This is a genomic window from Faecalibacterium prausnitzii (genome assembly GCF_003287405.1).
In the GTDB taxonomy this organism is placed as follows: domain Bacteria; phylum Bacillota; class Clostridia; order Oscillospirales; family Ruminococcaceae; genus Faecalibacterium; species Faecalibacterium intestinale.
The window spans coordinates 1-57,008 of sequence record NZ_PRLD01000003.1 but is presented as its reverse complement, the minus strand read 5'-3'; the positions used below and the strand labels follow the sequence as shown (position 1 = coordinate 57,008).

The 57,008-nt window shown below is 58.3% G+C and carries 51 protein-coding genes, 2 pseudogenes and 1 other annotated feature (1 of these 54 running past the window's edge); of the genes and pseudogenes, 18 read left to right on the top strand and 35 right to left on the bottom strand.

Annotated features, from left to right (window positions below; genetic code table 11):
* Together C4N24_RS03940 and C4N24_RS03935 are read left to right on the top strand one after the other, a co-directional pair.
* A protein-coding gene (locus tag C4N24_RS03940; RefSeq protein WP_112090403.1) for an insulinase family protein crosses the window boundary here: on the top strand, positions 1–2,152 show its 3' portion. 602 nt of this gene lie to the left of the window's left edge; 2,152 of the gene's 2,754 nt are visible here — the last part of the coding sequence; its start codon lies beyond the left edge, outside the window; it ends in the stop codon at positions 2,150–2,152.
* 300 nt (positions 2,153–2,452) lie between these two features.
* Entirely contained in the window at positions 2,453–3,823 is a 1,371-nt protein-coding gene (locus C4N24_RS03935) for an NCS2 family permease (protein WP_112090402.1), read from the top strand.
* A gap of 141 nt (positions 3,824–3,964) precedes the next feature.
* On the opposite strand, the gene C4N24_RS03930 is transcribed toward C4N24_RS03935, so the two are convergent.
* The 7 genes from C4N24_RS03930 to C4N24_RS15310 all read right to left on the bottom strand — a co-directional run bounded on the left by C4N24_RS03930 (position 3,965) and on the right by C4N24_RS15310 (position 10,360).
* Positions 3,965–4,171: a hypothetical protein gene (locus C4N24_RS03930; RefSeq protein ID WP_242983177.1), complete on the bottom strand. Its 207-nt coding sequence runs from the start codon at positions 4,169–4,171 to the stop codon at positions 3,965–3,967.
* A gap of 58 nt (positions 4,172–4,229) precedes the next feature.
* A complete protein-coding gene (gltS, locus tag C4N24_RS03925; RefSeq protein ID WP_112090401.1) occupies positions 4,230–5,414 on the bottom strand; it encodes a sodium/glutamate symporter in 1,185 nt (394 codons plus the stop codon).
* A gap of 34 nt (positions 5,415–5,448) precedes the next feature.
* The gene (locus tag C4N24_RS03920) at positions 5,449–6,426 is read right to left on the bottom strand and encodes a TAXI family TRAP transporter solute-binding subunit (RefSeq protein ID WP_112090400.1); all 978 of its coding nucleotides are present in this window, start codon (positions 6,424–6,426) and stop codon (positions 5,449–5,451) included.
* Between the two features lie 201 nt (positions 6,427–6,627).
* Positions 6,628–7,884, bottom strand: a complete 1,257-nt coding sequence (locus C4N24_RS03915; RefSeq protein ID WP_112090399.1) for an MFS transporter — start codon at positions 7,882–7,884, stop codon at positions 6,628–6,630.
* A 42-nt stretch (positions 7,885–7,926) separates the two neighbouring features.
* Entirely contained in the window at positions 7,927–8,724 is a 798-nt protein-coding gene (locus C4N24_RS03910; protein WP_112090398.1) for a zinc dependent phospholipase C family protein, read from the bottom strand.
* A 458-nt stretch (positions 8,725–9,182) separates the two neighbouring features.
* The gene (locus C4N24_RS03905; RefSeq protein WP_112090397.1) at positions 9,183–10,217 is read right to left on the bottom strand and encodes an NAD(P)H-dependent glycerol-3-phosphate dehydrogenase; all 1,035 of its coding nucleotides are present in this window, start codon (positions 10,215–10,217) and stop codon (positions 9,183–9,185) included.
* Complete coding sequence (locus C4N24_RS15310; protein WP_181573046.1) at positions 10,214–10,360, bottom strand: hypothetical protein; 147 nt, start codon at positions 10,358–10,360, stop codon at positions 10,214–10,216. Before C4N24_RS15310 ends, C4N24_RS03905 begins: the two co-directional genes overlap by 4 nt.
* Before the next feature lie 222 nt (positions 10,361–10,582).
* Between C4N24_RS15310 and C4N24_RS03900 the strand changes: the two genes are divergently transcribed.
* The 5 genes from C4N24_RS03900 (at position 10,583) to C4N24_RS03880 (ending at position 14,653) form a co-directional block, all read left to right on the top strand.
* Positions 10,583–11,266, top strand: a complete 684-nt coding sequence (locus C4N24_RS03900; RefSeq protein ID WP_112090396.1) for an amino acid ABC transporter permease — start codon at positions 10,583–10,585, stop codon at positions 11,264–11,266.
* A gap of 18 nt (positions 11,267–11,284) precedes the next feature.
* Entirely contained in the window at positions 11,285–12,085 is an 801-nt protein-coding gene (locus tag C4N24_RS03895; RefSeq protein WP_112090395.1) for an amino acid ABC transporter ATP-binding protein, read from the top strand.
* Between the two features lie 48 nt (positions 12,086–12,133).
* Positions 12,134–12,961 carry a transporter substrate-binding domain-containing protein gene (locus C4N24_RS03890; RefSeq protein WP_112090394.1) on the top strand — a complete coding sequence of 276 codons (828 nt, stop codon included), beginning with the start codon at positions 12,134–12,136 and terminating at the stop codon, positions 12,959–12,961.
* Positions 12,962–13,225: 264 nt separating this feature from the next.
* Entirely contained in the window at positions 13,226–13,543 is a 318-nt protein-coding gene (locus C4N24_RS03885; RefSeq protein WP_112090393.1) for a PadR family transcriptional regulator, read from the top strand.
* Positions 13,544–13,546: 3 nt separating this feature from the next.
* On the top strand, positions 13,547–14,653 hold the full coding sequence (locus C4N24_RS03880) for an HAAS signaling domain-containing protein (RefSeq protein ID WP_112090392.1): 1,107 nt from the start codon (positions 13,547–13,549) through the stop codon (positions 14,651–14,653).
* A gap of 61 nt (positions 14,654–14,714) precedes the next feature.
* On the opposite strand, the gene uvrC is transcribed toward C4N24_RS03880, so the two are convergent.
* The 8 genes from uvrC to C4N24_RS03840 form a co-directional block, all read right to left on the bottom strand.
* Entirely contained in the window at positions 14,715–16,568 is a 1,854-nt protein-coding gene (gene uvrC / locus C4N24_RS03875; protein ID WP_112090391.1) for an excinuclease ABC subunit UvrC, read from the bottom strand.
* Positions 16,569–16,694: 126 nt separating this feature from the next.
* A complete protein-coding gene (locus tag C4N24_RS03870) occupies positions 16,695–16,958 on the bottom strand; it encodes an HPr family phosphocarrier protein (RefSeq protein WP_005920365.1) in 264 nt (87 codons plus the stop codon).
* A gap of 282 nt (positions 16,959–17,240) precedes the next feature.
* Positions 17,241–18,488: a tRNA (guanosine(37)-N1)-methyltransferase TrmD gene (gene trmD / locus C4N24_RS03865; protein WP_112090390.1), complete on the bottom strand. Its 1,248-nt coding sequence runs from the start codon at positions 18,486–18,488 to the stop codon at positions 17,241–17,243.
* Positions 18,489–18,491: 3 nt separating this feature from the next.
* The gene (rimM, locus tag C4N24_RS03860; protein WP_005920369.1) at positions 18,492–19,028 is read right to left on the bottom strand and encodes a ribosome maturation factor RimM; all 537 of its coding nucleotides are present in this window, start codon (positions 19,026–19,028) and stop codon (positions 18,492–18,494) included.
* 200 nt (positions 19,029–19,228) lie between these two features.
* A complete protein-coding gene (locus C4N24_RS03855; protein WP_005920371.1) occupies positions 19,229–19,462 on the bottom strand; it encodes a KH domain-containing protein in 234 nt (77 codons plus the stop codon).
* Positions 19,463–19,479: 17 nt separating this feature from the next.
* The gene (gene rpsP / locus C4N24_RS03850) at positions 19,480–19,722 is read right to left on the bottom strand and encodes a 30S ribosomal protein S16 (protein ID WP_022257433.1); all 243 of its coding nucleotides are present in this window, start codon (positions 19,720–19,722) and stop codon (positions 19,480–19,482) included.
* A 69-nt stretch (positions 19,723–19,791) separates the two neighbouring features.
* Complete coding sequence (gene ffh / locus C4N24_RS03845) at positions 19,792–21,147, bottom strand: signal recognition particle protein (RefSeq protein ID WP_005920375.1); 1,356 nt, start codon at positions 21,145–21,147, stop codon at positions 19,792–19,794.
* A gap of 26 nt (positions 21,148–21,173) precedes the next feature.
* Complete coding sequence (locus C4N24_RS03840; protein WP_015536880.1) at positions 21,174–21,557, bottom strand: sigma factor-like helix-turn-helix DNA-binding protein; 384 nt, start codon at positions 21,555–21,557, stop codon at positions 21,174–21,176.
* Between the two features lie 226 nt (positions 21,558–21,783).
* On the opposite strand from C4N24_RS03840, the gene C4N24_RS03835 reads away from it, so the two are divergent.
* Both C4N24_RS03835 and C4N24_RS03830 read left to right on the top strand, forming a co-directional pair.
* Positions 21,784–22,695, top strand: coding sequence for a pyridoxal-phosphate dependent enzyme (locus C4N24_RS03835; protein ID WP_112090389.1), 912 nt, complete (start codon positions 21,784–21,786; stop codon positions 22,693–22,695).
* A gap of 38 nt (positions 22,696–22,733) precedes the next feature.
* A complete protein-coding gene (locus C4N24_RS03830; protein WP_112090388.1) occupies positions 22,734–24,062 on the top strand; it encodes an MATE family efflux transporter in 1,329 nt (442 codons plus the stop codon).
* A gap of 130 nt (positions 24,063–24,192) precedes the next feature.
* Here the strand turns inward: C4N24_RS03830 and C4N24_RS03825 are convergent, their stop codons facing one another.
* Positions 24,193–25,419, bottom strand: coding sequence for an FtsW/RodA/SpoVE family cell cycle protein (locus C4N24_RS03825; RefSeq protein ID WP_347475210.1), 1,227 nt, complete (start codon positions 25,417–25,419; stop codon positions 24,193–24,195).
* A 237-nt stretch (positions 25,420–25,656) separates the two neighbouring features.
* On the opposite strand from C4N24_RS03825, the gene C4N24_RS03820 reads away from it, so the two are divergent.
* The 5 genes from C4N24_RS03820 to upp all read left to right on the top strand — a co-directional run bounded on the left by C4N24_RS03820 (position 25,657) and on the right by upp (position 29,305).
* On the top strand, positions 25,657–26,868 hold the full coding sequence (locus C4N24_RS03820) for a hypothetical protein (protein WP_112090386.1): 1,212 nt from the start codon (positions 25,657–25,659) through the stop codon (positions 26,866–26,868).
* A gap of 85 nt (positions 26,869–26,953) precedes the next feature.
* Complete coding sequence (gene tsaE / locus C4N24_RS03815; protein ID WP_112090385.1) at positions 26,954–27,379, top strand: tRNA (adenosine(37)-N6)-threonylcarbamoyltransferase complex ATPase subunit type 1 TsaE; 426 nt, start codon at positions 26,954–26,956, stop codon at positions 27,377–27,379.
* On the top strand, positions 27,376–28,086 hold the full coding sequence (tsaB, locus tag C4N24_RS03810) for a tRNA (adenosine(37)-N6)-threonylcarbamoyltransferase complex dimerization subunit type 1 TsaB (protein ID WP_112090384.1): 711 nt from the start codon (positions 27,376–27,378) through the stop codon (positions 28,084–28,086). The genes tsaE and tsaB overlap by 4 nt, the downstream gene beginning before the upstream one ends.
* A 41-nt stretch (positions 28,087–28,127) precedes the next feature.
* Positions 28,128–28,574: a ribose 5-phosphate isomerase B gene (gene rpiB / locus C4N24_RS03805; RefSeq protein ID WP_112090383.1), complete on the top strand. Its 447-nt coding sequence runs from the start codon at positions 28,128–28,130 to the stop codon at positions 28,572–28,574.
* 104 nt (positions 28,575–28,678) lie between these two features.
* On the top strand, positions 28,679–29,305 hold the full coding sequence (gene upp / locus C4N24_RS03800; RefSeq protein WP_005920380.1) for a uracil phosphoribosyltransferase: 627 nt from the start codon (positions 28,679–28,681) through the stop codon (positions 29,303–29,305).
* A gap of 141 nt (positions 29,306–29,446) precedes the next feature.
* Here upp and ilvD read toward each other — a convergent pair whose 3' ends face one another.
* The 4 genes from ilvD to ilvB form a co-directional block, all read right to left on the bottom strand.
* Positions 29,447–31,105: a dihydroxy-acid dehydratase gene (ilvD, locus tag C4N24_RS03795; RefSeq protein WP_112090382.1), complete on the bottom strand. Its 1,659-nt coding sequence runs from the start codon at positions 31,103–31,105 to the stop codon at positions 29,447–29,449.
* Positions 31,106–31,270: 165 nt separating this feature from the next.
* Positions 31,271–32,290, bottom strand: a complete 1,020-nt coding sequence (gene ilvC, locus C4N24_RS03790; protein ID WP_055186968.1) for a ketol-acid reductoisomerase — start codon at positions 32,288–32,290, stop codon at positions 31,271–31,273.
* A gap of 99 nt (positions 32,291–32,389) precedes the next feature.
* Positions 32,390–32,953 (bottom strand): acetolactate synthase small subunit, encoded by a 564-nt coding sequence (gene ilvN / locus C4N24_RS03785; RefSeq protein WP_005920730.1) that lies wholly within the window; start codon positions 32,951–32,953, stop codon positions 32,390–32,392.
* A gap of 15 nt (positions 32,954–32,968) precedes the next feature.
* A complete protein-coding gene (gene ilvB / locus C4N24_RS03780; protein ID WP_044959584.1) occupies positions 32,969–34,633 on the bottom strand; it encodes a biosynthetic-type acetolactate synthase large subunit in 1,665 nt (554 codons plus the stop codon).
* Between the two features lie 87 nt (positions 34,634–34,720).
* Positions 34,721–34,978 (bottom strand) — a binding site (T-box leader).
* Between the two features lie 181 nt (positions 34,979–35,159).
* Here ilvB and C4N24_RS03775 point away from each other — a divergent pair.
* Positions 35,160–36,377: an ATP-binding protein gene (locus C4N24_RS03775; RefSeq protein ID WP_112090381.1), complete on the top strand. Its 1,218-nt coding sequence runs from the start codon at positions 35,160–35,162 to the stop codon at positions 36,375–36,377.
* A gap of 91 nt (positions 36,378–36,468) precedes the next feature.
* Here the strand turns inward: C4N24_RS03775 and C4N24_RS03770 are convergent, their stop codons facing one another.
* Entirely contained in the window at positions 36,469–36,843 is a 375-nt protein-coding gene (locus C4N24_RS03770) for a RidA family protein (protein ID WP_055186970.1), read from the bottom strand.
* A 316-nt stretch (positions 36,844–37,159) separates the two neighbouring features.
* Positions 37,160–38,365 carry a threonine ammonia-lyase gene (gene ilvA, locus C4N24_RS03765; RefSeq protein WP_112090380.1) on the bottom strand — a complete coding sequence of 402 codons (1,206 nt, stop codon included), beginning with the start codon at positions 38,363–38,365 and terminating at the stop codon, positions 37,160–37,162.
* Between the two features lie 415 nt (positions 38,366–38,780).
* Here ilvA and C4N24_RS03760 point away from each other — a divergent pair, with 415 nt between their 5' ends.
* Both C4N24_RS03760 and C4N24_RS03755 read left to right on the top strand, forming a co-directional pair.
* Positions 38,781–39,485 (top strand): LytR/AlgR family response regulator transcription factor, encoded by a 705-nt coding sequence (locus C4N24_RS03760; RefSeq protein ID WP_112090379.1) that lies wholly within the window; start codon positions 38,781–38,783, stop codon positions 39,483–39,485.
* Positions 39,485–40,786, top strand: coding sequence for an ATP-binding protein (locus tag C4N24_RS03755; protein ID WP_112090378.1), 1,302 nt, complete (start codon positions 39,485–39,487; stop codon positions 40,784–40,786). The genes C4N24_RS03760 and C4N24_RS03755 overlap by 1 nt, the downstream gene beginning before the upstream one ends.
* A gap of 44 nt (positions 40,787–40,830) precedes the next feature.
* On the opposite strand, the gene C4N24_RS03750 is transcribed toward C4N24_RS03755, so the two are convergent.
* The 4 genes from C4N24_RS03750 to C4N24_RS03730 all read right to left on the bottom strand — a co-directional run bounded on the left by C4N24_RS03750 (position 40,831) and on the right by C4N24_RS03730 (position 46,661).
* Positions 40,831–41,712 carry a radical SAM protein gene (locus C4N24_RS03750; RefSeq protein WP_112090377.1) on the bottom strand — a complete coding sequence of 294 codons (882 nt, stop codon included), beginning with the start codon at positions 41,710–41,712 and terminating at the stop codon, positions 40,831–40,833.
* 119 nt (positions 41,713–41,831) lie between these two features.
* Positions 41,832–43,829, bottom strand: a complete 1,998-nt coding sequence (locus C4N24_RS03745) for an FAD-dependent oxidoreductase (protein WP_112090376.1) — start codon at positions 43,827–43,829, stop codon at positions 41,832–41,834.
* 377 nt (positions 43,830–44,206) lie between these two features.
* Complete coding sequence (locus C4N24_RS03735; protein WP_112090375.1) at positions 44,207–44,389, bottom strand: hypothetical protein; 183 nt, start codon at positions 44,387–44,389, stop codon at positions 44,207–44,209.
* Positions 44,390–44,414: 25 nt separating this feature from the next.
* Positions 44,415–46,661, bottom strand: a complete 2,247-nt coding sequence (locus tag C4N24_RS03730; protein WP_112090374.1) for an alpha-galactosidase — start codon at positions 46,659–46,661, stop codon at positions 44,415–44,417.
* Between the two features lie 375 nt (positions 46,662–47,036).
* Here C4N24_RS03730 and C4N24_RS15590 point away from each other — a divergent pair, with 375 nt between their 5' ends.
* Positions 47,037–47,351 (top strand): helix-turn-helix transcriptional regulator, encoded by a 315-nt coding sequence (locus tag C4N24_RS15590; protein WP_347475208.1) that lies wholly within the window; start codon positions 47,037–47,039, stop codon positions 47,349–47,351.
* A 357-nt stretch (positions 47,352–47,708) separates the two neighbouring features.
* Here the strand turns inward: C4N24_RS15590 and C4N24_RS15300 are convergent.
* The 9 genes and pseudogenes from C4N24_RS15300 to C4N24_RS03675 all read right to left on the bottom strand — a co-directional run.
* Positions 47,709–49,355, bottom strand: a pseudogene (locus C4N24_RS15300) (recombinase family protein).
* Positions 49,356–49,484: 129 nt separating this feature from the next.
* Positions 49,485–51,212: an ABC transporter ATP-binding protein gene (locus C4N24_RS03710; RefSeq protein WP_112090372.1), complete on the bottom strand. Its 1,728-nt coding sequence runs from the start codon at positions 51,210–51,212 to the stop codon at positions 49,485–49,487.
* Positions 51,213–51,215: 3 nt separating this feature from the next.
* On the bottom strand, positions 51,216–52,985 hold the full coding sequence (locus tag C4N24_RS03705) for an ABC transporter ATP-binding protein (protein ID WP_181573045.1): 1,770 nt from the start codon (positions 52,983–52,985) through the stop codon (positions 51,216–51,218).
* A gap of 68 nt (positions 52,986–53,053) precedes the next feature.
* Complete coding sequence (locus C4N24_RS03700) at positions 53,054–53,809, bottom strand: hypothetical protein (protein WP_005935769.1); 756 nt, start codon at positions 53,807–53,809, stop codon at positions 53,054–53,056.
* A 73-nt stretch (positions 53,810–53,882) separates the two neighbouring features.
* Positions 53,883–54,860: a helix-turn-helix transcriptional regulator gene (locus tag C4N24_RS03695; protein ID WP_005935772.1), complete on the bottom strand. Its 978-nt coding sequence runs from the start codon at positions 54,858–54,860 to the stop codon at positions 53,883–53,885.
* A 135-nt stretch (positions 54,861–54,995) separates the two neighbouring features.
* Positions 54,996–55,214, bottom strand: a pseudogene (locus tag C4N24_RS03690) (zinc transporter); the annotation flags it as partial.
* A gap of 99 nt (positions 55,215–55,313) precedes the next feature.
* Positions 55,314–55,793: a hypothetical protein gene (locus C4N24_RS03685; RefSeq protein WP_005935777.1), complete on the bottom strand. Its 480-nt coding sequence runs from the start codon at positions 55,791–55,793 to the stop codon at positions 55,314–55,316.
* Between the two features lie 147 nt (positions 55,794–55,940).
* Positions 55,941–56,543 carry an L-2-amino-thiazoline-4-carboxylic acid hydrolase gene (locus C4N24_RS03680; protein WP_112090370.1) on the bottom strand — a complete coding sequence of 201 codons (603 nt, stop codon included), beginning with the start codon at positions 56,541–56,543 and terminating at the stop codon, positions 55,941–55,943.
* A 6-nt stretch (positions 56,544–56,549) separates the two neighbouring features.
* A partial coding sequence (locus C4N24_RS03675) for an L-2-amino-thiazoline-4-carboxylic acid hydrolase (RefSeq protein ID WP_112090369.1) occupies positions 56,550–57,008 on the bottom strand: 459 nt, incomplete at its 5' end.

Sequence of the window (57,008 nt, the reverse complement as noted above, 5' to 3'; positions counted from 1 at the left end):
ATACCAGCGGGTGTACCGCCGCCATTACAGCGCCGACAACTGCTGCATCACCCTGTACGGCAAGATGGATATGGCCGACAAGCTGGCGCGGCTGGATCAGGACTACCTGTCCAAGATGCCCAAGGCCGCTGCCCGTCCCCGCCTGACCATGCAGGACGAGCAGCCCGGCGCGTTCGTGGAGCTGCCCTACTACACCGACCAGCCCAAGCCGGACGAGGTGCAGTGCGCACTGGCATGGTACACCGGTGCCTTTGCCGACCGGGAGCGGCAGCTGGGCGTGGAGATCCTGCTGGGTGCGCTGCTAAGCACCAACAGCTCTCCCCTCAAGGCCGCGCTGCTGGCCGAGCAGCTGGGCGCAGATATCGACATCGGCTTTGACGACAGTACCCTGCAGCCCACCTTGGAGCTGCTGCTGCGCGGTGCTACGGTGGATTCTGCCCGCAAATTTGCCCCCGCTGTGCGCAAGACCGTGGACGAGCTGCTAAAGACCGGCATTCCTCACGACCTGCTGCTGGCGGCTTTGAACGAGGCCGAATTTGCCTCGCTGGAGCGCCCGGGCAGCCTGCCGGACGGTGTGCTGGACGCCATCAACGCCGCCACCGGCTGGCTGCATACCGGCGATGCCGCCCTGCTGCTGCACACCGACAAACTTTTCGCCGCCCTGCGCAGCAAGCTGGAGGAGGGCTGGTTCGACACCCTGCTGCGGGAGCTGTTTGCCCCCGCCCCGGTGCAGGTGCTGCAGATCCCCACCGCACCCAAGACCGAGGAAACCGCCGCCCCGGCGCGCACCGATGGCAAGCTGGTGCTGGAGCACCCCCTCACCGCCGCTGACCTTGGCGCGGGCGATACCGCCCCGCAGGGCTGCGCCGAGCAGCTGGCCGGTGCCACCCTGCTGCGTCACCCCTCTGCCGGCAGCTTGTACCTGAATTTCTACTATGATCTGGGCAGCATCACCCCGGAGGAGCTGCAATACCTGAACCTGCTCACCGATGTGCTGGACGAGCTGGACACCCCTACCCATACCGCCCAGCAGCTGAACACCCTGCGCAGCACATGGCTGGGCGACAGCCGCGCCCAGCTGGATCTCTGGACCGGGCGGCAGGAGAGCAGTCCCTGCCATGCGAAGCTTTCCCTCTGCCTGAGCCTGCTGGAGCGCAGCCTGGAAAAGGCGGTGGAGATCGGCGGCGAGTGGCTGTACGACACCGTCCTTACCGGCGCTGCTGCCGAAGCCGCCTATGCCCGGGTGGTCAGTCAGCTGAAGCTGCGCATGGAGCAGCTGTTTATCCAGCAGGGCAACGAGTTCGCTTCCACCCGTGCCCGCGCCCATTATTATGTAGAGGGCGCTGCGGACGAAGCCTGCACCGGCGTGAGCTATTATCACTTCCTGTGCGGTCTGCTGGAAAAGGCCGACTGGGCGGCGCTGGGCGCAAAGCTGGATGCTGTGCGCAGCCGGGTGCTGCAAAACGCTGCCCTGACCGTCAGCCTGCACGGCACCGAGGACGCACTGGAAAAGCTGCGCACCCTGCTGCCGGAAAGCCGCTTTGCCGCTGCCCGGCGCACCCCGGCGCAGCCCTACACCCAGCCCCTGACGCCCCCGGTGAACGAAGCCTTTATCATTGACGGCGGCGTGAACTACGATGTGCTGGCTTGGCCCATGCCCCGGGACAGCCGCCGCCGGGTGCTGGCACGGGTGATGAGCTACGAGTACCTGTGGCACACCATCCGGGAGGTGGGCGGTGCCTACGGCACCGGAATGCTCTGTGCAGACGGCATCGAGTTTTTGTACACCTACCGGGACCCCCACCTGCGGGAAAGCTACGATACCTTTGCCGCCGCCCCTGCCGCCCTTGCCGCCCGGGACTACACCGCCCGGGATCTGGACGAGTTCATCGTAGGCACCGCCGCCAAGCTGGACACGCCCCGCAAGGCGCGTGCCGCTGCGCGGGAACTGGATCACCGGTACTTCTGCGGCATCACGGACGAGATGCGCGCCGCCGACCGCAAGGCGCTGTGCAGCGTGGACGTCGCCCTGCTCAAAGCGCAGGCCGCTACCCTGTCTGACGTACTTTCCGGCGGCGTGCGGGTCGCCTTTGGCAGCAAGGACGCCGTGGAAACGGCGAAGGATCTGTTCGACCGGGTAGAGACGCTGTAAGCGCCGGTTATTTGTAAAAATATTTTATTTGTAGTTCCGAAACACCCTGCGGATGTTTCGGAACTACTTTTTTTCCACACACATTTTTTCTGCGCAAAGCGCCCGCATTCCGTCCAAACTACCAAAAAAAGCCAGATTTTTTGTCAGATAAGTCATACTTATTTAAGAAAATTTGAACAAATTGCGAAATTTGTGTGTTTCTGATGTGGACAAAAACGTTTTCAGCTGATAGAATGGAAACTGTTCTTTCTCCGCCGTCCGCAACCGGCGGAGTGTTTTATTGGAAGCAGGAGGTTTCTCATGTTAGAAAAGTTCTTTCACCTGAAAGAAAACCACACCGATGTAAAGACCGAGATCATGGCTGGTATCACCACCTTCATGACCATGGCTTACATCCTTGCCGTCAACCCCAACATCCTGTCCGCAGCGGGCATGGATTCCAAGGCTGTGCTGATCGCCACCGCGCTGGCATCCTTCATTGCCACCGCACTGATGGCTGTGCTGGCCAACTACCCCTTTGCACTGGCTCCCGGCATGGGCCTGAACGCCTACTTTGCCTACACGGTCGTGCTGACCATGGGCTACAGCTGGCAGCTGGCTCTGATGGCCGTCTTTGTTGAGGGCGTCATCTTCATCGCACTGTCCCTGACCAATGTACGCGAGGGTATCTTCAACGCCATTCCCATGACCCTGAAGAGCGCCGTCAGCGTGGGTATCGGCCTGTTCGTGGCCTTTGTCGGCCTGCAGAACGCCAAGCTGATCGTCAACAGCGATTCTACGCTGGTCACCTACCAGCACTTCAAGGGCGCAACCTTCCACAGCGTGGGCGTGGGCGCTATTCTGGCGCTGCTGGGCGTGGTCATCACCGCCATCCTGCTGGTCAAAAAGGTCAAGGGCGGCATTCTGTACGGTATCCTGATCACCTGGCTGCTGGGCATCGTGTGTGAGCTGACCGGCATCTACGTCCCCGATGTGGAAGCCGGTATGTACTCCGTCATCCCCACCGCCTTTGTCAGCTTCGACTTTTCCGCACTGGGCGAGACCTTTGGTCAGGTGTTCAAGACCGACTTCTCCGGTGTCGGCCTGCTGAACTTCTTCGCAGTCATGTTCTCCTTCCTGTTCGTGGATCTGTTCGACACGCTGGGTACCCTGATCGGCGTGGCCTCCAAGGCTGATATGCTGGACGAGGACGGCCGTCTGCCCAACATCAAGGGCGCACTGATGGCAGACTCCATCGGCACCTGCGTGGGCGCTGTGCTGGGTACTTCCACCACCACCACCTTCGTGGAAAGCGCCTCCGGCGTTACCGAGGGCGGCCGCACCGGTCTGACCGCTATGACCACCGGCGTGCTGTTCCTGCTGGCTACCATCTTCAGCCCGCTGTTCCTCACCATCCCCAGCTTTGCTACCGCTCCGGCTCTGATCATCGTGGGCTTCTACATGATGGGCTCTGCCGTCAAGATCGACTTCAACGATCCCAGCGAGGGCATCCCCGCCTTCCTGACCATTCTGGCAATGCCCACTGCTTACAGCATCTCCGAGGGTATCGCCATCGGCATCATCTCCTGGACCATCATCAACGTGGTCACCGGCAAGGCAAAGGAGAAGAAGATCAGCCCGCTGATGTATGTGCTCACCGTGCTGTTCATCCTCAAGTATGTGTTCCTCTAATTCTTTGAGCATCTAAAAAGCCAAGCACCCCCTGCGGTCTGCCCGTACAGACTGCAGGGGGTGTTTTTGTTGGGGAGGAGAAAGCGCAAAAAAGCACAACAGCCTGACCCGCAGGCCCGGCTGTTGTGCGCTCTTGTATCCTTATTTTTTCCGCGGATGAATATGGATCTCCGGGATGGCTACATTGTCGTAATGGATGGGACAGTCTGCCTCCGGGGTGCTGTCCGCCGCTTCGTGCCGCACCTTGCCGGTATGCACCTCCGGCACCGCCACCGTTTCTTCCTGTCCGTTCTTTCTGCTCCGGCTCTTCTGCCGGAACCAGTTTTTCAGCCGCTGATGGATGGCCATAGCCTTTTCTCCTTTCCGGCACGGAGGATTTTCTCCCTCCGTGCGCACACCGGACGTCTCAGATAAAGTTGATAAATACCGTAATGACCAGACTGTTCAGGAAGTCCGCAAACAGGCTGCCCACCAGCGGGATCAGCAGATATGCCTTGACGGAAGGTGCATACCTGTCGCACACAGCCTGCATATTGGCCATGGCATTGGGAGTAGCACCCATGCCGAAGCCGCACAGACCCGAAACGATGACCGCCGCATCGTAGTCCCTTCCCATCACGTTGTACGCCACCACAATGACATACACGATCATGAACAGCGTCTGCCCTGCCAGCAGGATGACCAGCGGCAGCGCCAGCTCTGCCAGCTGCCAGATCTTCAGGGTGATCATTGCCATGCCTAAGAACAGCGACAGGCAGATACCGCCGATATCGTTGATCTCGCCCATATATACGGTGTAGCCGCCGCCGTACTCGCCCACGTTGCGGATGATGGCCGCCGCGATCATAGCACCGATATAGATGGGGAAGGTCATCCCGGTCAGGGACAGCAGCTTGGAAAGCACTGTGCCGATGCCCATGGCAAGGATCAGCTGAAAGCTGGCCGCAGGGTACATACTGTGCCGCTCGTGCTTGATCTCCTCCTCCACCAGCAGGCTGTCATCCTCTGTCACCGCAGTGTCCAGCAGATGGTGCCGCTCAATAAGCATTTTGCCGATAGGACCGCCCATCATGCTGCCCGCGATCAGTCCATAGGTGGCGGCGGCGGTGCACAGGGTGGTTGCGCCCCGGATGCCAAAATCCTCCAGCACCGGGCCGAAGGCACCCGCCGTGCCGTGGCCGCCCACCATGGGAATGGAGCCGGTGCACAGCCCCACCAGCGGGTCCACCTGCAGCAGGCTTGCCAGCCCCACTGCAATAAAGTTCTGGCTGACGATCAGCACAATGACCACGCCCAGAAATACGATCATCGCCCTGCCGCCGCTTTTCAGCACCTTCAGGTTTGCCTGAAAGCCTACTGAGGTGAAGAACATCACCATGCAGACCTCCTTGAGGATGTCGTCAAAGGCGAACTCTGCCACGCCGGTAACGTAGCACACACAGGTAAAAATGGCGAACAGCACGCCGCCGATGACCGGAGCCGGGATGCAGAATTTTTCCAGCACCCGCACCCGCTCCCGCAAAAATTTGCCCAGCAGCAGCACCAGCACCGAAAGTGCCAGTGTCTGATACATATCCAGTTCTATCTTCATATCGTCTTTCTTTCCCTCTGTTTCCCGGCAGCATTCAGGATGCCACCGTGATGTCTGCCGTCTTATAGTAGGCGGCAGCTCCCTTGTGGAACGGGATGCCCACGCCCTCGGTCGCTTCGGCTTCGGTATCCAGCCGGATACCCAGCTGCGTGCTCAGGTTTTCGCGCCCGTCGAACAACAGCATTGTCAGCTGCTCCACCTGCTTTTCCGGCAGCGCCGCGCTGGCCAGCAGCACCGCTTTTACGCCTACCGTCTGCACTTCCTCTTCCTGTCCGGGGTAAGTGCCCGCCGGAATGGTGCACACGCTGTAGCTGCTGCAGCTGTCCTGCAGACGCTTTGCAGCCGCACCGTCCACATACAGCAGCCGGATGCCGCAGTCCTCCGCCAGCGCGGTCACCACCGCACTGGGCGCACCGGCCGTGATGAACATGGCATCGATCCTGCCAGCTTTCAGCTGCGCAGCGGCATCCTCGTAATTCAGGTTGATGGTCTCTACCAGTTTTTCGTTCAGACCGTAGGCAGACAGGATCTGCCATGCGTTCTGCTCTGAACCGGACTCCTCTGCACCGATACTCACCGTTTTACCCTGCAATTCTTCTACGGACTGGATATCAGAATCCGCCCGCACGATCACCTGACAGGCCTCGGTATACAGTGCAGCGACCGCGCAGAATTTGTTTTCCATCTCTTCATCCTGAAAAATGCCGCTCTGCTCGTAGGCATCCTGCACAAGGTCTGCCTGTGCCACCGCCAACTGCAGGTAATCCCCCATCAGCAGACGCAGGTTTGCCGCAGACCCGGCGGTATTCTTCAGTTCCACAGCGCCATTCCCGCTGTCATTTTCCAGCGCCGCAAAGCCCTCGCCAAAGGCGTGGTATACGCCGCCCTCTCCGGCTACGCCCATGCGCATCCGCCGGGCAGTGTCGGCAGACGTGCAGCCCGCCAGCAGCAGCGCCGCCAGCATAATTCCCACCAGCAGCACCGCAATTCCTTTGTGTTTCAATGTTTGCACCCCGCATTCTCTCTGCCGCCGCAGTGCAGCAGATGATTTTTCTTCAATTATAAGCAAGTCAAAGGTGAAAATCAATCACCTGTTTTTATTTTTTCCGAAAAAGCTTCTGTTTTGTGCCGCCTGCAGCAAAAAAGGACCGCTGCACCAGATGCCGTGCAGCAGTCCTTTGTACCGTTATAAAGAGCGTTTCACCGCGAAGGCTCAGACCCGCTTCGTCTCTTCCGTCCGGGTAGAAATACCGAACAGCACAAAGCCGATGACGAACAGGATGGCAATGGAGCCAACGCCCACGTTGGCGCTGCCGGTCAGCTGGCTGCCCACGCTGACGATCATGGTGCCAAGGAAGGAAGCGCCCTTGCCGCAGATATCGAACAGGCCAAAGTATTCGCCGGATTTTTCCTGCGGGATGATCTTGGCAAAGTGGCTGCGGCTCAGCGCCTGCACACCGCCCTGGAACATCCCCACCACAACAGCCAGCACCCAGAACTGCCACTGGCTCTTCAGGAAGAAGGCAAAGACGGCAATGCCGGTATAGGCCGCAATGCACACCGGGATCAGGATCTTGGATTCATATTTCTGGCTCAGGCGGCCGAAGATCAGCGCCGAGGGGAAAGCCACGATCTGGGTGACCAGCAGCGCCAGCAGCAGGCCGGTGGTGTCCAGACCCAATGCCGTGCCGTAGGCGGTGGCCATGTCAATGATGGTATACACACCGTCGATATAGCAGAAGAAAGCCAGCAGGAACCAGAACACCTGCTTGTCCTGCGGCAGGTGCTTCAAAGTCTGCCCAATGCGCACAAAGCTCTGGCGGATGGCGTGCTGCTCCACCTCCACATAGTTGATCTGGCGGTACTTTTTCAGCAGCGGCAGGGTGACCACCAGCCACCATACGGCGGTAATGACCAGCGCGATGGACAAAGCAGTCATCTGGCTGAGCCCCACTGCACTGCTGCCCAGCACCAGCGCCAGACAGACCACAAAGGGCACGCAGCTGCCGATATAGCCCCACGCGTACCCGCGGGAGGACACCATGTCCATCCGCTCCGGGGTGGTCACATCGCCCAGCATGGAGTCGTAGAACACCAGACTGCCGGAGTAGCCGATCTTGGCAATGATAAAAATGACCAGAAAGGCCAGCCATGTGCCCGCCAGACCCATGGCGCAGCAGCCGATGACGCCCACAAAAAGGCAGAGCATGAAGATGGGCTTTTTAAAGCCCTTGGTGTCGGCCAGCGTGCCCAGAATGGGGCCCAGAATGGCGGTGACCACCGTGACGATGGAGCTTGCATAGCCCCAGTAGGCCAGATAGTCCACCTTGCTCACCCCACCGGCCTCGGCCAGTGCATTGAAGAAGATGGGCACCAGCGTGGCGATCATCAGCACAAAGGCCGAGTTGCCCACGTCGTATAAGATCCATGCCCGCTCCAGCGGTGTCACCTTGAATTTTTCAGTTTTCATCGTGTTTTCCCTTTTCCCCTTGCACCGCCGGGCGGCGCGTTTTTAAAATTCCCCAAAGGTGTGGTCGTAGGCGGCATCCAGCGGCTCGTCCGTATCCAGCTTTGCCACATACTCTAAAATCAGCCGCTCTGCCAGCGGCAGCGCCTTGGCGTACAGCGCGTCCAGCTTGCGGTTGCTCTCGGTGCACTGCGGGTTCGGCTGCGGGTTTGCCACAAGGCCGTGCATCCCATCATACTTGCCCAGCATCTTCATGCCGGTCAGCACCACCCAGCGCTTGACCGGGTTCGAAGCCTGCAGCACCTTATGCACCGTGATCATCCCCTTCATGGCTTCCAGCGCGGTCTGCTCCGAGATATCCCTGTAGAACGGCGCAATGACCCGGGCGTTTTCCGCGCTGGGGTGGATATGGCTGGCGGTAAAGAAGGTCAGCGGGTCATAGCCGTCCCGGCGCAGCAGCATATTGTCGAACTCCGTCTCGATCTCGCAGTGGGTCACACCGCTCTCCCGGGTGAACTGCTCCACAAAGGGGTGGCAGGTGCTGTCCAGCGCAAAATGGCACACAAAGCCCAGCGCGTAGGCCAGCGCAGCCTCGCGGTCGGCTTCCTCGTGCACCACCCGCCGTGCACGGTCAAAGAACGTTCTGCCCGGCTCGTCGTGCATGGCATTGCCCAGCGCGGCGACCGGGGTGGACTTTTCCGCATGGTAATAGAACAGCAGGTCTGGCCCATGCAGACCGATATCGTACAGCTCCCGGTGCGCTTCCAGCTTTTCCCGCAGCGGCGCGGGCAGATGGTCCAGCACATTTGCGCCAAAGCGGCGGTGTGCGTAGGTAGAGGGCATCTCTCATTCCTCCTTCTTGCAGTGCCAGCGCCCGCCGCCCTGTTCCGGCTGCACTGACCAATAATCCTATCGTTTTCAGTATAGCAGAAAGTTTGCCGACCTTCTACCCTTTTGTGTCTGTTTTCTGTAAAAAGTTTTAATAATTTTGCTGCACAGTGGCAACCATCCCATCCATCTGTAAAAAGGCAAAATCATGCAAAACAAAAAAGCATCCGCAACATTCGCTTCTGAATTTTCAGAAAATCAGCGAACTTTTTTGCAGATGCTTTTGTTTTCAGATGGCTCGCCCTCTCAGTCAATGCCTATCGGCCTTGACAGCTCTCCCAAAGGGAGAGCCCTTGGCAAAAAGATAAACTTCGCGTGGACTGCCAAAGGCTCCCACTTTGGGGGAGCTGGCATCGCGCAGCGATGACTGAGAGGGCGAGGACGCTGACCTTGTGCAACAAAACCCTTCAGGCTCACACGCTCTCATAGCCCTGCGGCATCTCGCTCTTGCGGTCGCGGGACATCAGGTTGCGCAGCGCGTCGCTGGCGCTCATGCCCTCCTTGACGATGGCGTTCACCGTCTGGGCGATGGGCATTTCCACATGGTACTTCTCCGCCAGTTCCATGGCGGCGGGCAGGGCGTTGATGCCCTCCACCACCATGCCTACCTCCTTCACGGCCTGCTCCGGGCTTTCGCCCTTGCCGATCAGGATACCGGCGCGGTTGTTGCGGCTGTGCATACTGGTGGCGGTAACGATCAGGTCGCCGATACCGGCCAGACCCGCAAAGGTCTGGACATTGCAGCCCATCGCCACGCCCAGCCGGGCGATCTCGGCAATGCCGCGGGTGATCAGGGCGGCGCGGGCGTTATCGCCGTAGCCAAGGCCGGTGGAGATGCCAACGCCCAGCGCGATAACGTTCTTCATGGCACCGCTCAGCTCCACGCCCTTGATATCAGAGTTGGTGTACACGCGCATACAGGTGTTGCTGAACACCTCCTGCACCACCTCGGCAGCTTCCAGATCCGGGCTGGCGGAAACGATGGTGGTGGGCAGATCCAGCGCCACCTCCTCGGCGTGGGTGGGGCCGCTGAGCGCCACCAGACGCACCGCACGGGGGCCGTTCTCGTGGCTCAGCTCGTCGGCAAGGATCTCGGTCATGGTATATAAGGTATCAGGCTCAATGCCCTTTGCCACGTCCACAATGATCTGGCCGGAGCGGATATAAGGCCGCGCCTTGGCTGCCGTGGAGCGCACAAACACCGACGGCACTGCAAACAGCAGCACGTCCTTGCCGGTGCACACTTCCTCTATGCTTTTGGTAAAACGCAGTTCCTGCGGGATGACCATCCCCGGCAGATTGGGGTGCACCCGGGTGGCGGAAAGGTTGTCCACCTCGGCCTCAATGGCCGACCACACCTGCACATCGTTGCCGCTGACGGTCAGCATCCGTGCCAGAGCCATGCCCCAGGTGCCTGCACCCAGAACACCAATACTAAACTTTTTCACGTTCGTATCCTCCGTGTCTGCACCGGGCCAAGGGCAAGCCCCCTGCCGGTGGATTTGCGCCGCGCCGGGCCGTTGCCCCGCAGCTGCGCACTGTTATGTTCATTGTACACGAAAGCACCCACAGCGTCAAGCATCTGCCGCATTGCACAAATATTTAACAAGTTTATGCAATTTTTCGGTCACATCACGCGTTTTGTGCAAACCGTTTGCGTTGCGGGGCATTTCATGCTATTATAGTATTCTGGTAGGTTTTGTAGGGATTGGTGATTCAGTCTCTTGACTTTGACCCTACTTTAAGGTATATACTGCCTTAGTCGGCAAAAGCTTTGCCGGCTTGTGCATTTTTTAGTTTTGAGGAAAAACCGATGTTTGAAGCACTTTTATCCAACCGCACGGTCGGCGTGCTGGTGGAGGCGCTGCCCCGCATCCTGACGGCAGGCCTGACCATGACCATTCCGCTGACCCTTCTCTCCTTCTTTTTTGCCATGATCATCGCAGTGGCGGTGGCGCTGGTGCAGTACGCCAATGTGCCGGTGCTGCGGCAGATCGCCCGGTTCTACATCTGGGTCATCCGGGGCACCCCGCTGCTGGTGCAGCTGTTCATCATCTTTTACGGTCTGCCCAGCGTGGGCATCATGCTGGACGCCTTTCCGGCGGCGGTCATCGCCTTTGCCTTCAACGAGGGTGCTTACTGCGCCGAGACCATGCGCGGCGCGCTGGAAAGCGTGCCGCAGGGGCAGCTGGAAGCCGGTTACTGCGTGGGCATGAGCTGGTGGCAGATCATGCGCCGCATCGTGCTGCCACAGGCGCTGCGCACCGCCGTGCCTGCGCTGTCCAACTCCCTTATCGGCATGATCAAGGACACCTCGCTGGCGTCCAATATCACGGTGGCAGAGCTGTTCATGGCGGGGCAGCGGGTAGCCGCCCGCACCTACATCTTTTTGCCCATCTACTGCGAGGTGGCTGTGGTGTATCTGCTGTTCTGTACCGTCATCACCAAGCTGCAGGCGCTGCTGGAACGTCAGCTCAACGCCCGCGGCTTCCAGTAAAAGGGAGGGTGAGCACTTATGGCTATGCTTGAGATCCGCAATGTGCAAAAGACCTTCCGCACCTACGCAAAGCCCGGCTTTTTCCACCGCCCCGGTGCACGGAAGGTCGCCAGCGAGCTGCCCGTGCTGCGCGGGGTAGACCTGACCGTGGAAAAAGGCGATGTGGTGGCCATTCTGGGGCCGTCCGGCTCCGGCAAGACCACCCTGCTGCGCTGTTTGAACTTTCTGGAAACTGCCGATGCCGGGCAGCTGGTATTTGACGGCGAAAGCTTCGACCTTGCCCATGCCAGCCGCGCCGACATTGCCCGGCTGCGCAAAAAGACCGCCTTTGTGTTCCAGAACTACAACCTGTTCCGCAACAAGACCGCCCTGCAAAACGTGACCGAGGGGCTCATTGTGGCGCGGAAGCTGCCCAAGGAGCAGGCGGATGAAATCGGCATGAAGATGCTTGCCAAGGTAGGCCTTGCAGACCGTGCCGACTACTACCCCCGCCAGCTTTCCGGCGGGCAGCAGCAGCGGGTGGCGATTGCCCGTGCCCTTGCCGCCGACCCGGAAATTATTTACTTTGACGAGCCCACCAGCGCCCTTGACCCGGAGCTGACCGGCGAGGTGCTCAGCGTGATGCGGCAGCTGGCCGAAGAGGGCATGACCATGCTGGTGGTCACTCACGAGATGGGCTTTGCCCGCAACGTTTCCTCCAAGACCGTGTTTATGGAAAACGGTGTGGTGGTGGAGCAGGCACCCTCTCAGCAGTTCTTTGCATCCCCCAAGGAGGAGCGCACCCGGGCTTTCCTGCGCAGGATCGCCCATACGGAATAAAACCACTTCTCTTTTTGCATTTTTTACGACAGAAAGGAATTTTTACTTATGAAACGCAGAACCTTTATCTCTCTGATGGGCGTTATGGCCGCAGCCGGGGTGCTGGGCCTGACCGGCTGCTCCTCCAAGGACACCGCCGCCAGCACTGCCAGTTCCGCAACGCTGAATAAGCTGGACAGCATCCAGAAGAGCGGCAAGCTGGTGGTAGCGCTGGAGGGCGCATGGCAGCCGTGGAGCTACCACGATTCCTCCGACACGCTGGTGGGCTATGACGTGGAGGTATCCCGCGCCATTGCCGAAAAGCTGGGCGTAGAGCCGGAGTATGTGGAGAGCGACTGGGACAGCCTGTTTGCTGGTCTGGACGCCGGCCGCTACGACATGGTGTGCAACGGCGTGGAGGTAACCGAGGAGCGTGCTAAGACCTACGCTTTCACCACCCCCTACGGCTACATCCACACTGCGCTGGCTGTACGCAAGGACAATACCGACATTACCAGCTTTGAGGACCTGAAGGGCAAGACCACCGCCAACAGTCTGGCTTCCACTTACATGGAGCTGGCTGAAAGCTACGGTGCTACCGTGCAGGGTATCGACACGCTGGAAGAGACCATCCAGCTGCTGACTGCAGGCCGCATTGACGCCACCCTGAACGCGGACGTTTCCTTCTACGATTACCTGAATGTCCACCCGGACGCAGACTTCAAGCTGGTGGCACAGACCGCCGAGGCCTCTCATGTGGCCATCCCGGTGCTCAAGAGCGAGGACACCGCCTATCTGGACGCACTGAATACTGCTATTGAGGAACTGCGCGCCGACGGCACCTTAAAGACCCTGAGCGAAAAGTACTTCGGACAGGACATCTCTTCTGAAAACTGAGAAACTCGACCCTCTCAGTCTGCTCACTTCGTTCGCATCCAGCTCCCCCGAAAGGGGGAGCTTTTTTGTTAGGAACGAACTCCCTCTGGCGAAACCGGAAACTTTGCGCTTGCACCAGAAACTGTACCGCCATGCCAAAGGCGCCCCCTTGGGGGAGCTGACGCCGCAGGCGGCTGAAGGGGTAAATTCACTATTGACTTCTGTAATATTATATGATATATAATATTACGGAAACACACCATATCGAAAGGAGGCTGTTCCCACATGAGTTTTCCCATCAGTGCCGCGCTGCTGGATGCCATTGTGCTGTCCGTGGTGGCGCAGGAGCCGGAAGGTACCTACGGCTACAAGATCACCCAACAGGTCACCCACACGCTGGAACTAAGCGAATCCACCCTGTACCCGGTGCTGCGCCGGTTGCAGAAAGATCAGCTGCTCGCGGTCTACGATGCGCCCTTCAATGGCCGCAACCGCCGCTATTATCAGATCACCTCCGCTGGGCGGGCGCAGCTTGCCGCCTACGCGCAGGAGTGGAGCCGCTACCGTTCTTCCATTGACACATTTTTCAGAGAGGTGGAATGATCTATGACCCGTACTGCATTTCTTGCTGCGCTGGAGCAGCTTCTGGCTCCCTTGCCGGAGTCCGAGCGCAAGGACGCTTTGAGTTATTACGAAGATTATCTGGACGCCGCCGGGCCGGAAAACGAAGCCCGCGCCATTGCGGAGCTGGGCAGCCCCGAGGAGGTCGCCCGTAAGATTCTGGACGAACAGACCCCGGCAGGCAGCTCTGCCGCCCCGGCATCCCCTGCCCGCAAGCCGCATTCCCGCTGGCGTATGGTGCTGGGCGGCGGACTGGCGGTGCTGGTGCTGGTTTGCTTTTTCTTCCAGCACTCCAAAGCTACCCCGGTGCAGCCGGTGGAGCCCGTTTCTTCTTCCTCAGAAATTCCTGCTTCCTCTGCGGAAGTGCCTGCCGAAAGTTCCTCTACGCAGCCCGCCGTTCCCGTTTCCACTCCAGACGGCTTGACTTTCTCCCTCTCTGCTGAGATGGTCAGCGATAAACTATCGCTGACGTTGGATTATGGTACTGTTCTCTTTGTTGTTGACCCAAACGCTTCCGATATCACGCTACAGTTTGATGGCTTTAGGACCCGGTACCTCACCCATTCCAGCGAAAAAGCTGGGACCACAGAGTTTTCCTACCATATTCCCAAATACAACGCTCTCCCTGATTCCGACAGCGCTTTGCTCACCATTACCGTTCCGGAAAATATCCTGCATGAGGTGGACATTGATCTTGCTATGGGGGACGTTGACCTTGGCACCCTCTCTCTGGATGAACTGGATCTGGAACTTGCCATGGGGAGCGTCTCTGCCGACAGCCTAACTGTGAAGGATGCAGATTTTGATCTTGCCATGGGCGGCTGTCACATTGACCATCTGTCCGCACCGGAATTCGATGCCGAACTTGCCATGGGGGACTGCACCATCGGTATGTTGTCCGGTGCTCAGGATGTCAACATCTCGGTCACCCTTGGCAAGGCCGCCTTGACCCTGGAGGGCAGTGCCTCGGACTATACCCTCGTCACCAATGGGCTTATGGGCTCTTCCATCCAAGATGGCAAGGCCAATCCCTCTCGTAAAATCTCCCTCAGTACCACCACCGGCGATTTCTCCATCTCCTATGCCAATTGACCCCTGAACCCAGAACGCCCCCGGCATCCGAACGAAACGAAAACGGATGCCGGGGGTGTTTTTATGCTTCCCTGTGAAAATACTCGTAGATGGTCTGCGCCAGCTGCCTGCCCACACCGGGGGTGTTTTCCAGCTGGTCGGGGGTGGCTTCCTTCACCGCGCCCACGCTCTTGAACTGCGCCAGCAGGGCTTTGGCTGTTTTGGGGCCTACGCCCGGTACTTCGGTCAGGGTGGAGGAGTAGCTTTTCTGCTTCATCTGCTGCTTGCGGTAAGCGTTGGCAAAGCGGTGGGTTTCGTCCTGAATGGCGGTGATGAAGGTAAAGGTGCCGCGGTTCATGTTGATGGCAATTTCCCGCCCGTCGCTGTCCACGATGGCGCGGGTGCGGTGGTGGTCATCCTTTACCATGCCGTACAGCGGCACATCTGCCAGTGCCGTACCGGCAAGTGCTTCCTTTGCGGCGCTCACCTGTCCCCTGCCGCCATCCATCAGCAAAAGATCCGGCTTCTGCCCGAACCAGTTGCCGCTTAGCTGGCCGTTTTCGGCCTGTGCAGCGTATTTTTCGTACTCTGCCGCCCGGCGGGAAACAGTCTCTGCCAGCGAAGCGTAGTCGTCCGTGCCCGCCACGGTTTTCATTTTGAACTTGCGGTAGCCCGCCTTGAAGGGCTTGCCGTCCTTGAAGGTGACCATGCCGCAGACGCTGCTGCCATCACCCCAGTTGGAGATATCGTAGCTTTCAATAGCGCGGGGCGGCTTTGAAAGCCCCAGCACCTGCGCCAGCTCGTCCAGCAGCTTTTCCTCCCGGGCGTAGCGGCCACTCTCCCGCGCCAGACGCTCCACCGCGTTGGTGTGCGCCATCTCTACCAGATGCGCTTTATCGCCCCGCTGGGGCACATACAGCTGTACCTCGCTGCCCCGCTTCTGGTTCAGCGCCTGCTGCAAGGCGTCCATGTCCGGCGGCAGCGCGTCCACCGCGATGATTTTCGGAATTTGTTCATCGTCCAGATAGTACCGGGGCAGAAATTCCTCCCGCACCGCATCGATATCCGAGGTATCGTGGAACAAAAACTCCCGCTTGTCGGTCAGCCGTCCCTCCCGGAAGCGCAGCACCGCCGCGCACACACTGTCCGGCGTACCCGCCAGCGCCACCACGTCCATCTCCACGTCCGGGTCTACCACCACCTTCTGCCCTGCCGTCAGCTTGGTGATGGCATTGATCTGATCCCGCAGAAGGGCAGCGGTCTCAAATTCCAGCCGGTCGGAGGCTTCCTGCATCCGCTCGTTGAGGGTTTTCAGGATATCCTTTTTGCCGTAGCGGATGAGGTGCACCGCGTTTTTGACCGCCTGATTGTAGGTCTCGCAGCTGATTTTTCCGCTGCACACTGCCATGCACTTGCCGATATGGGCGTTCAGGCAGGGGCGGCCTTTGCCGATCTCCTGCGGGAAGCGCTTGGAGCAGCGCGGCAGCAGAAAGGCATCCATGGCCGTTTCCGCCATCTGCCGCGCCGCAAAGCTGGAGGTGTAGGGGCCGATATACTCTGCCCCGTCCTCCTCCTTTTGCAGGGTGAAGGAAAGGCGCGGCCAGTCCTCCCGGGTGACGCGGATATAGCTGTAACCCTTGTCATCCTTGAGCAGGATGTTGTACTTGGGGGTGTGCGCCTTGATCTGGCTGGCTTCCAGTACCAGCGCCTCGAACTCGCTCTGACAGACGATAACGTCAAAGGCGTAGGCATGGGCGATCATCTGGCTGACCTTGTTATCGTGTGGCACGCCCTCGCGGAAATACTGGCTCACCCGGATGCGCAGGCGCTTGGCCTTGCCGATATAAATGATGGTGTCGCTTTTGTCCCGGATGATATACACCCCGGGCAGCAGCGGCAGCATACAGGCTTTTTGATAGAGCTCGGCCTTAGTCATGCAGCACCTTCCTCCGTATTTGCGGGATGAGGCTTCCCGCAATGGAAAGCCCTTTGTTCCCGGTAAAAAGCGTACCAAAAAAGCGGCAGGGAGCCCCCGCCGCTTTCTGTTGCTTGTGATACAGACTTACTCTGCAAAGCCGGACTCCACCAGCTTGATCAGGCCGTCCACGGCAGCCTGCTCATCAGCGCCGTCAGCGATGATGCGGATGGTAGTGCCGCCAACGATACCCAGAGACAGAACGCCCAGCAGGCTCTTTGCGTTCACGCGGCGTTCTTCCTTTTCGACCCAGATGGAAGACTTGAACTCGTTTGCCTTCTGGATAAAGAAGGTAGCCGGACGAGCGTGCAGACCAACCTGATTTTCAACGGTAACTTCTTTTACGTACATAGTAAAGCGCTCCTATCTAATATCGTTTTGGTGTACAAAAGCATAGTGTGCCTGTTGTGTTACACTCATTTTAGCGCAAGTCGAAACGGTTGTACAGTCCCCTTTTGCATTTTTGGCGGTTTTCCCAATGAAACCGAGAGCATTTTTCAGGTTTTGTACAAAGACAATAAAATTATACCCCGAAGGTTAGAGGGGTAATACAAAAGTTTTCAACAACTTTTAGACCGCCGGGGAGTTTTCCTCTGAATTTTGTGTATTTTCACCGACATTTCCGGTGCCGGCTCACTCCTGCGCAGGGCCTGCGTAGCGCATCTGCACCAGTGCGCATTTACGCGTCACAGTGGGGTATTGCTGCGGGTCAAATTCCAGACTGGTGCTGCCGTCCAGCTGCCAGCCCATGCGGGTATACAGCGCAATGGCGCGGGTGTTGGTGTTCAGAACACTCAGCACCGGGTGTGCGTGCTCCGGCAGCTTTTTGCGGGCAAAATCCAGCAGCTTTGCGCCGATGCCGTTGCCCCGGGCTTTTTCCGTGACGAACAGGTGCTCGATATGCCCCGCCTTATGGCTGACGCACACCATGCCGTCCGGCACGTCCTTGGTGGTGTGCAGGTAGCACACCCAGCCCGCCGCCTTTTCCTGCTGCAATTGCAGCAAAAACTGCGGCTCGGTCAGGGTGCGGCAGTATTCCGGCGTCCAGTTATCGGCACAGACAGCCTGCCGTCCCTCGGCAAACAGCTTTGCGGCGGCGGCAAACTGTTCAGCGGTCTTTACCAGCCGGACATTCTCGCCCCGCTTCCACTTGGGCACTTCGGCAATGGGGTGGCTCGTGCACCACTGCTCGTACAGCTCCGGGCGGCGCAGACGGGTACGGGTGCGGCTCTGCTCACCGCGCCATGCGTCGATTTTTGCATGGTCGCCGCCCAGCAGCACCTCGGGCACGGCACGACCTTCCCACACCTCGGGGCGGGTGTACTGGGGGTATTCCAGCAGACCGTCCCAGTAGCTTTCCTCCTCATAACCCTTCTGCTCGGCCAATACGCCGGGCTTCAGGCGCAGCACGCTGTCTGCCACCACAAGGCTGGCAAGCTCGCCGCCGGTCAGGATATAATCACCAATGGAGATCTCCTCGTCCGCAAAAGCATCGATGACACGCTCGTCAATGCCCTCGTAGTGGCCGCAGACCAGCGTCAGGTTGTCGTACTGTGCCAAGCGCTTTGCGTGCTCCTCGGTGTAGCGCTGCCCGCCCGCCGTCAGGAACACGATATGCGGGGCGGAGCGTCCCTGCTCGGCCACCTCGCGCTGCACCGCCCGCAGGCAGTCCGCGATGGGCTGGGCGTACAGCACCATGCCGCAGCCACCGCCGTAGGGGTAATCGTCGGTCTGCTTCTGCTTGTTCAGGGTGTAGTCCCGGATCTGGTGGCAGTGGGTCTCAATATAGCCCCGCTTTGCCGCCCGGCCGATGATGCTGGCATCCAGCACCTGCTGGCACATCTCCGGGAACAGGGTCACGATATCCACACGCATTCCCATGGCTTACTCCTCCTCCCGCTCGCTGTCAAAATCGTCATCCAGCAGACCGGGGATGGGGGTAACAAGGATATACCCCTCCGGCGGGTTGCGCTCTTTCAAAAAGGCATCCACCCCGGGGAACATATACTCCTTGCCGCCGGGTGCCTTGACGGTGTAGATATCCTGCGCACCCGGGTGATCCACGCTGGTCACCACACCGTACACCTTGCCGGTGTCGGCATCCCGCACTTCGCACCCGATGAGGTCTGCCACATACCACCGGCCTGCGGGCAGGGTGGCATCGTTGCGGTCAAAGTAGAACACCTGCCCGCGCAGCGCCCGGGCGGCATCCATATCGCTGACCCCCTCCAGCTGGAGCAGCGCCATCTGCCCCTGCGGACGGATGGAAAGGATCTTATATGCCTTGCCGCCCTGTGCCGAAGGGTACAGGCGGCCCACTTTTTTCAAAAAATCCACCCCGTCGCACCAAAGCTCCAGCTTCATTTCCCCGCGCACACCGTGGGTGGTAACAACTTTTCCGGCTTCCAGATATTGCTGCATAAATTCGCTCCTGTGTAGCATCCTCGCCCTCTCAGTCACCTGCGGTGACAGCTCTCCCAGAGGGAGAGCCAAGAATGTTGCGGTCAGGCTCTTGCCTCTCCCTTTGGGAGAGGTGGCATTGCGCAAGCAATGCCGGAGAGGGTGAGCCTGTTAATAACAAAAAGGCCCCTTGCCGCAAAGGCAAAGGGCCCGTAGGGTGCTCAGTCGATCTCAACAAGGACCTTTTCATCGACCCGCACAGCAGCCGCGCGCATCACCACACGAATGGCTTTTGCGATCCGGCCCTGCTTGCCGATGACACGGCCCATATCTCCCTCTGCCACGCTCAGGTGGTAGACGATGGTACCGTCCTCGCGGGGCTCGTCCACCGTGACCTTAACGGCGTCCTTATCCTCCACGAGACCGCGGGCAACTGCCAGCAACAGCTCCTGCATGAGTCAGCCCTCCCTACTTACAGAATGTTGGACTTCTTCAGCAGGACACGAACGGTATCAGTGGGCTGAGCGCCGTTAGCGATCCACTGCTTTGCCTTCTCGGCATCGATCTTCACCTCAGAGGGCTCCTTGTTGGGATCGTAAGTGCCGATCTCCTCAATGAAGCGGCCATCGCGGGGGAAGCGGCTGTCAGCAACGACAACACGATAGAAGGGAGCCTTCTTGGCGCCAACGCGGCGCAGACGAATCTTAACTGCCATAATAGATATCCTCCAAAAATTGTTGTATTTGATATATGTTACAAACCCCGCCGGGGTTGTATACCGTTGTTATTTCAGTCCGCGGAAGGCGTTGGGGTTGCCCATCATGCCGCCCAGACGGCGGGCAAAGCCCTTGGGGCTCTTCTTGAACTGCTTCATCATCTTCTGCATCATCTCGTACTGCTTGAGCAGCTTGTTCACGTCCTCTACGCGGGTACCGCTGCCTGCGGCAATGCGGCGCTTGCGCTTGGGGTTGATGATGGAGGGCTTTTCCCGCTCTTCTTTGGTCATGGAATAGATCATGGCCTCGATGCGGTCAAAGGCTTTTTCGTCGATCTGGCTGGCATCGATGCCGGATGCGCCGGGCAGCATACTCAGCATTGCGCCTGCGCCGCCCATCTTGCGGATCTGGGCGAACTGCTCCAGCATATCGTTCATATCGAACTTGTTTTCCATCAGCCGCTTGGCGGTCTCCTCGGCGGCCTTTTCGTCGGCGGCATCCTGTGCGCGCTCGATCAGGCTGAGCACATCGCCCATGCCAAGGATACGGCTTGCCATGCGGTCCGGGTGGAACACATCCAGATCATCCAGCTTTTCGCCGGTGCCCTGGAACTTGATGGGCTTGCCGGTAACGGCCAGCACGGAAAGCGCTGCACCGCCGCGGGTATCGCCGTCGGTCTTGGTGAGGATGATGCCATCCACGCCCACCGTCTCGTTGAAGGTCTTGGCCACGTTGACGGCATCCTGACCGGCCATGGCGTCCACCACCAGCAGGGTCTCGTCCACGGGAACGGCGGCCTTGATGTCCACCAGCTCCTGCATCAGCACTTCGTCGATCTGCAAACGGCCTGCCGTATCCAGAATGACGATATCGTTGCCGTAGTCCTTGGCGTGCGCCAGCGCCTTGCGGGCGATCTCCGGCGGCTTTGCGCCGGGCAGGGTGAACACCGGCGCACCGGCCTGCTTGCCCACCACCTGCAGCTGGTCAATAGCCGCAGGACGGTAGATATCGCAGGCTACCAGCATGGGGCGGCGGCCCTGCTTGATATAAAACTTGGCAAGCTTTGCCGCGTGGGTGGTTTTACCGTTGCCCTGCAGGCCGCAGAGCATAATGACCGTCTGCCCCTTGTTCTTGATGTTCAGGCGGGCGGCTTCGCTGCCGCCCATGAGGGCTACCAGCTCCTCATTGACGATCTTGACCACCTGCTGGGCGGGGGTCAGGCTCTCCATGACCTCCTGACCCATGGCGCGCTCAGACACCTTTGCGCAGAAGTCCTTGGCAACCTTATAGTTGACATCAGCTTCCAGCAAAGCCATCCGTACCTCGCGCATGGCGGCCTTGATATCTGCTTCGGTCAGCTTACCGTGACCGCGCAGCTTTTTGAATACACCGGCAAGGCGGTCGGTCAGGGATTCAAATGCCATTGTGCGGTGCTCCTTTCAAAATTCGATCAGCTTTCGTTTGCTTCATCCATCGAGCGGATGATCTCCAGCATTTTTGTCAGCGTTTCCACATACTCCGTGGTGGTGATATTGGCGCGGGGGCCGGTGCACTCGAAACGGGTGTCGATGACCAGCTGTTCCAGCTGTTCCAGCTTCTGCTGCACCCGCCGGTAGCGGGCTGCAAAGCCTACCTTTTCTTCCAGCTCCTTCAGGGTGGTCTCGCCATGCTTGATGGCGTCCCGTGCGCCCTGCCGGGTGATGCCGAAGTTCTCGCCGATCTCGCTCAGCGAAAGATCATCGTTGTAATACTGGCGCAGCATCTCGCGCTGCTTCTGGGTAAGCACCTCGCCGTAAAAATCCAGCAGATACCCCATTTCCAGATCTTTTGCCATTGCTGTTGACCCCCGGTGCTCTGCTGTCTGTACTTGCTGTGTTGTAAAGTTTTTTTGCTTTACGGATGGAGTATACCAGAACCCCTGCCCCTTGTCAAGGGGATTTTGGAGTTTTTTCTGAAATATCTGCCTGAAATTCGCTGTTTTTGCCAAAAGGCATCTTGACGCAGCCGGGGGCTTTGCGTTAGGATAATAGTGTTGTATCCCAAGAGAAAGGAGTGCCCTTGTGCCGATCTACTCTAATTTTTACCAGACCCTTACCACCGCCTGTCCCATTGTGGAGCTGCGGGGCTATGCCGCCGCCTGCGGGCTGAAGGGGCATCTGTATGCGTATCTGGATTTTTACGGCCCCACCGGCACCGCCCGGGACGGCCTTGCCGAGGGGATGCTGGCGCTTGCCATTGAAAAAAAGCAGCTTGCCCCGGGGCAGCCCATCATCGAGGCGGCCTCCGGCCCCTTTGCCACCGCCCTGACGCTGGCCAGCCTGACCGCCGGGCACCCTATCGTGCTGGTGATGCCGGAGGACGCCCCTGCCCTGCGGCAGGAGTACCTGCTGCGGCTGGGTGCACAGATCCGGCACAGCCCCGCCCGCAGCGGTCTGGCCGGGGCGCGGGCGCTGGCGGCGCAGACCGCCGCCGCAAACGGCTGGTACTATATGAACTGGCTGGCCAACGACGATAACCCGGAATATCACCGCCGGGTCACCGGCCCCGCCATCGTGCAAAGCATTGCCCGGCAGAACCAGAGCCTTGTGGACGCCATTACCATTGGCGTGGGCAGCGCCGGTACGGTGACCGGCGTGGGCGAGACCATCAAGGCATGGACGAACGATGTGCGCATCGTGGCGGTAGAGCCGTACGAAAATCAGGTGCTGGGCGGCGGGCTTACCGGCCCCCACGGCATCCCGGATATCGGCTACGGCATCGTGCCGGAAAACTACAACAGCTATGTGGTGGATAATGTTTCCGCCGTGGCAAGCCGGGACGCCCAGCGGGCTGCCCAGCAGGTACTGCGCACCGATGCCATCCCCGCTTCGGTCAGCGCCGGTGCTGCCCTGCACGCCGCCGCCCAGCTGCTGGCCAACTGCAACAGCCGCGCTGCGCTGGCCATTTTCAGCGGACGCGCCAGCATCGTGTAAGCGGCTGCTTCCATAAATAGGAAAGAAGGACGTCTTTCATGACCAAGGACATGACCAGCGGTGCTATTACGCCGCTGCTGATCAAATTCACCATTCCGCTGGTGCTGGGCAACCTGTTCCAGCTTACCTACAACGCCGCCGACAGCATCATCGTGGGCAAGTTTGTGGGCGAGGACGCACTGGCTGCCGTGGGCACCTCGAACCCCCTGATGACCCTTGCCATCCTGTTCATCAACGGAATGTGTCTGGGCGCGGGCATTCTGGTCAGCACCGCCTTTGGCGCGGGAGATACCAAGCTGGTGGAGCGTCAGGTCTCCACCACCGCCATTGCGGGCACGGTGTTCTCTTTGACCTTTTCTGCCTTGTGCGTGCTGCTGGCAGACCCGCTGCTGCGGCTGCTGCAAGTGCCCACCGCCATTCTGCCCATTGCGGTGAACTACCTGCGCATCGTGTTTGCGGGGCTGATCTTCACCTTCTTCTATAATTTTCTTGCTGCCACCATGCGTGCGCTGGGCGACAGCAAGAGCGCGTTGTATTTTTTGATGATCAGCGCCGTGCTGAACATTGGCGGCGACCTGTTTTTTGTGGAAGCACTGGGCTGGGGCAGCGAGGGCTGTGCCTTTTCCACCGTGCTCAGCGAAGCCGCCTGCTGTCTGCTGTGCGTGGTGTACATCCGTTACAAAGTGCCGGTCCTGCAGCTGGGCAGACGGTGGCTGGTGTATGACGGCAAGCTGCTGCGCAAGACCGTAAACTACGGCTGGGCCAGCGCCATGCAGCAGGCCACGGTGCAGCTGGGCAAAATTGCGGTGCAGGCCATCGTGAACACCATGGGCGTCAACGCCATGGCAGCTTTTACCGCCGCCTCCCGCATCGACGACTTCGCCTATACCCCGCAGCAGAACATCGGCCACGCCATGACCACCCTGATGGCGCAGAACCGTGGCGCGGGCAAGACCGACCGGGTACGGCAGGGCTACCACTGCGGTATGCGCATCGAGTTTGCCTACGGCATCCTGCTTACCGCCGTCTGCCTGCTGTTTGCCCAGCCCATCATCCGGCTGTTTGCCACCGACCCGGCTGTGGTGGACTTGGGCGTGCGGTTCTTGCGCACCAGCGCCCTGTTCTATATGCTGCCCGCTGCCACCAACGGAATACAAGGCTTTTTCCGCGGCATGGGCGATTTGAAGGTCACCCTGAACAGCAGTATGCTGAACATGGGCGGCCGCGTCGCCGCCGCTGCGCTGTTTGTGCTGGTGATGAAGATGGATATTGAAGCCCTGCCCTTCAGCTACGCCGTGGGCTGGCTGCTGATGCTGCTGTACGAGCTGCCCATGCTGGTGCGTTTTCTGCGCAGCAGCGAGATGTAAGAATATAAAGAGCAATGCCGGAGCGTCTGCGGACACTCCGGCATTCGTATTTTCGCGGAAGGGTGTAACGGCAAAAGAGGGCGCTGCACCCAGCACGGTGCAGCGCCCTCTGAATAAGCCCTTTATTCTGTTATCCGAACAGGCTTTTTGTGTTGTGAGAGTATACAGACAGTACTAAGCCAACGCAGATATACAGCATAAGCACTGAACTGCCGCCGGCAGAGTAGAAAGGCAGGGTGACGCCGATGACTGGCAGCACCCGCAGGTTCATGCCTACGTTCACCGCGATCTGCGCCATCAGAGCACCGCCGATACCGGCGCAGATGTAGCTGCCCAGCAGATCCTCGCTGCGGGCACCGGTGGTAAAGGTCTTGATCACCAGCGCCAGCAGAACGCCCAGCACCACGCAGCAGCCCACAAAGCCCGCCACGTTGCCGATCCAGCTGAGGATGAAGTCGTTGTGAGCGTTGGGCACGCTGTAATACCGGCCGCCGAATAAGCCGTTGCCAAAGATGCCGCCGGAGCCCAGCGCGATCTCGCCGCGCTGCTGCTGGTAGATGATGTTCTTCCACACCGTCTCGCTGGGTGCCCAGCCGGTGGTGTTTTCCGGGTCCAGCACCGCCAGAATGCGGTACCACTGGTACCCCTTGCCGATCTTATCACTGAAAAAGGCAAAGGCCACCGCTACGGCAGCGCCCGCCGCCGCAAAGGCCGCAAAGATATACTTCCAGCTCAGCCCCGCCGCAAACATCATGCAGCAGCCGATGATGCCGTAGATGATGGCCGTGCCGTCATCGCCCTGCACATGAATGATGGCAATGGGCACCAGCAGGTGCAGCAACAGCTTTGCCAGCTCCTTTGGCTCGTTGATGCGGCTGCGCACATTGTTCAGGTGCATGGCAAAGGTCAGGATAAAGCTGATCTTTGCCAGCTCTGTGGGCTGAAAGGTAAAGCCGCCCAGCTTGTACCACGAGTAGTTGTCGGTGTCGCCGGCATTGTAGCCGATGGTCAGCGGGCCGATGGATACGTTGCGGATGACCAGCGTGGGCAGCACCAGACCCCACGTCAGCACAACGTGCACCGGCCACACCTTTACAAGGCTGCGGTAGTCCACGCAGGAGAGCAGCAGCGCGATCACGATGCCAATGGCGGCAGCGCCCGCCTGCACCATTGCGCGGCGGTAGTCGCCAATGCCGATGATGGCTCCGGTCACCTCGTCAGTAGCAAAGCCGCTGCCCTGCTTGGCTGCCCACGAGGACAGCGCCAGCACCGCCATCACGCTGCTGAAAATGCACAGCAGCAGATACATCTTATCGGTGCGCTTAAAATATTGTCGAATGCTATCCAAGGAAAGCACCGCCTTTCGTCAGAACAGTCTGCCGGGGCGTGCCTGCGTACAGGCGATAAAAACCCAGCATATCGCTATTATACACAAATCCCTGCGCCAATGCAATGCGCCGGGTGTGACGGAATGGTAAAACATTGCCGGGAAGCTTGACAAAGCCCCGGCTGCATTCTACAATGAACCTGTAGACGCAGCCTTGCGTACAACAGCCCCGGCAGCGTGTCGGGGGAGAGGAACGGAAAAGAAGAAATGGAGCATACATTTTATCGCCGCCTGCTCAGTGCAGTGTGTGCCATTGCGCTGGCCTTCACGGCAGTGTGCCCGGCAGTAGCCGCCGCACCGGAGGACACCACCGGCACCCCTCAAACCCTGACTGTCTCCGAGGTGCAGGAGATGCAGCAGACGGATGCCGCCGTCACCGCCCTGACCGACAGTGCCGCTTACGCCGGAATGTCGGAGGAAGAGCGTCAGGCTGCTGCGCTGGCGCAGCTGGACGTGCTGGCGGCGCAGGGGCTTGTGGAAAAGGACAGTATCTATGTGGATGCGGAAAACGGCATGGTAAGCTTTGCTTACCGCTGCGGCGCGCTGGGCGGCATTCTGCTCACCGACACCGAGAGCGAGGCGGACGCCGCCCTGCCCGGGCCGGAGCTGGAGGATGCGCCCGCCCTGCTCGCCGCCGAGAACGGCACCGTGGGCAATGCGGTCATCTACTATGCCTTTGATAACGGGGTCAACAGCAACCGCTACCCCTACTATTCTTATATGAAGGACTACTGGAACGGTTTCGGGCTGGACACCCATCTGGACATGATGGTGACCGTCTCCGACCTGAAGCGGATGGCAGACTACGACCTTGCCATCCTCAGTGCCCACGGCGCGTACTATACCTATGAGTACGGCTGGCTGTGGAAAAAGCAGGCCACCGCGCCCATCCTCCTGCTGCTGGAAAAATCGGATTTCTGGAACGACCTGCGCTACGGCATGGATCTGCTCAGCCACCGGGTCATCAAGGTGAACGGCTGCTACGCCGTCACCGGAGACTTTTTCCGCAATGCCTACCGGGGCGGCAGGCTGAACGGCACCATCGTGCTCTCGGAGACCTGCGAGTTCTACGGCCGCAGCGGCCATGTGGACACCGCCCTTTCGGACGGGCTGCTCTCCGGCGGGGCAGCAGCTGTGGCGGGCTTTGTGAACAACGTGTACAGCGTGTACTCCCGCAGTATGCTGTGGGCGACCGTGAACCGCCTGATCGAGGGTGAGACTTTGCAGCAGGCCATTGATTACGGCCTTGAGGTCTACGGCGAAAACGACATCGTGTGGTATCTCAACCAGAACACCGGGCGGCGTCCCCACCCGGCGGCGTCCTATCCCATCATTCAGGGCGACGGCACCGCTCGGCTCACCGCGCTCGGCACGGCAACGAACAGTGCTGCAGAGCAGCAGACCCCTGCCGCCGCCTGACCATTGCACTTTTGTACGTTTTATATTATACTTAGGGATGGCAGAGCGTCTGCCATCCCTTTTTTGAAACGATGAGGTAACCTTCATGTCAGAATATATCACCCATTCCCGCGCCGAGACGGTGGCGCTGGGCAAGCGGATGGCCGCTGTGCTGGCTCCCGGGGCGCTGATCGCCTTTACCGGCGGTCTGGGCGCTGGCAAGACCGCCTTTACCGAGGGTCTTGCCGAGGGTCTGGGCTGCACCGACCCGGTGTCCAGCCCCACCTTTGCCATCGTGAACTACTACCGGGGCCCGCGCCCGCTGGCGCACTTTGACCTGTACCGCATCTCCACCGAGAACGATCTGTGTGCGGCAGGCTTCTACGATTATCTGGATCAGGGCGCTGTCGTGGCGGCAGAGTGGAGCGAAAATTTTGCCGACCTGCTGGCGCTGGAAAACCCCATCCGGGTGAACATCGAACGTCTGGACGATACCACCCGCAGGATCACCATTGAGGGGGTGACGGTATGAATATTCTGGCCGTGGATACGGCGGGCAAGACCGCCGGTGTGGCGCTGTTGCAGGACGACCGCCTGCTGTACGAGGTGTATCTGGACGGCGGCATGACCCACAGCGAAACGCTGATGCCCATGATCGACACCTGTTTAAAGATGTGCGGGCTGACCTGCGCGGACATCGATCTGTATGCCGTCAATGCAGGCCCTGGCAGCTTTACCGGCCTGCGCATCGGGCTGGCTGCCGTCAAGGGGCTGGCCTTCCCGCGCGAGACCCTGTGCGCCCCGGTGTCTACCTTGGAAGCGCTGGCCGCTGCCCACACCGGCGAGGGTACGGTGCTCTGCGCACTGGACGCCCGCCGCGCACAGGTATACAGTGCGGCTTTCGACCTTGCCACCCACACCCGCCTGCTGGACGATGACGCCCGGGCGGTGACAGATCTGGCTGATTTTGTAGAAAATTGCAAAAAGCCCCTGTTTTTTGTTGGTGATGGCGCGGGTCTGTGCTATAATAAATACAGCAATGTGCCGGGTGTGCTGCAAACACCCCCGGCGCTGCGGGGCGGCCGTGCTGCTGCCGTGGCACTTGTGGCAAAGCAGATGGCAGCAGCCGGGCAGGCTGTGCTGCCGGAAGCGCTGCTGCCGGACTACCACCGCCTGAGTCAGGCGGAGCGGGAGCGGGCGGAGCGTCTGGCTGCCGAAGCCGCAGCAAACAAACAATAAAAACGGAGCTGTGACCACTCACAGGGAAAGGACGTTTTTCCATGGCAAAACCCATCGCACTTGCCGCCGATCACGGCGGATTTGAACTGAAAGAGGCTGTCAAGGCACATCTGGAGGAGCTTGGTCTGGAGTATATCGACTTTGGCACCCACAGCACCGACAGCGTGGACTACCCCGATATGGCTGTGCCCGCCTGTGACGCAGTGGTGAGCGGCCAGTGCGAGAAGGCACTGCTGTTCTGCGGCACCGGTGTGGGCATCAGCATGGCAGCCAACAAGATCAAGGGCATCCGCGCCTGCTGCTGTTCCGACAGCTTCAGCTGTGAGTATACCCGCCGCCACAACGACGCCAACGCCCTGTGCATGGGCGGCCGCGTGGTGGGCGCAGGACTTGCCTGCCAGCTGGTGGACATCTTCCTGAACACCCAGTTTGAGGGCGGCCGCCATCAGCGCCGCATCGACAAGCTGACCGCACTGGAAAACCGCTGATTTCCCCTGAAGTGGAAATCGAGCTTTTGTGCGCCCACCGGGCGGGCAAGGCTACAGACAAGTACCCGATAGAATGTTCTATATAAATTAAGGAGCGTGTTTTTATGACCCCGATGATCGTTGAACATCCGCTGCTGCAGCACAAGATCAGCCTGCTGCGCAACAAACAGACCGGCACCAAGGAGTTCCGTGACCTCGTTGGCGAGATCGCTACCCTGCTGTGCTACGAAGCTACCCGCGATCTGCCGCTGGAAGAGGTGGAGATCGAGACTCCTATCACCATGGCAAAGACCAAGGTGCTGGCAGGCCGCAAGCTGGCTCTGGTGCCCATCCTGCGTGCCGGCATGGGTATGCTGGACGGTATGCTGACCCTGCTGCCCGCTGCTAAGGTTGGCTTCATCGGTCTGTACCGCGATGAAAAGACCCTGCAGCCCGTGGAGTACTTCTGCAAGCTGCCGCAGGATATCGCCGAGCGTGACGTTCTGGTGCTGGATCCCATGCTGGCTACCGGCGGCAGCGCCATCGACGCCATCACCCAGATCAAGAAGCACGGCGCAAAGCGCATCAAGTTCATCGGTCTGCTGGGTGCACCGGAGGGCATCAAAGCTCTGCACGAAGCACACCCCGATGTGGACATCTATCTGGGCGCACAGGACGACCGCCTGAACGAGAACGGCTACATCGTACCCGGTCTGGGCGATGCCGGCGACCGTATCTACGGCACCAAGTAAAAACAGCATAAAGCTTCTTCCCCGCCGTCTCCTGCCCGGAGACGGCGTTTTTGCTGTGCGCTTCCGGGAGCGCACAGCAAAACAAGGCCGCTGCACAGTGCCATACCGTGCAGCGGTCTTGTTGTTTGTGTTTCCTTCAGCTTATTTCAGCACCGCACCCAGATTTGCACTGGTGACCATGCGGGCATAGCGGCTCAGCCAGCCAGTCTTGATGTTGGGCTCGGGCGCAACGTACTTTGCCTTGCGCTCAGCCAACACTGCATCGCTGACCTCCAGTGTGATGGAAGCATTGGGGATGTCGATGGTAATGGTATCCCCTTCCTCGATCAGGCCGATAGGGCCTCCGGAAGCTGCTTCCGGGCTGACGTGGCCGATGGCAGCGCCGCGGGATGCACCGGAGAAGCGGCCGTCCGTGATAAGAGCAACCGTCTTATCCAGCTTCATGCCTGCCAGCGCAGAGGTGGGGTTGAGCATCTCCCGCATACCCGGGCCGCCCTTGGGGCCTTCGTAGCGGATGACCACCACATCGCCCGGGACGATCTTGCCCGCGTAGATAGCGGCAATGGCTTCCTCTTCGCTGTTGAACACCCGCGCCGGGCCGGAATGCTGCTGCATCTCCGGGGCGACGGCGCTGCGCTTGACAACGCAGCCGTCCGGGGCAATGTTGCCCCACAGGATCTGCAGACCGCCGGTCTGGGAGTAGGGGTTCTCGATGGGACGAATGGCCTTTTCGTTCAGGATATGGGCACCCTTGATGTTCTCGCCAAGGGTCTTGCCGGTGACGGTGGGCACATCCAAATCCAGCAAGCCCTTCTTGGCCAGCTCTGCCTGCACCGCCGGGATGCCGCCCGCTGCGTACAGATCCGGCATATGGGTGGGGCCTGCCGGTGCCAGATGGCACAGGTTGGGGGTCTTGGCGCTGATCTCGTTGAACAGCTTCAGGTCGATGGGCACACCGGCCTCGTAGGCGATAGCCAGCAGGTGCAGCACCGTGTTGGTGGAGCAGCCCAGCGCCATATCACAGGTCAGCGCGTTGCGGATGGAGCGCTCGTTGATGATCTGGCGTGCGGTGATGCCCTTGCGCACCATCTCCATCACAGCCATACCGGCGTGCTTTGCCAGCTGCAGGCGCTTGGAGTACACAGCCGGGATGGTGCCGTTGCCGGGCAGGGCGATGCCGATGGCCTCGCACAGGCAGTTCATGCTGTTGGCAGTGTACATACCGGAGCAGCTGCCGCAGCTGGGACAGCAGTTGCAGGTACAATCCTCCAGCTGCTCGTCGGTGATCATACCGGCCTTATAGGCACCCACGGCCTCGAACATCTTGGAAAGGCTCACTTCCTCGCCGCCGTAAGTACCGGCCAGCATAGGGCCGCCGGAGCAGACCACAGCGGGCACATCCATGCGCACCGCTGCCATTACCATGCCGGGCACGATCTTATCGCAGTTGGGCACCAGCACAAGGCCGTCCAGCTGGTGTGCCATCAGCATGGTCTCCACGCTGTCGCAGATCAGCTCGCGGGAGGCCAGAGAGTACTTCATGCCCACATGACCCATGGCGATGCCGTCGCACACGCCGATGGCGGGGATCAGGATGGGGGTACCACCGGCCATCTGCACACCGGCCTTGACGGCATCGGCGATCTTGTCCAGATTCATGTGCCCGGGCACGATCTCGCTGTGGGCGCTCACTACGCCGATGAGCGGGCGCTCCAGCTCCTCCGGGGTATAGCCCAGCGCATAAAACAGGCTGCGGTTGGGCGCGCGCTCCGAGCCTTTGGTCACGTTGTCACTTCTCATTGCAAATCCTCTTTTCTGATAAAACCCTCTCCGTCACGGCTGCGCCGTGCCACCTCTCCCGAGGGGGAGAGGTTTTCGCGGAGAAGCTATAAGGCTCTCTTTTCAACAAAAGCTCCCCCTTTCGGGGGAGCTGCCGCCGAAAGGCGGCCTGAGAGGGTTCTCCTCTTACTTCTTCAGCCAGCTCATCATGCTGCGCAGCTCAGCACCCACCTTCTCGATGGGCAGCTCAGCCTCCATACGGCGCTTGGCAAGGAAGTGCACCTTGCGGCCGCCCTTGGGGCTCATCTCGGTCAGGAACTCGGAAGCAAAGGTGCCGTCCTGGATCTCGGTCAGGACCTTCTTCATCTCCTTGCGGGTCTCCTCGGTGATCAGACGCTTGCCGGTGCGGTAGTCGCCGTACTCAGCGGTGTTGGAGATGGAGTAGCGCATCTTGGAGAAGCCGCCCTCGTTGATCAGGTCAACGATCAGCTTCATCTCGTGGCAGGTCTCAAAGTAGGCCATCTCGGGCTCGTAACCGGCCTCCACCAGCGTATCGAAACCGGCGTGGATCAGCTCGGAAACGCCGCCGCACAGCACGGCCTGCTCGCCGAACAGATCGGTCTCGGTCTCCTCCTTGAAGGTGGTCTGCAGGATGCCTGCACGGCCTGCGCCGATGCCGGAAGCATAAGCCAGAGCGATGTCCTTGGCCTTACCGGTGTAGTCCTGCTCCACGCAGATCAGAGAGGGGCAGCCCTCGCCCTCGGTGTACAGGCGGCGCACGATGTGGCCGGGGCCCTTGGGGGCGATCATGATGACGTCCACGTTCTTGGGAGCGGTGATGGTCTTGAAGTGGATGTTGAAGCCGTGTGCAAAGGCCAGTGCCTTGCCCTCGGTCATGTAGGGAGCCACCTGGGTGTTGTAGATATCGGCGCACAGCTCGTCGGGCACCAGCATCATAACAACGTCACCGGCCTTGGCAGCCTCTTCCACTTCCATCACCTTGAAGTTTTCGTGGGTGGCAGCGAACTCAGAAGCCTTTGCCCAGTGGGCAGAGCCCTTGCGCAGGCCGACCACAACGTTGACGCCGCTCTCGGCCAGATTCTCAGAGTGTGCATGACCCTGGCTGCCGAAGCCGATGACAGCGACGGTCTTGCCGTCCAGCACGCCGAGGTTGCAGTCGGAATCGTAGTATTTCTTGATAGCCATAATCGTTAGTCTCCTTTTACATTAACTGGTTGGTTTATCTTCCGGTCTTGTATGCTCTGTTCTATCTTTCGCTCACCCTGAGCGGAAAAGCAATGTGATTTATGCCCGTCTTGCGCCCGGCGGGGGCAGCTGGACGGAGCGCACCTCCTGCGGCGGCTTCTGGATATGCTGGTGCATCCCGCCGCGCTCCAGTGCAGTAACGCCGGTGCGGCACTGCTCAAGAATATTGTAGCCCTCGAACATTTTCAAAAATGCGTCCAGCTTGTCCGGCCGGCCGATGAGTTCAAACACCATACTGTCCGGGGAAAGATCAATGATCTTTGCCTTGTAGATGCAAGCGATCTCCCGCAGCTCTGTGCGGTTGTGCACGTCCGATTCCACCTTGAGCAGCAGCAGCTCCCGCTCCAGCGCTTTTTCGCTGTCCAGCACGAACACCTGCCGGGTGACTTCCAGCCGCTCGGTCTGCAATACCAGCTGCTGCAAGGCCTTTTCATCGCTGGTAATGGTCACTGTGATGCGGCTGACTGCCGGGTCGTTGGTGGCGGACACCGTAAGGCTGTCGATATTGAAGCCGCGGCGGCAGAACAGGCTGGACACCCGGGCCAGAACGCCGCTCTGGTTGTCCACCAGCAGGCTGATGACCCTGCGCTGATCAGATTCCATGATGCTGTGTCCTCCTTATTCCATGATGATGTCGTTGATATCGCCGCCGCCGGGGATCATAGGCAGCACCTTTTCGTCTTTGTCGATGATGCACTCGATCCAGGTGGGGCCTTTCTGCTGCAAGGCATCTGCAAAGGCTTCCTGAAACTCCGGCAGATTGGTGCAGCGGTAGCCCTTCAGGCCAAAGCCGTCTGCCAGCTTGACAAAATCGGTCTTGCGGTGGGGGTCGGTCTGGCTGTAACGCTTGCCGTAAAAGCTGGTCTGCCACTGGCGTACCATGCCCAGCACCGAGTTGTTGAAGATGACCGTGATGATAGGCAGCTCGTAGCTGACAGCGGTGCAGGCTTCGTTCAGGTTCATGTGGAAGGAGGCGTCACCGGTAAACATCACCACACGCTGCTGGCGTCCCAGTGCCATCTGGGCACCAATGGCGGCACCGTAGCCAAAGCCCATGGTGCCAAGGCCGCCGCTGGTGATAAAGCCGCGGCTCTTGGTGTGGCGCAGGTACTGCGCCGCCCACATCTGGTGCTGACCCACATCGGTAACATACACGGCGTCGGGGCCGCACTGGTTGCACACCTCGCCGATGACCTGATGGGGCATCAGCCGGGTGGGGTCGGACACAGGGTGGTAATCCTGTGCCTGCCAGCTCTGGATCATCGTCATCCAGTCCGGGTGCTTGGCGGGCTTGATCTGGGGCAGCATGGCGTTCAGCACATAGGCTGCATCGCCCACGATGGAAAGATCCACATCCACGTTCTTGCCCAGCTCGCTGGCGTCAATATCGATCTGGATGATGGTGGCGTTTTTGGCAAAGGTCTTGGGGTTCAGCGCCACGCGGTCGGAAAAGCGGGTACCCACCGCGATGAGTACATCGCACTCTGCCACCGCCCGGTTGGAGGTGTAGCAGCCGTGCATCCCCAGCATCCCCAGATTCATCGGGTCGCCATAGGGCACAACGCCTGCGGCCATCAGGGTGTAGGTGGCGGGGATCTCCGCCTTGTGCAGCAGATCCCGCAACGGCTGGCAGCTGGCTGCGCTGCGCACGCCGCCGCCAAAGTACACCAGCGGACGCTGTGCGGCATTGATGAGGTCTGCCGCCCAGTGCACCTGCTCCTCATTATAGGTAGTCACGGTGCGGATGGGCTCCGGCTGCTTGGGGGTGAACTCGCACACTGCTGCGGTCACGTCCTTGGGGATATCCACCAGCACCGGGCCCTTGCGGCCGCTCTGTGCAATGCGGAAAGCTGCCCGCATGGTGTCAGCCAAGTCCTCTACCCGGCGCACCGTGAAGTTATGCTTTGTGATGGGCACCGTGATGCCCTCAATGTACGCTTCCTGAAAGCCGTCCTTGCCGATGCTGCTGGTAGGCACGTTGCCGGTAAAGGCCACCATGGGCACCGAGTCCATATAGGCGGTAGCAATGCCGGTGACCAGATTGGTGGCACCCGGGCCGCTGGTGGCCAGCACCACACCGGTGCGGCCGGTGGCGCGAGCGTAGCCGTCCGCTGCATGGGCTGCGCCCTGCTCGTGGGCGGTAAGCACATGGGTGATGCGGTCGGCATTCTTATACAGCTCGTCGTAAAGGTTCAGCACAGCGCCGCCGGGGTAGCCAAAAAGAGTGTCCACTCCCTGCTCGCACAGGACCTCTACAAAGATCTGAGAACCATTCAACTGCATGGTGTTGCTCCTATTCCTGTTCCACTTCTTATCCATTCCCTCGGGGAGAGCTTCCGAAAAAGAAAAAGCCCTTGTCCCCTGTTCCTTTCAAGAGACAAAGACCTTGTAACATCAAGCTCTCTGCGGTACCACTCTCGTTGGCGTGCTGTGCACACCCTCTCACGGGCTTCCAACAAAGCCCTGCACGGTAACGGCTGCAACCGGCGCTGCTTACAAGGGTTTTGCACCCGTTGGGCAGGCTGCTCCGGGATGATTTTCCGCACGAAACGCTGACTGCCTTGCACCAGACGGCAGCTCTCTGAACAGTGGGGATCGTGTGGTACTTTTTCCCATCTGCGCATTTGTTGATGTAAATTATACTATAAACCGGGCTTTTGTCAATCGACAATTTGTAACCTGAATCAGCCCAAAGATGAAGCATTTTTAACACCCCTTGCATCCCCGCCCGAACCGCTGTATACTTTTGATATCCGCGTACCTGCGTTTTGTAGGGTATGTGCCAATGGAGAGGAAAAGGGATCGACCTATGAAATTAAGAGAATGGAATGCCCATCTGCATGGGCTTGTTGTATTCCGCGCCCTGCTGAACGACCCTGTTGTGGCAAGGCTTTTAGACCTGACCGACCGCATGGAGGCGGGCTGCTCCTCCTACGGCCCGGTGTGCGATGCCGTAGCCGCCTTTGAGGCTGCTTTGTTCGAGTACACCACCAACTGGGGCAGCTACCTGAGCAATGCTGTGCTGGAGGCCGAGACCATCTGCGTGCGGCAGGCCGCTGCCGGACAGCTGGACGCGCTGCTGCAAAGCGCCCTGGACAGCGAGCTGCAGTTTTTGCAGCAGCTGTGCGGGCTGACGCTGGACGAGCTGTTCCAGACCGCCTACTCGGAGCAGGCGCAGCGGCCGGAACTGGCTTTCCTGCCCCGGTGGCAGACCTGTGAGCTCGACCTTGCCGCCGCCTACGCCCAGCGCATGAGTGAGGTGGGCAAAAAGGGCTACGGTATGTTTGCAAAGCACCATGTATTCACGGTGGAGAACGGCCAGCTTGTGCCGGTAAAATACCCCGACCCCCAGCGCCTTTCGGAGCTGCCCGGCTACGAGAAGGAGCGGGAAAAGGTGATTGCCAACACAAAGGCACTACTGGCCGGGATGCCCGCCAACAACGTGCTGCTGTACGGCGACGCCGGTACCGGCAAATCCAGCGCGGTAAAGGCCATTGCCAACGAGTTTGCGCCCGAGGGACTGCGGCTGGTAGAGGTAAAAAAGAACCAGCTGTACCAGATCCCCGACCTGATGGACAAGCTGGCGGCAAACCCGCTCAAGTTCATCCTGTTCATCGACGACCTGAGCTTTACCGCCAACGACGACAACTTTGCCGCCCTGAAAGCCATCTTGGAGGGCAGTGTAGGCGGACGCGCCCAGAACATTGCGGTGTACGCCACCTCCAACCGCCGCCACCTCATCAAAGAGACCCTCTCGGACCGCACCGGCGACGACATCCACGAAGCCGACACCCGGCAGGAGCTGATGAGCCTTTCCGCCCGGTTTGGCCTGACGGTCACCTTCCAGCGGCCGGAAAAAGCCCGGTTCGAGACCATTCTGGAAGAGCTTGCCAAGCAGCACAACATCCAGATGCCCATCGAGCAGCTGCTGCTCAAGGCCGAGGCCTTCGCCCTGCGTGCCGGTGGCCGCAGCCCCCGGGTAGCCAAGCAGTTCATCGAGCAATGCGAAGCCGGTGTGCAGAAGTAAAAACCGGTTTTCCGAACGTAATGCCAAAAAACGGGACACCGAAGCATCCGCAGATGCTCCGATGTCCCGTTTTTCTTGTCTTATTTTTCGCTCAGTCCCGCACGGCGATGCACTCGATCTCCAGCTTTGCACCCTTGGGGATGGCTGCCACCTGCACGCAGCTGCGGGCGGGGAACGGCTCGGCAAAAGCCTTGGCATACTCTGCGTTCACTGCGGCAAAATCGTTGATGTCAGCCAGAAAGATCACCGTCTTGACCACGTTGTTCATGGAAAGCCCCGCCTCGGCCAGAATCGCCTTCAGGTTGGCAAGGCTCTGTGCGGCCTGCTGCTCCACGGTATCGGCCATGGTGCCGGTGGCGGGGTCTACCGGGATCTGCCCGGACACAAACACCATATTGCCCAGATCCAGTGCCTGACTGTAAGGGCCGATGGCGGCAGGTGCGTTGGTGGTAGATACGACTTTCATAGTAGCAGTTCTCCTTTGTTATAAAATCACAATTTAGAATGGCCTCCGCTTCGCTCTGGCCATAAATAGCGGAATCATTCTTTTTTATTTTGCGTTTGTCGTGCCCTGCGGGGCACGACAAACGCATTTTTCACCGAAGGGGTCGGCACATGAAGCGGCATCTCAATCGCTGCCATTTCAACCATGGCCTTTCTCGTGAAAAGGCAATCCAGAAAAGCCCGCAGGCTTTTCTGGATTGCAAATATAAAAATAAAATTTCCGCTGAATATAGCCAGAGCGAACGCGTCGGCTATTCTAAATCGTCCAATTATCTCTATTATACTCTTTCGGTGACCAGCTGGAAACCGGCCTTGGTCAGCTCGGTGCGGATCTGCTCGATCTGGGCAGCATCGCGGGTCTCCAGCGTCAGCTTGAGGAAGCAGCTGGAAATGGGCATATTGGGGTCGGAGCCGTCATGCTGCACCGACACCACATTGCTTCCGCAGCGGGACACCACCTCGGCCACCTTTTTCAACTGGCCGGGTTTGTCCTCCAGTGCGATGGTCAGGTTTGCCTTGCGGCCGCTCATCACAAGGCCGCGGGTGATGACGCGGTTCAGGATGTTCACATCAATGTTGCCGCCGGAGATGACGCAGGCCACCTTTTTGCCCTCCACCGGCAGCTTGTGGAACAGCACCGCCGCCACCGGCACAGCGCCTGCACCCTCGGCCACCAGCTTCTGGTTCTCCATCAGGGAGAGGATAGCCGCTGCCGTCTCGTCCTCGGTCACGGTAACGATATCGTCCACATACTGCTCGCACAGCTGGTAGGTCAGCTCGCCCGGGGTCTTGACCTGAATGCCGTCCGCAAAGGTGGAAGCAGATTTCAGGGTCTGGTACTTGTGCTCGTGCAGGCTGCGGTACATACTGGGGGCACCCTCGGCCTGTACGCCGTACACCTTGACCTCCGGCCGCAGGGTCTTGATGGCAAAGGCGATGCCGGAGATCAGTCCGCCGCCGCCCACCGGCACCACCACAGCGTCCACATCCGGCAGCTGGTCGAGGATCTCCAAGCCAATGGTTCCCTGCCCGGCGATGACCTGCTCGTCATCGTAGGGGTGGATAAAGGTCATGTCGTACTCCTTTTGCAGCTGCACGGCCTTGTCGTGGGCTTCGTCGTAGGTGCCGGGCACAAGGCAGACCTCCGCGCCCAGATTTTTGGTGTTTTCCACCTTCATCAGGGGTGCGCCGTCCGGCATACAGACGATGCTGCGGATGCCGCGCCGGGTAGCCGCCAGCGCCACGCCCTGCGCATGGTTGCCCGCAGAGCAGGCAATGACGCCCTTGGCGCTCTCCTCCTCGGAAAGCTGGCTGATCTTATAATAAGCGCCCCGCACCTTAAAGCTGCCGGTGACCTGCAGGTTCTCAGTCTTGAGGTACAGCTGGCAGTCCTTGGACAGCTTGGGGGCTTCGATGAGGTCGGTCTTGCGGGCAACGTCCTTCAGCACAAAGGCGGCGTGGTAGATCTTATCCAGAGTCAGCATGACAGATACTTCCTTTATTTTTTCGTGATGTCATTCAGTATAAGTTACAAAAATTGTTTTGTCAAATGAATTTCATTCACGATAAACGGCATAAAAAAGAGAAAGGCAAGGGCAGGGCGCACCCTGTTTTTTGTTTTTAATAAACAAGATGGAGCAAATCGGCCAGTACGATCATAGCAACAATTATAGCAAAGAGGATGACTATAAGGTTTTGGACACACAACCGTTTGAAATGAGCCAGAGCTTGTCTACGGCAGAGTGCATCTCTTGATGCGCACCCTATTTTCGGTTTACTCTACCTGCTTTCTTAGGGTTCGGTTTTCTATTCTATAAGGATGTTTTTAGCGCTTTTCCTGCAAGCATAAATATGGTAGAATAGAAAAAACGCTATGGATATGGGTAACGGTGAAGATTAATGCTGAAGATTGCAATCGCAGAGGATGAGACCAGCGCGCAGACTGCATTAAAGGAATATCTTGACCGCTGGCAAGCAGAAAACGGCCAGCCGGTGCAGGCGGTGTTTTTTGAAAGCGGCTCTCAGCTGCTGGAAAACATTCCCCAAGGGTTGCAGCTGGCATTGCTGGACATCCAGATGCCAGGGCTTTCCGGCATGGAGACTGCCCACCGCCTGCGGGGAACGCTGCCGGAGTTGGAGATCGTGTTTATCACCAGCCTTACCGGCTATGCGCTGGAAAGCTACGAGGTCGCTGCACTGGATTATCTGGTCAAACCGGTCAGCTATCCGCGGTTTTGCCGCAGCCTTGAGCGTGCCTGCCGCCGGATCTGCCAACAGGCAGAGCACATCCTGACCATTAAAAACAACGATGGGGTATTCCGTCTGCGTGCAAAGGACCTTGTCTATGTGGAGGTGTTCAGCCACCGGCTGGTACTGCATACCACAGCGGGTGTGGTGAGCTACAGCGGCACCCTTGCCGCACTGGAAAAGGATTTAGGAAACGGATTTTTCCGTTGCCACAGCTCCTTTCTGATCAATCTGGAGCAGGTGACCCGGCTGGACGGTGCTGATGTTGTGCTGGGCAGTGAGCGATTGCCGGTAAGCAAATACCGCCGCAAGATGCTGCTTGCCGCGCTGGCAGCCTGTTGGGGGGAGGCACTGTGATGACCATCAGCCTGTGTACTTTTTTGCGGGCAGTCAGCTATGGACTGCTGCTCCCCTTTTACGTCTGCGGCACCGAGCTGCGACGCAGTCTGCAACGTCAGGGCTTGCAGCCGGTGGTGCTGGTGCTGGCACTGACGGTGATATTGCAGTGGGAGCAGACCTTTGCCACCCTCGGTGGACAGTATGTCGGCATCGTCTGCTCCATCGCCCTTTATGCCATTACTGCCTATGCCCTGCTGCGCCGTAGCATCGGGCTGGCCCTACAGCAAGCACTGTGCTTTTTTCTGCTCACCGACTGCACCGACACCATCATGCGGTTTGCTAATATGCGGCTGCTGGGATACGACCCTCTACGCTCCGGCACATTCTGGGCAGCGCTGCTGGCGTATCTGCCACTGACAACCGTGCAGGGAACGCTGCTGTGGCTGCTGCGCAGTTTCTGCCCGGCTGAAAAGCTGCGCATCCTTCGCAGCGCTGCACTTGCATTGTATGTTCTGGCCGCTGTTCCCTATCTGTTTGTCTGTCGGCTCACCTATTGGCTGCCGTTGACCAATGAAGAACTGACCACCGCCGTGCCGGTGCTTCTGACCGGGTGCTGTGTGCTGGCGCTGCTGGTAAACATCAGCTTTCTGAGCTATGCCATCGCCGAGGAGGAAAAGCGCACCATGCTGCAGCTGCGCATCGCCGCAGAGCAGCAACAGCAGCAATACCTGCTGCGCAAAACAGCGGTGGACTCGGTACGATGCAAGTACCACGACCTGAAAAATATTCTGCTCTATCTGGAGCAGAGCAGCGATCAGGCAACCGTGCAGGCGCACATCCGGCAGATCTTGCAGGAGGTGCAGCCCTATGAGCAGATGACCGCCACCGGCAACGAGACCGTGGACATCCTGCTGGGTGAAAAGCTGGCACGATGCCAACAGGCACAGATCGCCTGCACCATTACAGTGGACGGCAAGCTGCTGAATTTTATACAGCCCATCGACCTTTGCGTCATTTTTGGCAACGCCATGGACAACGCCATCGAAGCCTGCTCTGCGCTGCCGGATCCGGACAGCCGCGCCCTGAGTGTGCGATGCCAGAAGCGGGGCGGGTTTGTGGTGCTCAATTTCCGCAACGCCTGCCTGCAGCAGCATCTGCCGGTAGATGCCCTGCCCAAAACCACCAAGGACGACCCGGAGAATCACGGCTTCGGCCTTACCAGTATCCGCTCGGCCACCGAAAAATACGGCGGACAGATGAGTCTGCGGAGCGAGAACGGAGAGTTCGTGCTCACCCTGCTGTTCCCGGAGAAAAAATAAAACCAGAGGTCGCTGCGCATTTGTGCAGCGGCCTCTGGTGCCTTTTATGCCCCGGTCACCGGCTTATACAGCAGTTCCGGCTCCTGCGGGTGCAGGGTGTACACGGCAATATTCTCTGTGGTGCGGGACAGATCTCCGTCTACCCGGGTGGTAGTGCCCGGGCCAAAACTCAGGTAGTTTTCCGTGCTTTGGCGCGCCAGCAGGTCCCGGCATTCCTGCCCGGGTTTTGCCCAGCGTCCGGGCAGATACTCATGGTAGCCCTTCTCGGTCAGGTGGCGGGCAGCATAGTCCAGCATCGCCGGAACCTCGTCCCTGCACACGGTTTCTTCCACGCCCTTCGGCAGGGTCAAGGGGTCCAGCCGCAAGGCAGACACCTTGTACTTGACTGCGAACCGCAGGCTGGTGGCAAAATTTGCCGCCGTCTGCCCCGGAATCCCATACAGCAGCGTTGCCTCATACCCGGGCAAATGGAACAGCTGCGGAAGGATCAGGCTGGTCTCGGAACTAGGCATATTGTTTGCGCTGCCAATGCGTTCCAGCTCTGGGATGCGAGCAGTAGCCAGCCCCAGCACCAGCCGGTTGACCCCGGTGTTCTGGAAGGCGACCATCCACGAGGCATCCACACGGTTGGGCAATGCTTCCACGGTGACCTCGGTATCCGCAGACAGAGAGAACAGCTCCCTGATCCGGCGCATGATCCGTGCAAAATCGTCCTGCGACAGCGCCGTAGGGCTGCCGCCACCCCAGTAGACCGTCTGCACCGGGTCGCCGGAAAAATCCGGTGCGGTAGCTTCCAGCTCAGCCAGCAGTGCATTTGCATAGGCCTTACAGGTCTCCGGCGTGGCGGGATAGATTTTTTGGTTGCAGAAGGTGCAGCGCCGGACGCAGAACGGAACGTGCAGATAAAGATGCAGCGGGGCAGACATGGCAAAACTCCTTTCGCACAAAGACAGCCGGACAGGGAAAGCTGCCCCGATGCGCAAACGACACCGGGGCAGCTCTCCTGAAAAAGAAGAAAAAAGAAAAACGCTCAGAAATGCCGCTTTTACAGTGCAGCAACGTACTGACCAACCATCATGCCCTGCGTGTTGGCCAGACCCAGACTCTCGCCGGGGATGGAGGTAGAATACTGGAAGCCAAAGCGGCCGCCGCAGTTGTTGCCAGCTGCAAACAGACCCTTGATCGGCTCAAAGTCCTCGCCCAGCACCTGACTGTTATCATCGGTCAACAGGCCGCCGGTGGTCACCAGCATACTGCCCATGGATTTCTCAGCACCGTAGGCAAAGATATGCTTGCCGTTCAGCGGACGCAGCAGCACCGGCTCCTTAGCAAAATCCTCGTCCACGCCCTTTTCACACAGTTCGTTGTAGCGTGCTACGGTGGCAACAAAATTTTCCAGATCGGTGCCGGTAAAGCCCAGACGCTGACCCAGCTGCTGGGCATCCTCGCCGGCATACACGGTTACAGTGCTCATGCCGGTCACCTCGTAGCCGGCATCGCCGCCGTCAATGGCACCCTGCATGATATCATCCAGCTTCTCGTCCTCGCCGTTGGCATAATCAACAGCCATGTGGCCGGGTGCCTGATAGGTAAGATCGGTGCGGATGGTATCGTTGAATACCGTAAAAATCTTACCCTGCGGTTCCTTTGCACCGGCCATTGCTGCAAGCACGATATCGCCAAAGCCCTCATTGCAGTAGCGCTTACCGTGGCAGTTGACCCACAGTGCAGCGGTGGTGCCAATAGGGTCTCCGGGGCTGTTGCAGGGGTAGACGTAGTTACCGCCCATGCTGGACAGCGGACGGCTCTCCAGACGGCCGCCAGCCCAGTAGCCCAGCTGAATGCCGGAGCCATCGTCGTCCATGCCGCCAATAGCGGTATCGTCAGAGCAGTAATCGCTGATCTCAATCAGCAGGTCACGGCACATTTCAGCGTTGCCGCCAAAGCCGCCGCCGCAAAGGATCACGCCCTTCTTGGCGGTGAACTTGATGTAGCTGCCATCGGCCTCCTTGCCCACCACGCCAACAACGGCATCGCCGTCCTTGATCAGCTGGCAGGCCTTGGTGCCAAAGTGGTAGTCTGCGCCCTTCTCGCGGGCGATCTCCATGCAGCGCTTGACCGGCGAAGCATCACCGTTCAGGGTGGGGGTGCCCACCCAGGTGCTGATGCCGCTCTTCTTCTGGGTGTAGTTGCTGCTCAGCGGCCACTGACGTACACTCCAGCTGTCCTTTTCCTCTGCGGTAAAGCTGTCGGTCATCCAGTCAAAGCACTTGCCGCTGTTCTTGGCATAGGCCATGATCAGGCCGCAGCGGCTGCGATTGTTGGTGCGCAGCTGCCAGTCGGTAACAAACTCCTGTATGTCGATCTGGGGAATGCCCTTGCTGGCCAAAAACTCGCTGTTCAGGTGGCCGATCTGTCCGCCGCCGCGGAAGCTCATGGCGTCCTCGGTCTGGCTCTCGATCACGATCACGCTGGCACCGGCTTCAATAGCGGCACGGGCAGCCGGCGTACCGGCCTGACCGCCGCCCACGATGACAACATCGGCGGTGTACTCCTTTGCAAATTCGGTGATCGCATCGGGAGCGGTGCGCCAGCTCTCACCTTCTGCGGTGCTCTGGCCGGGAGTGGTGCTGACCACCGGTTCGCCCTTGGCCTGTGCCACGCAGTTTGCAACAGCATCCTTAACAGCATCCGAGGTAATGGTCGCACCGGAATGACCGTCGATCTCGGCGCTCTGAGCCTTGAGGATCTGCTCCTTCAGCTCATCGCCAATGTCCTTGCCAAAGCCCTCGGTTTCACCGGAAACATCAATGGTCACATCCGTGATGCTCTCAGCGTCAAAGGTCATGGTGACGGTAACGTCTGAGCTGATGCCCTTGGAGGTAGCAGAATAACTGCCGGGAGTGTAAGTACCGCTGGCAGAAGCAGTGCTGGAACTGCCGGAGGAACCGGAGCAGCCCACCAGAGCCCCTGCCATAGCAGCCCCCAGCGCACCAATGGATGCGGTGTGCAGGAACTGTCTTCTGGAAACCTTGTTTGCCATGAAATCTTCTCCTTTTGGTATGTTGTTCCGTTCGTATACGGCGATTGACAAAAGAATAGCAATTTCAGGAAAGAGTTGCAATCATCCTGCGCAACTGGGCGTTTCCATTGCGTAGTTGGACAAAAAGCCCTGCGTAATGGGAAGGTATGCCGGGGCAGATGCGCCGAAGTCACTGATGAATCTGTATGGCGGAATAGCGAGCGTCTGTAGTTTCTATATCCTCTTTGTTTTTCCAGAGGTTTGCACGGTAATTCGGGTCATAAGTAGTGACAGCGCTCAGCTTTTTGGCGCAGGCGGCAGCATCCAGCGTAACGGTGCGGAAGGGGTCAGGTCGATCAAAACTTCACCAATCGTTACAATATCCATGGCTGCTCCTTTCAGCGGTGCACCAGCAGCGCCTGATAGGGTTCCAGCTCCACGTCTGCCAGCCAGACGGTCTTGCCATCGGCGGTCTTGTACCTGCCGCCCAGAGCGTCCAGACTTGCTCCTGCCGGGTACTCGGTACAGTTCCATGAACAGCCATTCCAGCTCGTCCTTGTGCTTGGCGAACCGGACTGCAAAATTATCTTGACTTGTCATCTTTCTTTATCCTTTTCGCGTAAGATGAAGCTGCACGCTGGGGTAATCGCCAAACAGCTGCGGCAGGACAAGTCCCGCATACAGCAGGGTGCTGCCGCTGAACCGCATCCCCTTGTGAATGCCGTCCTCTACGTCGTGGGCATACCGGGAGCCGAAATAGTCGATGCCATCCAGTTCATACACAGCATCTTCTTCCAGCCCACGGAAGCACAGGTGGATGGGCAAGGGATTCGCCTGCGGATGGGTCACCACCAGATTCAGCAGTGCCTCGCTGCCGTCCTCTGCGGCAAACTGCCATGCCGTGAAATATGCGTTTTCTGCCGGGTCGGTCAGCCGGTAATAATCGCCGGTGCGGATCAGGTCGTTCAGCCGTTTGAACCGCTTGATCTGGTTTTTCACTGCAGTGCACTCGGCGCGCTTCAATTTGCCCAGATCCAGCTCGTAGCCAAAGGTGCCGCTCATCGCCACCACAGCACGGGTATCGATGGGCGTAGTACGGCCGGTCTGGTGGTTGGGGCAGGCAGAAACATGAGCACCCATGGTGCAGACCGGGTAGCCAAAGGAGGTGCCGTGCTGGATGGTCAACCGTTCAATGGCATCGGTATCATCACTGCACCAGATCTGGGGATAGTAGCACAGCATTCCGGCATCAAAGCGTCCGCCGCCGCCTGCGCAGCCCTCGAACAGCACCTCCGGGAAGCCCTGCGTCAGCCGCTCTGCCAGCGCATAAACGCCCAGCATATAGCGGTGCATGATCTCACCCTGCTGCTCGGCAGGGAAAGCACGGCTGTACACATCGCTCATGCTGCGGTTCATATCCCACTTGATATACTCAATGTGATGCTCCCGCAGCAGCTTGCTGATAACCCCTGCCAGATAGTCCACCACCTCCGGGCGGGAAAGATCCAGCACCAGCTGGTTGCGCCCCATGGCAGGCTTGCGTCCGGGCAGGGTCAGCGCCCAGTCCGGATGGGTGCGGTACAGCTGGGAGTTCTCGTTGACCATTTCCGGTTCGCTCCACAGGCCGAATTTCATGCCCAGCGCATTGATCTGCCCGATCAGCGGATCCAGTCCGCCGGGCAGCTTTTCGCAGTTCACGGTCCAGTCGCCCAGACCCTGATTGTCGTCATTCCGGGTGCCGAACCAGCCATCGTCCAGCACCATCATCTCCACGCCGAGAGAGGCCGCTTTTTCAGCGATTTTTACGATCTTTTCGGTGTTGAAATCAAAATAGGTGGCCTCCCAGTTGTTGATCAGCACCGGGCGGCGTTTGTCCTTCCACGGGCCGCGGCAGATGTTGCGCCGCAAAAAGCGGTGGTACTGCTGGGAAAGCGGGGTCAGACCCTCTGCCGCAAAGGAGAGGATCACCTCCGGGGTATCAAAGGTCTCGCCCGGCTTCAGGTTCCACGCAAAGCGCTCCTCCTGAATGCCGCTCACTACCCGGACAAGCCCGGTCTGAGAGCGCTCCACGTCCATCTGGTAGCTGCCGGAATAGACCATCATCACCCCGTAGCAGGCACCGCTGGTCTCCGTTGCATCCTGCTGGCAGAGGATCAGGAAGGGATTATTGTGGTGGCTGGAGCTGCCCCGCACCGAAGAAATGGTCTGGATATTGGTGCCCACAGCTTCCCGCTCCAGCTGCCGTTCCATAGCGTGTCTGCCATGGAAATGCAGCAGATCCCATCTGCCAAAGGGCAGATCCAGACAGGCAGATGCCGCCTTGTCCAGCCGCAGCGGGGTATCTCCGTGGTTTGTCAGCCGCGCCGCACGGGTGATGACATCCTGCTGTGCAAACACGCCGTACAGCAGCTCCAGCGTCAGACCGGTTGTCTCGTCCTGCATTCGGACGATCAGGGTCTCGGCATCGTTTTCCTCTGCGTGGGCACAGGGCAGACCGGTCAGCTGATATTTGCCCGCCTCCACCGTGTGGCTCACATAGGTAAAGTCTGCGCCAAAGGCGCCACGGCTGTCGGCCACCGTCAGGCAGGATAGACGGAAATCGCCCACATTGCAGCCGGTATACTCCTGCGGGAGCAGATCCGGGGAAACGCCCCGGTGGGTGCGGTAAGCGTAGTAATCCGGCGAGAATCCCCGGTCTGTGCGAGGATACAGCTGCATCAGGTCCCCGGTGCCGATGGTTTTGCCGTAGTACAGATGCAGCAGGTGCCCCAGCGCATCCACCTTCATGTGGTAGCTGGTATGGGCAGTCTCCAATACAAAAATGCGTGCCTCGGAATCAAATCGAATACTCATGGATCCTATACCTCAACGAGATTATTTTTAATAGAAATGCCGACAGGCAGGCGGTCGTGTCGGAACGGCTACCCGCCTGTCGGCGGCGCTCATTGCTGCCATTGCCTTTACGAATTGTCTGCGAGAGATTTTCATTTTTGTTCTCCTCCAAAGTCCTTATTCCGTAGGGTGATCTTCGTACTGTGTCGTACCGGCCGGGTCGATTTTTCTGCTTTTTGTCAGCTCTTACAAAAGCAGCGAGAAAATTTTGTGCATCATCACATTGCACAGTTTCTTTTCTCTTGTTGTGCCATTATTATACTATCTGCCAGTGGTTTCGTAAATGCAAAAATGCGACTTGTTATATCTCAATTTGAAGGAATACTGCGAATTATTATGAAAGAGGCTCTGTCTTTCATAGAGCAGCATTACAGCGAAGATATTTCCATCGAGGATATCTCCTCCTTCTGCGGACTGAACCGCAGCTATTTCAGCAAGGTGTTCCGAGATACCATGGGCGAAAGCCCACAGGGGTTCCTGCTGCACTACCGCATGGCACGGGCGGCACAGCTGCTGACTGAAAGCCGCCTGCCCATCAGCACCATCGGCACCATGGTCAGCTATCCCAATCAGCTTCACTTTTCCCGTGCGTTCAAAAACGTATATGGCATCAGCCCACGGGACTATCGTGCAAAGCATTTTGCACTATAAAAATTGGTCTCAATACAGTGAAATAAATCAGCGGCAGTCCTCCCGTTAGACATTCCTATGAGTTGGGAACCGCGGGGCCTTACGGGTTGCGTTTGCTGATTTTTCCGCAGCCCCTTGGCAGGGCTTTGAAAAATCAGAACGCTACTCGGGCAACTCCTCCCTGTTTCTGCCGCAGGCAGCGGTCGTCGTCGTTGCTGTTCAAGTCCTCTTATCCGCTGTTACAGCTGAAGAGGGAGTATACAGTGAAATAAATCAGCGGCAGTCCTCCCGTTAGACATTCCTACGGGTTGGGAACCGCGCACTAACAAAAGCCCCACTGGGGCTTTTGTTGCCCCACCTGCGGTGGGGCCGTGCTGTTCAAGTCCTCTTATCCGCTGTTGCTGTTAAAGAGAAATTGCCGTATAAAACAAAAAAGACAGCTATCAAAAGCTGTCTCTCTTGTGGTGCACCTCGCGCACTCATATCCGAACTTTTCTCCGCTTTCACGGCTTCTCCGAAAGCGACCGTTTCCGTACCTTCCTTATAATTAAAGGTGATGAGAACCTTATCATCATAGAGATAGATGGCATTGATGAAAGTATCCACCAGTGCCTGCCGCTGCTCCGGCTGGGTCATATCCAGCTTGCGGAAGCGAAGCAGCCATCGCAATCCAACTTTTTCAATCGTTTGCAACATCGTTGGATTGCATATCGCAAAATATGCCGGTTAGAACAGTATTCCAAACCTGCCCTTGCGATTGAACCGGACGAACTCCTCTTTCATCTTTGGCTTAGCCAGCCGTTCCTCTGCAATGCGGGCTTGCAGTTCTTTTCGCTGTTCTTCCAGCGCTTCCAGCCGCTCCTTGGTGGAACTGGTCAGAATGCCCATCTGGATAGCGTTCAGCATATTGGTGATGCCGGTTTCCGTTTCTTTCAACTGCTTTTCATAGATGGGCAAATCCGTGCTTTCCTGATTTTGCAATTCCATGACTTTGGCAATGATGGCATTCATGGAAGCGTCATCTTCCACCAGCTTCATGGTCTCGTTGACCACTAGATCTTCCAGCCACTGTTTCCGCACGGCCTTTTTATCGCAGGTCTTTTTCTTCTTGGCGGCGGCACACTTGTAATAGGTATACATTTTCCCGGTGTGGCTGACACCGCTTTCTCCGAACATCAGTGCACCGCACTTGCCGCAGTACAGCTTGGTTGTGAGCAGATAGCTTTCCTCTGCCTTATGACGGGCAGGGGCCTTTTTATTTTTCGCCAGCTTTTCCTGCACCTTGTTGAACAAGTCCTCTGACACGAGAGCCGGGATCGCATTGGGCTGTACCACATCCCGCAAACGCAATTCGCCGATGTACCGGCGATTACTCAGCATCCGCTGAATTGTGTTATAGGACATCTCTCCGCCCATCGAATTTTTGATGTTGTGCGCCTTCAACCAATCCCGCAAGTCAGTCATGGTCGCACCGTCCGCATACTTCTGGAACGTCTGCTCCACATACGGAGCCAGCAGCGGGTCTGGCTGGTAATGCCGGGTCTCATCGATCATGTAGCCGAACGGAATCGTGCCGCCATTATAAATACCCTTGAGAGCATTTTCGGTCATGCCGCGCACGACCTTTTCGGACAGGTCAGCCGAGTAATATTCGGCATAGCCCTCCAGCACCGACTCCAGAATAATACCCTCCGGGCCAGCCGAAATGACTTCCGTTGCCGACACCAGTTTCACGCCGTTCCGCTTCAGTTGGGTCTTGTACCGGGCACTGTCATAGCGGTTTCGGGCAAAGCGGTCGAGCTTCCAGACAATGATGACGTCAAAGATGCCACGCTCACTGTCCTTGATCATCTGCTGGAACTGCGGGCGGTTATCGGTCTTGGCGGAGATGGCACGGTCAATGTAATGCTTCACCACCGTGAAGCCGTTCTTTTCCGCATAGGCGGTGCATTCCCGGATCTGACCTTCAATGGATTCTTCGCGCTGACTGTCAGTAGAATAGCGGGCATAGATCACGGCGGTCATGGCAGGCACCTCCATTTATACATCATTGAACGGTGGATCGTTTTTTCAAAGCAATGTTTCGTATAATGGATATACCACAGTTTTTAACTGAATGCAAGACTTTTTCCCAAATAAAAGCCGCCATCATTCTCAGATCGTCCAGTTCTGGCTTGCCGACTGCAGATCCACCATGTGGGTGTACAGTCCCTTCCGGGCGTACAGCTCTGCCGGGCTGCCCTGCTCGGCCACGATGCCACCCGACAGCACCACCACCTGATCCGCACCGGCCACGGTACGCATCCGGTGAGCGATGATGAGAACGGTCTTGTTTTTGATGAGGCGGGACAGAGCCTCCTGAATCGCCGTTTCGTTCTCAACATCCAGACTTGCGGTGGCCTCGTCCAGCAGAATGATGGGCGCATCCTTCAGAAAAGCACGGGCGATGGAAATGCGCTGACGCTCACCGCCGGAAAGAGCGCAGCCATTCTCGCCGATATTGGTGTTCCACTTGTCCGGCAGCTTCTCGGCAAATTCCTCGCAGTTTGCCAGCTTTGCCGCCGTAAGGACCTCCTCGTCGGTGGCACCTTTGCGCCCCAGACGGATGTTTTCGAGGATTGTGTTGTCAAACAGGGTCACATCCTGAAAGACGATGGAATACAGGCTCATGAGTTTTTCCGGGTCGATTCGGGAGACATCCATGCCGCCCACGGTGATACTGCCCTTCTGGTAATCCCAGAACCGTGCTGCCAGCCGGGAAACAGTGGTCTTGCCGCTGCCGGAGGGGCCCACCAGCGCCGTAACCTCCCCCTGCTTTGCGGTAAAGGAGACATCCCGCAGCACCGCTTCACCGGAGTCATAGGCAAAGCCCACATGGTCGAACACGATATCGCAGCCCTGATTGGTCAGCTGCTCGCTGCCGGTCTGCAGGGGAGCGTCCAGAATCTCATTCATCCGCCCCACATTGGTACGCATGGCGATGACCGCCGCCAGATTCTGCAAAGCCCCCTGCATGGGGTCGTACATCCGGGATGCCGCCATCAGGAACAGAAACAGGGTCAGTACGTCGATGCTGCCCTGCACCAGCAGCACCGAACCGGTGAGCGCCACCGATGCAATGCCCAGCTTGAGCACCATGCCGGCGGAGGACACAAACAGCGCTGTTTCCAGCTCTGCCACAATAGACTGCTTTTCCACTGCCCGAATTTTGCCGGAAAGGCCGGACAGATACTGCTGCTCCGCATTGCTGGCTTTCAGGTCCCGGAGAGTCTCGATGTACTCCTGAATACCGTCCGCACAGGCCATTTTCGCCGCCATGGTCCTGGCCTGCACCTTATCCTGTACCCGATAGCTGCCCACCACGATGGCAGCGGATACCGGAATGACCCACAGAGCCGCCAGTGCCATCCGCCACTCAAAGGCGAACAGGCTCAGGGCAATGAGCACCGTGGAAATGAGGGAGCCGAACAGACCGGGGATGAAGTGGGAGCAGTCCTTTTCCAGTACCTCGCAGTCCGCCATGATGGTGCTTGTCAGGTCGGCAAGGTCTCGCTTGCCGAAAAAGGACAGAGGCAGCTTCCGCAGCCGCTCTGCAAGGGTCAGGCGGCGGGTGCCGCTCTCTTTATAGGTAGTAAAATAGGTGCCGTTGTACTGGAACCATGTGGTCAGCAAAATCAACACAAAGCAGGCAACGCATCCCACCAGATAAAAGGTGCTTCTCCCGCTCGTAGAGCCTGCCAGCAGGTCTTTTACCAGAAGATACAGCAGCCCGGTGGGCAGCATGAACGCCATGTTCTGGAACGCACAGGCCAGAACGCCCTTTACAAGCCCCTTTGCGCCCTCCGGGGAGCTGGCTGTGGCGTGTTGAATTTTTTCGATCATTCCTTACCCCTCCTTTGCGACCTTCCACTGCACCGACGCCTGATACTCCTGCCACATCCGGGCAAACAGACCGTTCTGCGCACACAGTTCGTCCTTTGTGCCGGATTCCACAATCTGCCCATCCTGCACCACATAGATGCAGTCGGCGTTGGCGACTGTGGACAGGCGGTGCGCGATCATCAGCACCGTTTTGCCCTTGGCAAGCTGGGCAAAGGCTGCCTGCACCTTTGCTTCATTGTCCGGGTCGGCAAAGGCGGTGGCCTCGTCCAGGATCAGGATGGGCACATTTTTCAGCATGGCGCGGGCAATGGCAATGCGCTGCTGCTCGCCGCCGGAAAGATACACGCCCTTGGTGCCGATGACCGTGTGGATGCCCGCCGGGAACTTCTCCACGATATCCATGCACTGTGCAGCTTTCAGCGCCGCCAGCACCTCGGCTTCGGTGGCCTGCGGCCTACCCAGACGGACGTTGTCCAGAATGCTGCCCTTGAGCAGGCGGCTGTTCTGGAACACAAAGGAGATGGTGTCCATCAACTCTTCCTTGGGGATGTCCCGCACATCCGCTCCGCCCACCCGGACGCTGCCGCTCTGCACATCGAAGAACCGACAGATCAGGTTTGCCAGTGTGGATTTGCCGCCGCCGGAGGGTCCAACGAAAGCCACCGTCTGACCCGGCTGAATTTTCAGCGAAACGCCCTCGATAACATCCGTTTTGCCATCATAGCTGAAATGCACATCCTTCAGGGACACAGAGGCATCTTTCGGATGCTGCGGATGATCGTTTTCTGGCACAGGTTCCGCATCCAGAACCGAATCCACACGAGCCAGCGCATCTGCCACAACGAGTTCATTTTCGCTCATGTACATGATGCGGGTCAGGGTCAGGGAGATCACCGGCGTGATGATGATATAGAACAGCAGGTTCAGCAGAAATTCCGTGGTCACGCCGTGGGTCGTGAACAGCAGCCCGCCCGCGATCAGAAAGGCGAACACACCGTTGACGGCAGCGGTATAGAACATCATGGGCAGGCGCAGGTCTTTGGTGTAGGAGATGACCCACTTTTCATACTCATCAATGGTGGTCTTGAACTTTTTGAAGGAAAATACCGATTGCCCGAAGGTCTTGACCACCGGGATACCCCGGACGTACTCCACGGCCTCGTTGGACATGGATTCCAGTGCGTTGCCGTACTGCCGCATTTTTTCGGCCATCCGCTTGCCGGTCATGGTCGCCATGATGAGAAACGCCAACACCACCGGCGCAAGGCTCAGCAGCCCCAGCCGCCAGTCGAACGCCAGCAGCAAAACCAGCAGCCCCACCGGGGTGGCGATGGCGTTGTACTGGTCTGGCAGCTGGTGGGCCAGATAGGTCTCGGCGGCTCCGGTGCTCTCATGGATGATCTTCCGCAGCTTGCCGCTGCCGAAGGTCTCGGCAAAGCCCAGCGGCAGCACCGCCAAATGCTCCGACACCGCCAGCCGCAGATTGGTCGCCACCCGGAACGCCGACAGGTGGGAGCACATCAGCGCTGCAATGTAAATAAGGTAAGACAGCACTGCAAACAACACTGCCATCCAGCCGTAATGGGGGATGTTCACCGCCTGCGCATAGTCCGGTGCGACAGCCAGCACATCCCGCAAGATCATCCAGATATAGAGGAACGGGATCAGCGCCATCAGTGCGCTGACAGCGGAGAGCACCAGTGAAGCATAGGTGAATACCCGATGTCCACCTGCATAGCCCATCAGCCGGGAAAAGTCCGATCGTTTTTTCAATCAAATCACATCCTTACCGTAATATTGCCATGCGTACCGCCTGACATGATCGGGTGCGCATGTGCCGTTTATTCTGCCTCAGACAAATTTTCCGTGACGAAAAGTTCAATGACATTTTCCATAGTTGCCTGATCATAGTCCTCTGCGATGGCGGCAGCATTCCAATAAGCATAATTTCCTTCATACCAGCTCTGCAGGTCGTCGAGATCCTCTGCATAGCGGAATTCCAGATGATACGTCGTTTCCATCGTATCGGGCGCAAAGGCAAAGTAGGTAAACTCCCCGGAATCCGCATCCTCGCTCTGGTAGAAGAGGAAGCTGTTTTCATTGTCCACATCCAGTTTCTGGTAGGTGTGTGCAAACACTTCCTGTCCTTGCGCATCCAGACCGGTGATAGTGTCGCCATTCATCACGAATTTTTCCACGCCGCCCAGAAAATAGCAGTTGAACGCCGTGCTGTCCGGATCTGCTGCATATTTTTCAACAGCCTCCTCGCCATACGGCTCTGCCATGCACATTCCCAGCAGCATATCCGTAGCCGATTCCGCATTGTCCTCGCCTACCAGCGGAGTCGCAGCGTCGATCCACAAATTCCGGTATTCACTCTTTGCCATCTCCGGGAACAGTTCCACATAAGTCCCGCTGATACCAGACAGATAATCCTCCGCATCCATTACCTGACTTGCGGAAGCCGAAGAAGCCACCGAGGAGGAAACGCTGGATGCCGAAGACGCTGTGCTTGCGCTCTGCTGGCCGCAGCCGACAGCAGACAGCAGGCAGACCGCAGACAAGGCCACTGCAACAAATTTCTTTTTCATCATCATATGAAAGTACCTCCGGTTTTAAAGTAAGTTTGTTCTAACCGCTCTGTACTTTAGCATATTTTTCGGCCGTGGACTACTCCATTCTGATTTCCCTGCTCCGTTTTGCGAGTCCATTTGCGTGGGTGCGGTACTGCGACGGGGTCGTTCCATATCGTTTCCGGAAAGCCTCCGAAAACTTGCTGGCGTTGTCATATCCTGCATTCTGTGCGATCTGCGTAATGGGCTTTGCGCTCCGGACAAGCTCTACGGCAGCCTGTTCCAGACGGTATTCCTTGATATAGTGGTATACTGGCACACCGTAGACCTGTTTGAACATTTTTTGCAGGTGCGAAACCGAGATCCCGTGTTCTTCTGCCAGCTGCGCAAGGGAGACATACCCCTCCCGGTTTGTCAGAAGGTGATCCCGGAGATGGTGTGCCAGTTCGGTCTGTTCGGTAGAACAGTACAAGTCCGTTCCTTCCTCCTGCGGAATGCGGCTCAGCAGCATCAACAGCTCCACCACCTTGAGCCGCAGGAACCGGAGATCCATGTAGGGCGCATTTTCGTACAATTCCCGGAAAACGTGCTCACAGCGGGGTCCTGCCGTACCGAACATGAACCATCGGTTTCCCAGAAGATTCTGCTTCAGTACCGCAAAATCCACCGAAAAGCCCGGTGCGTTCTTCTCAAGCCAGTTCTGAGCGGCTGCTGGATCAACTTCCAGACACAGCCCTTCGTAACAGCCCAGCGGGAACCGTGACTCTGAACGTGTTCCATGCCGTCCGTCGTAGCAGCTGACGGCCATATCCCCCGGCTTTAGCAGAACGCTATCACGCATGGAAAAGCTGGTTTCAAAACGGCCATTGATGCAGAAATTGATCTCTATCATACCGATCTGCGTGCGGATTTCCGTATAGGTCTCCATCTCCAGCCGCAGCAGCATGATCCCCACGCCATCAAACAGCCGGTAATAGTGAATTTCTCCACTTCCGGCCGCATTTTCAAAGCCGCCTGTTTGTCCGGGATTATAGGGAGTGACCCCCGTTTTGTCATGAAAAATGATATCAATCATACTGTTTATTCAATCCGATCTCCACAATCCGTCTTTTGCAGGGCTTGGAATGGCAGCTGTGGTCAACTGGCAGATCTCTGTCTTTCATATTTTTCCTTTCTTCGCCCCTTGCATCGCAATTTTCTCAACCATGCGCTATCCCAGTGCCACATCCAGTACCATCATCATGCTGAAGCCTACCGCAAAAAAAACCGTGCCGACGTTAGAGTGCTGCCCCTGCGACATTTCCGGGATCAGCTCCTCCACCACCACATACAGCATGGCTCCGGCGGCAAAGCTGAGCAGATAGGACAAAGCGGGCACCACAATGCCTGCCGCCAGGATCGTCAATACTGCCCCGATCACACCGAGAATGTACCATCGAATCAGCTTTTTCGGTTTCTCCGTCTTCATCTTTTTTGCCTCCGATTGCAGTTCATGATTCTGCTTTTCATTTGGGCAATTTCCAACTTCTTAGAAAATCAAATGGACAATACCGCCGACAATTGCCGCTCCCGCAACCCAGATCAGCGCCAGTATGCTTCGCTTTTTCAGCACCTGCCTCCAGGTCTGCACGAACGGCGCATCTTCAAGCCCTGGCAGCACCCAAAACTGGCTGTGCCCGACCCATAGCTTGTCGATTACAACGCCGTCATAGATATTCATGACCTCAAGAAACAGCAGCGCCTGCCAATAGGCCTCACCAAAGGAGGAAGCCCCGTTCCACAAACCGATAATCAGCACAAGAGCAGCAAGCATCACGATAAAGAACGGTATCATAAAGCATTTTCGTTTTCGGTTCATCGTATTGCGGTCGATCAGTCCCAGTTCGATGGCGCGATCCTGCACCTCCTTGGGATAAAAGTACAGTCCATTGACAGCACCACCGATCACAGCGATTTTTACCATTGCGGTAAACAGCAGACAATAAAGCAGCAGTTGCAGTACGATCATTGTTTTTCTCCTCTCAGTCTGGGTGCGAATCGGGCATATGCTCCCATTTCCTTCGCCTTCCATCGTGGTTCATACAAAACAAGAAAGTATGCCAGAAATACCATGTACCGAATCGTTTGATTTCCATACCAATCTGTCTCCCCGCTATTATCGAACCTTCATGCAGAAATCGCAGCGGTCATTTCCGCGCCCCAGCGTCATGCTTCTCTCCCAGATCAGCTTCGGATGCAGCCCGGTATAGCTGATGTCATCACTGTCGCAAAAGCAGCGGCACAGCTCCGGACAGCCGTAGTCCGCACAGGTGTCGTGATAGGGACACTTCATCATATCCACACGCCAGACGCCGTTGCCGGTCTGCAGTTCTTTTGGGGCAAAGCCCGCCGCCGGGCCGAAAACGCTCCGGGTGGATTTGACGAAAACGCCGGGAACAAGGCGGTAAAGCCCCGGTATGTGCAGCAGGGCGGCAAGCTGTTTGTGGCTCGTTCTCGCCAAGCGCTCCACATAGCCGTGAACGGTTTGCAGTGCCTCCTCTTTCGGCATGACCCGCTGCAAGGTCTCGTAGGCCGAAATGCCCGGCAAGATCTGCCGCTTGAGGTGGTATTGCTTTTCCTTGCTTGCATCTGCATTTTCAGCCAGCAGCGCACTCAGGCGCATATCGAAAGCGGTGTTCAGTTCCTTTGCCTGCGCGGGAAAGCGCAGTGCCGCAGTCTCCCGAAAGTCACGGGAAAGATAGGTTTCCTTTCTCTTCATCGTCCGTTACCCCTTCTTTTTGTACCCGCAGTCGCAGTAGGGTCCGCCGGAGGCAAGGGTATACTGCCGCACAAAGTCGGTCACGCCGCCCGCTTCGCTCATGGTGTAGTCCAGACGGCACAAAGCAGGGGTCAGGTCGTACAGCCCCAGCTCCTTCATCAGCACACAGATGCCGCACTTGGTAAAGCGTCCCTCGTAGCCGCTGCCATCCGGGTATTCGTAAAACTCCATGTTCCACGAGTAGGGGTTGCGGTCGGCGGCTTTCAGAGTGGCGGTTGCCTTCATAGCGGCAATGTCCTTTGCGGTGAACTTGCTTTTTCCGCTCTTGCGGCAGAACCACTGCATGGGCGCTGTCATCATGGACTTTGCGTAGTAATCCGTCAGCCTTTCCACCTCCGGACGTTGCGGCATGGAGAGGATGAACGCGCCGAGCATTGCGCAGTTGACGATGTTCATCTTGAAGCG

Excerpts from the sequence above, each read along its gene's own strand:
- C4N24_RS03935 (WP_112090402.1), top strand. The coding sequence starts at position 2,453 with ATGTTAGAAAAGTTCTTTCACCTGAAAGAAAACCACACCGATGTAAAG.
- C4N24_RS03930 (WP_242983177.1), bottom strand. The coding sequence starts at position 4,171 with ATGGCCATCCATCAGCGGCTGAAAAACTGGTTCCGGCAGAAGAGCCGG.
- gltS (WP_112090401.1), bottom strand. The coding sequence starts at position 5,414 with ATGAAGATAGAACTGGATATGTATCAGACACTGGCACTTTCGGTGCTG.
- C4N24_RS03915 (WP_112090399.1), bottom strand. The coding sequence starts at position 7,884 with ATGAAAACTGAAAAATTCAAGGTGACACCGCTGGAGCGGGCATGGATC.
- C4N24_RS03910 (WP_112090398.1), bottom strand. The coding sequence starts at position 8,724 with ATGCCCTCTACCTACGCACACCGCCGCTTTGGCGCAAATGTGCTGGAC.
- C4N24_RS15310 (WP_181573046.1), bottom strand. The coding sequence starts at position 10,360 with ATGCGGCAGATGCTTGACGCTGTGGGTGCTTTCGTGTACAATGAACAT.
- C4N24_RS03900 (WP_112090396.1), top strand. The coding sequence starts at position 10,583 with ATGTTTGAAGCACTTTTATCCAACCGCACGGTCGGCGTGCTGGTGGAG.
- C4N24_RS03895 (WP_112090395.1), top strand. The coding sequence starts at position 11,285 with ATGGCTATGCTTGAGATCCGCAATGTGCAAAAGACCTTCCGCACCTAC.
- C4N24_RS03890 (WP_112090394.1), top strand. The coding sequence starts at position 12,134 with ATGAAACGCAGAACCTTTATCTCTCTGATGGGCGTTATGGCCGCAGCC.
- C4N24_RS03885 (WP_112090393.1), top strand. The coding sequence starts at position 13,226 with ATGAGTTTTCCCATCAGTGCCGCGCTGCTGGATGCCATTGTGCTGTCC.
- C4N24_RS03880 (WP_112090392.1), top strand. The coding sequence starts at position 13,547 with ATGACCCGTACTGCATTTCTTGCTGCGCTGGAGCAGCTTCTGGCTCCC.
- uvrC (WP_112090391.1), bottom strand. The coding sequence starts at position 16,568 with ATGACTAAGGCCGAGCTCTATCAAAAAGCCTGTATGCTGCCGCTGCTG.
- C4N24_RS03870 (WP_005920365.1), bottom strand. The coding sequence starts at position 16,958 with ATGTACGTAAAAGAAGTTACCGTTGAAAATCAGGTTGGTCTGCACGCT.
- trmD (WP_112090390.1), bottom strand. The coding sequence starts at position 18,488 with ATGGGAATGCGTGTGGATATCGTGACCCTGTTCCCGGAGATGTGCCAG.
- rimM (WP_005920369.1), bottom strand. The coding sequence starts at position 19,028 with ATGCAGCAATATCTGGAAGCCGGAAAAGTTGTTACCACCCACGGTGTG.
- C4N24_RS03855 (WP_005920371.1), bottom strand. The coding sequence starts at position 19,462 with ATGCAGGAGCTGTTGCTGGCAGTTGCCCGCGGTCTCGTGGAGGATAAG.
- rpsP (WP_022257433.1), bottom strand. The coding sequence starts at position 19,722 with ATGGCAGTTAAGATTCGTCTGCGCCGCGTTGGCGCCAAGAAGGCTCCC.
- ffh (WP_005920375.1), bottom strand. The coding sequence starts at position 21,147 with ATGGCATTTGAATCCCTGACCGACCGCCTTGCCGGTGTATTCAAAAAG.
- C4N24_RS03840 (WP_015536880.1), bottom strand. The coding sequence starts at position 21,557 with ATGGCAAAAGATCTGGAAATGGGGTATCTGCTGGATTTTTACGGCGAG.
- C4N24_RS03830 (WP_112090388.1), top strand. The coding sequence starts at position 22,734 with ATGACCAAGGACATGACCAGCGGTGCTATTACGCCGCTGCTGATCAAA.
- C4N24_RS03820 (WP_112090386.1), top strand. The coding sequence starts at position 25,657 with ATGGAGCATACATTTTATCGCCGCCTGCTCAGTGCAGTGTGTGCCATT.
- tsaE (WP_112090385.1), top strand. The coding sequence starts at position 26,954 with ATGTCAGAATATATCACCCATTCCCGCGCCGAGACGGTGGCGCTGGGC.
- tsaB (WP_112090384.1), top strand. The coding sequence starts at position 27,376 with ATGAATATTCTGGCCGTGGATACGGCGGGCAAGACCGCCGGTGTGGCG.
- rpiB (WP_112090383.1), top strand. The coding sequence starts at position 28,128 with ATGGCAAAACCCATCGCACTTGCCGCCGATCACGGCGGATTTGAACTG.
- upp (WP_005920380.1), top strand. The coding sequence starts at position 28,679 with ATGACCCCGATGATCGTTGAACATCCGCTGCTGCAGCACAAGATCAGC.
- ilvD (WP_112090382.1), bottom strand. The coding sequence starts at position 31,105 with ATGAGAAGTGACAACGTGACCAAAGGCTCGGAGCGCGCGCCCAACCGC.
- ilvC (WP_055186968.1), bottom strand. The coding sequence starts at position 32,290 with ATGGCTATCAAGAAATACTACGATTCCGACTGCAACCTCGGCGTGCTG.
- ilvN (WP_005920730.1), bottom strand. The coding sequence starts at position 32,953 with ATGGAATCTGATCAGCGCAGGGTCATCAGCCTGCTGGTGGACAACCAG.
- ilvB (WP_044959584.1), bottom strand. The coding sequence starts at position 34,633 with ATGCAGTTGAATGGTTCTCAGATCTTTGTAGAGGTCCTGTGCGAGCAG.
- C4N24_RS03775 (WP_112090381.1), top strand. The coding sequence starts at position 35,160 with ATGAAATTAAGAGAATGGAATGCCCATCTGCATGGGCTTGTTGTATTC.
- C4N24_RS03770 (WP_055186970.1), bottom strand. The coding sequence starts at position 36,843 with ATGAAAGTCGTATCTACCACCAACGCACCTGCCGCCATCGGCCCTTAC.
- ilvA (WP_112090380.1), bottom strand. The coding sequence starts at position 38,365 with ATGCTGACTCTGGATAAGATCTACCACGCCGCCTTTGTGCTGAAGGAC.
- C4N24_RS03760 (WP_112090379.1), top strand. The coding sequence starts at position 38,781 with ATGCTGAAGATTGCAATCGCAGAGGATGAGACCAGCGCGCAGACTGCA.
- C4N24_RS03755 (WP_112090378.1), top strand. The coding sequence starts at position 39,485 with ATGACCATCAGCCTGTGTACTTTTTTGCGGGCAGTCAGCTATGGACTG.
- C4N24_RS03750 (WP_112090377.1), bottom strand. The coding sequence starts at position 41,712 with ATGTCTGCCCCGCTGCATCTTTATCTGCACGTTCCGTTCTGCGTCCGG.
- C4N24_RS03745 (WP_112090376.1), bottom strand. The coding sequence starts at position 43,829 with ATGGCAAACAAGGTTTCCAGAAGACAGTTCCTGCACACCGCATCCATT.
- C4N24_RS03730 (WP_112090374.1), bottom strand. The coding sequence starts at position 46,661 with ATGAGTATTCGATTTGATTCCGAGGCACGCATTTTTGTATTGGAGACT.
- C4N24_RS15590 (WP_347475208.1), top strand. The coding sequence starts at position 47,037 with ATGAAAGAGGCTCTGTCTTTCATAGAGCAGCATTACAGCGAAGATATT.
- C4N24_RS03710 (WP_112090372.1), bottom strand. The coding sequence starts at position 51,212 with ATGATCGAAAAAATTCAACACGCCACAGCCAGCTCCCCGGAGGGCGCA.
- C4N24_RS03700 (WP_005935769.1), bottom strand. The coding sequence starts at position 53,809 with ATGATGATGAAAAAGAAATTTGTTGCAGTGGCCTTGTCTGCGGTCTGC.
- C4N24_RS03695 (WP_005935772.1), bottom strand. The coding sequence starts at position 54,860 with ATGATTGATATCATTTTTCATGACAAAACGGGGGTCACTCCCTATAAT.
- C4N24_RS03685 (WP_005935777.1), bottom strand. The coding sequence starts at position 55,793 with ATGATCGTACTGCAACTGCTGCTTTATTGTCTGCTGTTTACCGCAATG.
- C4N24_RS03680 (WP_112090370.1), bottom strand. The coding sequence starts at position 56,543 with ATGAAGAGAAAGGAAACCTATCTTTCCCGTGACTTTCGGGAGACTGCG.